Annotated in this window: 50 protein-coding genes, 1 other RNA gene and 1 pseudogene (2 of these 52 only partly in view); 30 read left to right on the top strand and 22 right to left on the bottom strand. The window is 72.5% G+C overall.

What is annotated here, in order from left to right:
- The 3 genes from ACW62_RS21000 to ACW62_RS20990 all read left to right on the top strand — a co-directional run.
- A protein-coding gene (locus ACW62_RS21000; RefSeq protein WP_053206069.1) for a M64 family metallopeptidase crosses the window boundary here: on the top strand, positions 1–1,321 show its 3' portion. Its footprint begins 641 nt before the window's first position; the window shows 1,321 of its 1,962 coding nt (coding positions 642–1,962); its start codon lies off the left edge, out of view; its stop codon occupies positions 1,319–1,321.
- A 117-nt stretch (positions 1,322–1,438) separates the two neighbouring features.
- On the top strand, positions 1,439–2,263 hold the full coding sequence (locus ACW62_RS20995; protein WP_053206068.1) for a class I SAM-dependent methyltransferase: 825 nt from the start codon (positions 1,439–1,441) through the stop codon (positions 2,261–2,263).
- A gap of 18 nt (positions 2,264–2,281) precedes the next feature.
- Positions 2,282–5,284, top strand: coding sequence for a glycine--tRNA ligase (locus ACW62_RS20990; protein ID WP_053206148.1), 3,003 nt, complete (start codon positions 2,282–2,284; stop codon positions 5,282–5,284).
- Positions 5,285–5,372: 88 nt separating this feature from the next.
- Here ACW62_RS20990 and ACW62_RS20985 read toward each other — a convergent pair whose 3' ends face one another.
- Positions 5,373–6,155, bottom strand: a complete 783-nt coding sequence (locus tag ACW62_RS20985; protein WP_053206067.1) for an MBL fold metallo-hydrolase — start codon at positions 6,153–6,155, stop codon at positions 5,373–5,375.
- 63 nt (positions 6,156–6,218) lie between these two features.
- Between ACW62_RS20985 and ACW62_RS20980 the strand changes: the two genes are divergently transcribed.
- Positions 6,219–7,268 carry an iron-siderophore ABC transporter substrate-binding protein gene (locus ACW62_RS20980; RefSeq protein ID WP_053206066.1) on the top strand — a complete coding sequence of 350 codons (1,050 nt, stop codon included), beginning with the start codon at positions 6,219–6,221 and terminating at the stop codon, positions 7,266–7,268.
- Positions 7,269–8,226: 958 nt separating this feature from the next.
- Positions 8,227–8,934 (top strand): LPXTG cell wall anchor domain-containing protein, encoded by a 708-nt coding sequence (locus tag ACW62_RS20975; protein WP_169792103.1) that lies wholly within the window; start codon positions 8,227–8,229, stop codon positions 8,932–8,934.
- Positions 8,935–9,012: 78 nt separating this feature from the next.
- Here the strand turns inward: ACW62_RS20975 and ACW62_RS20970 are convergent, their stop codons facing one another.
- The 3 genes from ACW62_RS20970 to ppgK all read right to left on the bottom strand — a co-directional run bounded on the left by ACW62_RS20970 (position 9,013) and on the right by ppgK (position 10,509).
- On the bottom strand, positions 9,013–9,294 hold the full coding sequence (locus ACW62_RS20970; RefSeq protein WP_053206064.1) for a hypothetical protein: 282 nt from the start codon (positions 9,292–9,294) through the stop codon (positions 9,013–9,015).
- 67 nt (positions 9,295–9,361) lie between these two features.
- Positions 9,362–9,735, bottom strand: an RNA gene (gene rnpB / locus ACW62_RS21360) — RNase P RNA component class A.
- A gap of 21 nt (positions 9,736–9,756) precedes the next feature.
- The gene (gene ppgK, locus ACW62_RS20965) at positions 9,757–10,509 is read right to left on the bottom strand and encodes a polyphosphate--glucose phosphotransferase (RefSeq protein ID WP_053206063.1); all 753 of its coding nucleotides are present in this window, start codon (positions 10,507–10,509) and stop codon (positions 9,757–9,759) included.
- A gap of 93 nt (positions 10,510–10,602) precedes the next feature.
- On the opposite strand from ppgK, the gene ACW62_RS20960 reads away from it, so the two are divergent.
- Positions 10,603–14,349, top strand: coding sequence for a S8 family serine peptidase (locus ACW62_RS20960; protein ID WP_157574884.1), 3,747 nt, complete (start codon positions 10,603–10,605; stop codon positions 14,347–14,349).
- A 24-nt stretch (positions 14,350–14,373) separates the two neighbouring features.
- Here the strand turns inward: ACW62_RS20960 and map are convergent, their stop codons facing one another.
- Positions 14,374–15,222 (bottom strand): type I methionyl aminopeptidase, encoded by an 849-nt coding sequence (gene map / locus ACW62_RS20955; protein WP_053206061.1) that lies wholly within the window; start codon positions 15,220–15,222, stop codon positions 14,374–14,376.
- 49 nt (positions 15,223–15,271) lie between these two features.
- On the opposite strand from map, the gene ACW62_RS20950 reads away from it, so the two are divergent.
- The gene (locus ACW62_RS20950; protein ID WP_053206060.1) at positions 15,272–15,457 is read left to right on the top strand and encodes a hypothetical protein; all 186 of its coding nucleotides are present in this window, start codon (positions 15,272–15,274) and stop codon (positions 15,455–15,457) included.
- 15 nt (positions 15,458–15,472) lie between these two features.
- Here ACW62_RS20950 and panB read toward each other — a convergent pair whose 3' ends face one another.
- Complete coding sequence (panB, locus tag ACW62_RS20945; RefSeq protein ID WP_053206059.1) at positions 15,473–16,309, bottom strand: 3-methyl-2-oxobutanoate hydroxymethyltransferase; 837 nt, start codon at positions 16,307–16,309, stop codon at positions 15,473–15,475.
- Positions 16,310–16,385: 76 nt separating this feature from the next.
- A complete protein-coding gene (locus ACW62_RS20940) occupies positions 16,386–18,353 on the bottom strand; it encodes an NAD+ synthase (RefSeq protein ID WP_083459993.1) in 1,968 nt (655 codons plus the stop codon).
- Between the two features lie 72 nt (positions 18,354–18,425).
- Between ACW62_RS20940 and glnA (ACW62_RS20935) the strand changes: the two genes are divergently transcribed.
- The 12 genes and pseudogenes from glnA (ACW62_RS20935) (at position 18,426) to ACW62_RS20880 (ending at position 29,412) form a co-directional block, all read left to right on the top strand.
- Entirely contained in the window at positions 18,426–19,763 is a 1,338-nt protein-coding gene (gene glnA, locus ACW62_RS20935) for a type I glutamate--ammonia ligase (protein WP_053206058.1), read from the top strand.
- Positions 19,764–19,767: 4 nt separating this feature from the next.
- Positions 19,768–20,469: a type 1 glutamine amidotransferase gene (locus tag ACW62_RS20930; protein ID WP_053206057.1), complete on the top strand. Its 702-nt coding sequence runs from the start codon at positions 19,768–19,770 to the stop codon at positions 20,467–20,469.
- Between the two features lie 3 nt (positions 20,470–20,472).
- Positions 20,473–20,880, top strand: coding sequence for a fluoride efflux transporter CrcB (crcB, locus tag ACW62_RS20925; RefSeq protein WP_205629502.1), 408 nt, complete (start codon positions 20,473–20,475; stop codon positions 20,878–20,880).
- Positions 20,877–21,215, top strand: coding sequence for a DUF190 domain-containing protein (locus ACW62_RS20920; RefSeq protein ID WP_053206056.1), 339 nt, complete (start codon positions 20,877–20,879; stop codon positions 21,213–21,215). Before crcB (ACW62_RS20925) ends, ACW62_RS20920 begins: the two co-directional genes overlap by 4 nt.
- Positions 21,212–21,565 carry a fluoride efflux transporter CrcB gene (crcB, locus tag ACW62_RS20915; protein WP_053206055.1) on the top strand — a complete coding sequence of 118 codons (354 nt, stop codon included), beginning with the start codon at positions 21,212–21,214 and terminating at the stop codon, positions 21,563–21,565. Before ACW62_RS20920 ends, crcB (ACW62_RS20915) begins: the two co-directional genes overlap by 4 nt.
- A gap of 50 nt (positions 21,566–21,615) precedes the next feature.
- Entirely contained in the window at positions 21,616–22,203 is a 588-nt protein-coding gene (locus ACW62_RS20910) for a TetR/AcrR family transcriptional regulator (protein WP_053206054.1), read from the top strand.
- Positions 22,200–23,150 (top strand): threonine ammonia-lyase, encoded by a 951-nt coding sequence (locus ACW62_RS20905; protein WP_053206053.1) that lies wholly within the window; start codon positions 22,200–22,202, stop codon positions 23,148–23,150. Before ACW62_RS20910 ends, ACW62_RS20905 begins: the two co-directional genes overlap by 4 nt.
- Entirely contained in the window at positions 23,147–24,085 is a 939-nt protein-coding gene (locus ACW62_RS20900) for a hypothetical protein (RefSeq protein WP_053206052.1), read from the top strand. Before ACW62_RS20905 ends, ACW62_RS20900 begins: the two co-directional genes overlap by 4 nt.
- 67 nt (positions 24,086–24,152) lie before the next feature.
- The gene (locus tag ACW62_RS20895) at positions 24,153–27,161 is read left to right on the top strand and encodes a bifunctional [glutamine synthetase] adenylyltransferase/[glutamine synthetase]-adenylyl-L-tyrosine phosphorylase (protein ID WP_053206051.1); all 3,009 of its coding nucleotides are present in this window, start codon (positions 24,153–24,155) and stop codon (positions 27,159–27,161) included.
- 89 nt (positions 27,162–27,250) lie between these two features.
- Positions 27,251–27,631 carry a YciI family protein gene (locus ACW62_RS20890; protein WP_053206050.1) on the top strand — a complete coding sequence of 127 codons (381 nt, stop codon included), beginning with the start codon at positions 27,251–27,253 and terminating at the stop codon, positions 27,629–27,631.
- A 12-nt stretch (positions 27,632–27,643) separates the two neighbouring features.
- Positions 27,644–28,859: pseudogene (locus tag ACW62_RS20885) on the top strand (RNA polymerase sigma factor).
- 70 nt (positions 28,860–28,929) lie between these two features.
- Positions 28,930–29,412 carry a nucleoside deaminase gene (locus ACW62_RS20880; protein ID WP_053206049.1) on the top strand — a complete coding sequence of 161 codons (483 nt, stop codon included), beginning with the start codon at positions 28,930–28,932 and terminating at the stop codon, positions 29,410–29,412.
- 208 nt (positions 29,413–29,620) lie between these two features.
- Here the strand turns inward: ACW62_RS20880 and glnA (ACW62_RS20875) are convergent, their stop codons facing one another.
- On the bottom strand, positions 29,621–31,045 hold the full coding sequence (glnA, locus tag ACW62_RS20875; protein ID WP_053206048.1) for a type I glutamate--ammonia ligase: 1,425 nt from the start codon (positions 31,043–31,045) through the stop codon (positions 29,621–29,623).
- 189 nt (positions 31,046–31,234) lie between these two features.
- Here glnA (ACW62_RS20875) and ACW62_RS20870 point away from each other — a divergent pair, with 189 nt between their 5' ends.
- The gene (locus ACW62_RS20870) at positions 31,235–31,648 is read left to right on the top strand and encodes an RDD family protein (protein WP_053206047.1); all 414 of its coding nucleotides are present in this window, start codon (positions 31,235–31,237) and stop codon (positions 31,646–31,648) included.
- A 43-nt stretch (positions 31,649–31,691) separates the two neighbouring features.
- Here the strand turns inward: ACW62_RS20870 and ACW62_RS20865 are convergent, their stop codons facing one another.
- The 3 genes from ACW62_RS20865 to lipB all read right to left on the bottom strand — a co-directional run bounded on the left by ACW62_RS20865 (position 31,692) and on the right by lipB (position 34,188).
- Positions 31,692–32,393, bottom strand: coding sequence for a DUF4191 domain-containing protein (locus ACW62_RS20865; RefSeq protein ID WP_053206046.1), 702 nt, complete (start codon positions 32,391–32,393; stop codon positions 31,692–31,694).
- Between the two features lie 136 nt (positions 32,394–32,529).
- Positions 32,530–33,459, bottom strand: a complete 930-nt coding sequence (lipA, locus tag ACW62_RS20860; protein WP_053206146.1) for a lipoyl synthase — start codon at positions 33,457–33,459, stop codon at positions 32,530–32,532.
- Between the two features lie 9 nt (positions 33,460–33,468).
- Positions 33,469–34,188 (bottom strand): lipoyl(octanoyl) transferase LipB, encoded by a 720-nt coding sequence (gene lipB / locus ACW62_RS20855; protein WP_053206045.1) that lies wholly within the window; start codon positions 34,186–34,188, stop codon positions 33,469–33,471.
- A gap of 8 nt (positions 34,189–34,196) precedes the next feature.
- Between lipB and ACW62_RS20850 the strand changes: the two genes are divergently transcribed.
- Both ACW62_RS20850 and ACW62_RS20845 read left to right on the top strand, forming a co-directional pair.
- Entirely contained in the window at positions 34,197–35,192 is a 996-nt protein-coding gene (locus ACW62_RS20850; protein ID WP_420843608.1) for an LLM class flavin-dependent oxidoreductase, read from the top strand.
- A 131-nt stretch (positions 35,193–35,323) separates the two neighbouring features.
- Entirely contained in the window at positions 35,324–37,045 is a 1,722-nt protein-coding gene (locus tag ACW62_RS20845; protein ID WP_083459991.1) for a BCCT family transporter, read from the top strand.
- A gap of 7 nt (positions 37,046–37,052) precedes the next feature.
- On the opposite strand, the gene ACW62_RS20840 is transcribed toward ACW62_RS20845, so the two are convergent.
- Both ACW62_RS20840 and ACW62_RS20835 read right to left on the bottom strand, forming a co-directional pair.
- The gene (locus ACW62_RS20840) at positions 37,053–37,769 is read right to left on the bottom strand and encodes a Type 1 glutamine amidotransferase-like domain-containing protein (RefSeq protein WP_053206043.1); all 717 of its coding nucleotides are present in this window, start codon (positions 37,767–37,769) and stop codon (positions 37,053–37,055) included.
- Positions 37,766–38,287, bottom strand: coding sequence for a DedA family protein (locus tag ACW62_RS20835; protein ID WP_053206042.1), 522 nt, complete (start codon positions 38,285–38,287; stop codon positions 37,766–37,768). The genes ACW62_RS20840 and ACW62_RS20835 overlap by 4 nt, the downstream gene beginning before the upstream one ends.
- Positions 38,288–38,359: 72 nt before the next feature.
- Between ACW62_RS20835 and ACW62_RS20830 the strand changes: the two genes are divergently transcribed.
- A complete protein-coding gene (locus tag ACW62_RS20830; protein WP_053206041.1) occupies positions 38,360–40,174 on the top strand; it encodes a serine/threonine protein kinase in 1,815 nt (604 codons plus the stop codon).
- 276 nt (positions 40,175–40,450) lie between these two features.
- On the opposite strand, the gene ACW62_RS20825 is transcribed toward ACW62_RS20830, so the two are convergent.
- The 3 genes from ACW62_RS20825 to lpdA all read right to left on the bottom strand — a co-directional run bounded on the left by ACW62_RS20825 (position 40,451) and on the right by lpdA (position 44,606).
- Positions 40,451–41,341 carry a TIGR01777 family oxidoreductase gene (locus tag ACW62_RS20825; RefSeq protein WP_053206040.1) on the bottom strand — a complete coding sequence of 297 codons (891 nt, stop codon included), beginning with the start codon at positions 41,339–41,341 and terminating at the stop codon, positions 40,451–40,453.
- Positions 41,342–41,345: 4 nt separating this feature from the next.
- Entirely contained in the window at positions 41,346–43,154 is a 1,809-nt protein-coding gene (gene sucB / locus ACW62_RS20820) for a 2-oxoglutarate dehydrogenase, E2 component, dihydrolipoamide succinyltransferase (protein WP_053206039.1), read from the bottom strand.
- Positions 43,155–43,223: 69 nt separating this feature from the next.
- Complete coding sequence (gene lpdA / locus ACW62_RS20815; RefSeq protein WP_053206038.1) at positions 43,224–44,606, bottom strand: dihydrolipoyl dehydrogenase; 1,383 nt, start codon at positions 44,604–44,606, stop codon at positions 43,224–43,226.
- Between the two features lie 152 nt (positions 44,607–44,758).
- Here lpdA and ACW62_RS20810 point away from each other — a divergent pair, with 152 nt between their 5' ends.
- Positions 44,759–45,082, top strand: coding sequence for a hypothetical protein (locus tag ACW62_RS20810; protein ID WP_053206037.1), 324 nt, complete (start codon positions 44,759–44,761; stop codon positions 45,080–45,082).
- An 853-nt stretch (positions 45,083–45,935) separates the two neighbouring features.
- On the opposite strand, the gene ACW62_RS20805 is transcribed toward ACW62_RS20810, so the two are convergent.
- Together ACW62_RS20805 and ACW62_RS20800 are read right to left on the bottom strand one after the other, a co-directional pair.
- Entirely contained in the window at positions 45,936–47,432 is a 1,497-nt protein-coding gene (locus ACW62_RS20805; RefSeq protein ID WP_053206036.1) for a leucyl aminopeptidase, read from the bottom strand.
- Positions 47,433–47,475: 43 nt separating this feature from the next.
- Entirely contained in the window at positions 47,476–48,237 is a 762-nt protein-coding gene (locus tag ACW62_RS20800; protein WP_053206035.1) for a metallophosphoesterase family protein, read from the bottom strand.
- Between the two features lie 26 nt (positions 48,238–48,263).
- Between ACW62_RS20800 and gcvT the strand changes: the two genes are divergently transcribed.
- Entirely contained in the window at positions 48,264–49,370 is a 1,107-nt protein-coding gene (gene gcvT, locus ACW62_RS20795) for a glycine cleavage system aminomethyltransferase GcvT (RefSeq protein WP_053206034.1), read from the top strand.
- Positions 49,371–49,413: 43 nt separating this feature from the next.
- Positions 49,414–50,550, top strand: a complete 1,137-nt coding sequence (locus ACW62_RS20790; RefSeq protein WP_053206033.1) for a PQQ-binding-like beta-propeller repeat protein — start codon at positions 49,414–49,416, stop codon at positions 50,548–50,550.
- Positions 50,551–50,561: 11 nt separating this feature from the next.
- On the opposite strand, the gene ACW62_RS20785 is transcribed toward ACW62_RS20790, so the two are convergent.
- The gene (locus ACW62_RS20785) at positions 50,562–51,815 is read right to left on the bottom strand and encodes an MFS transporter (RefSeq protein WP_276202961.1); all 1,254 of its coding nucleotides are present in this window, start codon (positions 51,813–51,815) and stop codon (positions 50,562–50,564) included.
- 272 nt (positions 51,816–52,087) lie between these two features.
- Here ACW62_RS20785 and ACW62_RS20780 point away from each other — a divergent pair, with 272 nt between their 5' ends.
- Entirely contained in the window at positions 52,088–52,309 is a 222-nt protein-coding gene (locus ACW62_RS20780) for a hypothetical protein (protein ID WP_053206144.1), read from the top strand.
- 644 nt (positions 52,310–52,953) lie between these two features.
- On the opposite strand, the gene ACW62_RS20775 is transcribed toward ACW62_RS20780, so the two are convergent.
- From ACW62_RS20775 to ACW62_RS20765, 3 genes are read right to left on the bottom strand one after another with little or no spacing between them, the layout of a single operon-like run.
- Positions 52,954–53,955, bottom strand: a complete 1,002-nt coding sequence (locus ACW62_RS20775) for an aldo/keto reductase family protein (protein ID WP_053206031.1) — start codon at positions 53,953–53,955, stop codon at positions 52,954–52,956.
- A gap of 18 nt (positions 53,956–53,973) precedes the next feature.
- The gene (locus ACW62_RS20770) at positions 53,974–54,480 is read right to left on the bottom strand and encodes a GNAT family N-acetyltransferase (protein ID WP_240477360.1); all 507 of its coding nucleotides are present in this window, start codon (positions 54,478–54,480) and stop codon (positions 53,974–53,976) included.
- On the bottom strand, positions 54,477–55,064 hold the full coding sequence (locus ACW62_RS20765; RefSeq protein ID WP_053206030.1) for a DUF3043 domain-containing protein: 588 nt from the start codon (positions 55,062–55,064) through the stop codon (positions 54,477–54,479). The genes ACW62_RS20770 and ACW62_RS20765 overlap by 4 nt, the downstream gene beginning before the upstream one ends.
- 123 nt (positions 55,065–55,187) lie before the next feature.
- Between ACW62_RS20765 and ACW62_RS20760 the strand changes: the two genes are divergently transcribed.
- From ACW62_RS20760 to htpX, 3 genes are all read left to right on the top strand, one after another.
- A complete protein-coding gene (locus ACW62_RS20760; RefSeq protein WP_053206029.1) occupies positions 55,188–55,982 on the top strand; it encodes a PspA/IM30 family protein in 795 nt (264 codons plus the stop codon).
- Entirely contained in the window at positions 55,979–56,272 is a 294-nt protein-coding gene (pspAA, locus tag ACW62_RS20755) for a PspA-associated protein PspAA (RefSeq protein WP_053206028.1), read from the top strand. Before ACW62_RS20760 ends, pspAA begins: the two co-directional genes overlap by 4 nt.
- Before the next feature lie 126 nt (positions 56,273–56,398).
- On the top strand, positions 56,399–56,807 hold the 5' portion of the coding sequence (htpX, locus tag ACW62_RS20750) for a zinc metalloprotease HtpX (protein ID WP_053206027.1). Its footprint extends 491 nt past the window's final position; 409 of the gene's 900 nt are visible here — the first part of the coding sequence; its start codon is at positions 56,399–56,401; its stop codon lies off the right edge, out of view.

The raw sequence follows: 56,807 nt of genomic DNA, 5'->3' as shown, positions 1-56,807 counted from the left end.
CCGCAACGTGCCCGGCGCCCCGTACACCGGCGGCGAGCCGTCGTCGATCCACCACACGATCCTCACCGAGCAGCAGCTGCTGGACCAGCAGGTCAAGTGGTACCGCTGGCTGGGCGAGGAGTCCCTGTCCGGCGGCGTCATCGGCCGGTACGAGAGCGGCCAGACGCGCGCCTCGGGCATCTGGCGGCCCAGCGAGCACTCGATCATGCGCTGGATCGGCTACCACTTCGACCAGATCGGCCGCGAGCGGATGATCGAGAAGATCTCCGGCCGCCGCGACGACGTCGAGATGACCGTCGAGTCGACCCCGACCGACCAGCCCGTGTCGCCGGGTGACGTGCTCTGGGTCGAGACGATGCACCCGCTGTACCACGAGCTCACCGTCAGCTGGGCGGTGAACGGCCAGGTCGTCGCGGGGACGAACAACAGCCGCAACTTCGATCTCGACGCCCACGGCGTGCGGATCGGCGACACCGTGAAGGTCACCGTCTCCGACGACACCGCGGACGTCCGGGATCCGGCCGTCGCCGACGGCGGCGCGCTCACCCAGACCCGCGAGTGGACCATCGTCGAGGAGCCGCCCGCCCCGGCCGACGTCGAGTTCACCTCCTCGACCGCCACCACCCACCCCGTCGGCGGCCAGGACGTCGTCTACGTCGAGACCACCCACCCGGCCGACCGCATCCTCGACGTCACCTGGCGCCTGAACGGCAGCGTGCTGCCGAACCCGGACAACGCGCGCAACCTGGACCTCGGCGCGCTGAACCTGCCGGCCCGGTCGCACCAGCTGACCGCGACGGTGTCCGACCCCGAGGTGCCCCCGGCCCCGACCCAGACGTTGACCTGGACCGTCGACAACGTCGCACCCGAGGTCACCGTCGACCTGTCCGACCCGGTCTCCGTCGTGCCCGGCACCCGGGTCCGCCCGCCGCATTACGTGTTCCGCGAGTGGTTCGAGATGGGCCTCGCCGCCACCGACGACCAGGACGGCTACGTCGTCATCGAGTTCCAGCTCGACGGCGACGGCTGGTTCAACTACCACGGCTGGCCGGACGCGCCCGAGGGCACGCCGTACCGGTTCACCCCGGCCGGCACCGTGATCAAGGAGATCGCGTACGGCAACCTCGGCAGCGGCGGCGTGACCAAAGCGCCGTTCGAGCAGTCCTACCCGGACTTCGAGCCCGGGTACGGCCGCCACGAGATCCAGTACCGGGCCATCGACTCGGCCGGCAACATCAGCGCGCCGAAGACCTTCACCGTGACGGTCACCGACACGAACGGCGCGGTGGCGCTGCCGCCGGGCGCGATCGTGCCGGACTGAGGTCCGGCCGGGACGGACCCGGGCGGGCGCCCCTGACGTGCGGGGCGCCCGCCCGTTTCACCGTCCATCGTGCGAACCGGGCTGACAGCGACGGCCGGAGGTTCTTACGGTGGCGGCATGGCGACGTACACGCACGGCCACCACAAGAGCGTCCTGCGCTCGCACACCTGGCGCACGGTCGCGAACTCCGCGGCGTACCTCCGCGACCACCTGCGGCCCGGGCTGGACGTGCTGGACGTGGGCTGCGGGCCGGGGACGATCACGGTGGAGCTGGCTGGGCTGGTGGCGCCCGGCCGGGTGGTCGGGGTGGACGCGTCGGACGAGGTCATCGCGCGGGCGGCGGCCCAGGACGGCGCCGCCGCGGTCGAGTTCCGCACCGCCGACGCCGCCGCGCTGCCGTTCGGCGACGCGAGCTTCGACGTCGTCCACGCGCACCAGCTGCTGCAGCACGTGGCCGACCCGGTCGCCGTCCTGCGCCAGCTGGCCCGCACGGCGCGGCCCGGCGGCGTCGTGGCGGCGCGCGACTCCGACTACGCCGGCATGTTCTGGTACCCGCGGCTGCCCGGGCTGTCCGAGTGGCTGGAGCTGTACCGCACGCTGGCGCTCGGCAACGGCGGCGAGCCGGACGCGGGACGGCGGCTGCTCGCGTGGGCGCACGGGGCCGGGCTGCGCGACGTCACGGCGACGGCGAGCGTCTGGTGCTTCAGCACGCCGGAGGATCGCGCGTGGTGGGGCGGCCTGTGGGCGGACCGCGTCACGTCGTCGGCGTTCGCGGACCAGGCCGTCGGCCGCGGCCTGGCGACCACGTCCGACCTGGAGCGGCTGGCGGCCGCGTGGCGGGAGTGGGCCGGTCACGACGACGGCTGGTTCGTCGTTCCGCACGGTGAAATCCTGGCCCGGGTCACCGGGTTCGAGTTCGTGCCATCGGCCTCACACCACTAGGCTTTCCCGGTGCTCACGATGCAGGACGCGCTGCTGGCGCTGACGAAGTACTGGACCGACCGGGGCTGCCTCACGGTGCAGCCGTTCAACACCGAGGTCGGCGCCGGAACCATGAACCCGGCCACCATCCTCCGGGTGCTGGGTCCGGAGCCCTGGCACGTCGCCTACGTCGAGCCCAGTGTCCGGCCCGACGACGCCCGGTACGGCGAGAACCCGAACCGCCTGCAGACGCACACCCAGTTCCAGGTCATCCTCAAGCCCGACCCGGGCGACCCGCAGGAGATCTACCTCGCCAGCCTCGAGGCGCTGGGCATCGACATCCACGCCCACGACATCCGCTTCGTCGAGGACAACTGGGCCTCGCCCGCCCTCGGCGCGTGGGGGCTGGGCTGGGAGGTCTGGCTCGACGGCCTCGAGATCACCCAGTTCACCTACTTCCAGCAGGCCGGCGGCCAGACCCTCGACCCCGTGTCGGTCGAGATCACCTACGGCATCGAGCGCATCATCATGGCGCTGCAGGGCGTCAGCCACTTCAAGGACATCGAGTACGCGCCCGGCATCTCCTATGGCGAGGCGTTCGGCCAGGCCGAGTACGAGATGTCGCGCTACTACCTCGACGACGCGGACATCGAGGCCAACCGCGCGCTGTTCGACACCTACGCGGCCGAGGCCGAGCGGATGATCGCCGAGCGGCTGCCGGTGCCGGCGCACGTCTACGTGCTCAAGTGCTCGCACACGTTCAACGTGCTCGACGCGCGCGGCGCCATCAGCACGACGGAGCGGGCGAAGGCGTTCGCGCGCATGCGCGGCCTGGCCCGCGAGGTGTCGTCGCTGTGGACGGCGCGCCGCGAGGAGCTCGGTCACCCGCTGGGCCTGGTGTCCCGGCCGGGTCGCGACGACGACGACGCCGAGCCGCTGCTGCCCGACCTCCCGCAGGCCGACCTCGCCGGCCCGGCGCCGCTGCTGTTCGAGATCGGCACCGAGGAGATGCCGCCGCACGAGGTCACGAACACCGTCGACGCCGTGCGTTCGGCCGTCGCCGCCAAGCTGGCCGCCACCCGGCTCGGGCACGGTGACATCGACGTGGTCGGCACGCCGCGGCGCATCGTCGTCCAGGTCGCCGCCGTCGAGCCGCGCGAGCCCGACGCCGACCGCACCGTCCGCGGCCCCCGGGTCGAGGCCGCCTACGACGCCGACGGCAACCCGACGAAGGCGCTGCTCGGGTTCGCCCGCGGCCAGAACGTCGACGTCGAGGACCTCGTCACCGCCGACTTCGGCGGCAACCAGCACGTCGCCGTCCGCGTCGTCGACACCGGCCGCGGCGCGGTCGAGGTGCTGTCGTCGCTGCTCGCCGACGTCGTGTCGGAGCTGCGCTCGGAGAAGAACATGCGGTGGAGCGACCCCGCACTGTCCTTCACCCGGCCGATCCGCTGGCTCACCGCGCTGCTCGGCGACACCGTCGTCCCGGTGCGGGTGTCCGCGCTGGTCAGCGGCCGCTCCACTCGCGTGCACCGCACCGCGGCCGAGCCCGTCGTCGCGGTGCCGTCGGCCGCCGGGTACCTCGAGTTCCTGGCCGGCCACGGGATCGTCGCCGACCCCGCGGTCCGCCGCGCCGCCGTCGTCTCCGCGGCGTCCGCGCTCGCGGCCGAAGCGGGCGGCGTCGTCGACACCGAGGCCGAGGCCGGGCTGATCGACGAGATCACCAACCTGGTCGAAGAGCCCAACGCGCTGCTCGGCGGGTTCGACACCCGCTACCTGGAGCTGCCCGAGCAGATCCTCACCACCGTCATGCGCAAGCACCAGCGCTACCTCCCGGTCCGGGCCGGCGACGGTGCGCTGCTGCCGCACTTCGTCGCGGTCGCCAACGGCGCGTGCGACGCCGACGCGGTGCGGGCGGGCAACGAGGCGGTGCTGCGGGCCCGGTACGAGGACGCCGCGTTCTTCTGGCGGGCCGACCTCGAGGTGCCGCTCGACCAGTTCAAGGCCGGTCTGGCCAAGCTGACGTTCGAGGAGAAGCTGGGCTCGATGGCCGAGCGGGCCGCCCGCATCGAGACCATCGCCGCCGACCTCGCCAAGGGCGTCGAACTGTCCGCCGGCGACGCCGAGGCGCTGGAGCGGGCCGCCGCGCTGGCCAAGTTCGACCTGTCGTCGCAGATGGTGGTCGAACTGTCCAGCCTGGCCGGCGTCATGGCCCGCGAGTACGCGGTCCGGGCGGGGGAGACCCCGGCCGTCGGGCAGGCGCTGTTCGAGATGGAGCTGCCCCGGTCGACGGCCGACGCGCTGCCGTCGTCGACGCCGGGCGCCGTCCTCGCGCTGGCCGACCGGTTCGACCTGCTCATGGCGATGTTCGCGCTCGGCGCCAAGCCGACCGGCAGCTCCGACCCGTTCGGGCTGCGGCGCGCCGCGCTCGGCGTCGTGCGGATCCTGCGCGAGACGCCGGCACTGTCGGGCGTGACGGTCGACGGCGGCCTGGCGGTCGCGGCCGACCGGCTGCGCACCCAGGGCATCGAGGTGTCCGATTCCGCGGTGGCGGCGGCGCGCGAGTTCGTCGTCGCCCGGTTCGCGCAGCAACTGCGCGACGAGGAGGTCCCGGCCGACTTCGTCACCGCCGTCCTGCCGGGCGCCGATGCCCCCGGCCAGGCGGTCTCGACGCTGGCGGCGCTGCGCTCGCGGGCCGGCGACGACTCGTTCCGGTCGCTGGTGGCGGCGTTGCAGCGGATCAACCGCATCGTCCCGGCCGGCACGCCCGCCGCCTACGACGGCGCCGTGCTGACCGAGCCGGCCGAGCAGCGCCTGGTCGAAGCCGTCGCCGCGCTGGGCGACTGGTCCGGCCGCCCGGTCGGCGACTACGCCGGCGCCGCGGCCGCGCTGGTCGACCCCGTCAACGCGTTCTTCGACGACATCCTCGTCATGGCGGAAGACCCTGCGGTCCGCTCGTCCCGGCTGGGCCTGCTGGCGACCGTCAGCGCGCACAGCCCCCGCAGCGTCGACTGGGCCGCGCTCGACACCGCCCTCGACTGACGTCCGCCGCCGCGCACCGAAGTTGATCTTGGAGTAGCCGCGGAATCAATCGGACGAATCGCCCGGTAACTCCGCGATTACTCCAAGATCAACGTGGGGCGGCGGCGATCCGAGCGCGCTGGGCGTGGTGGTCGCGGACCAGCCAGTCGGTGGTGAGCCGCGGGTCGTCGTCGCCACGGCCGGCGGCCAGTTCGTCCAGGTAGCGGCGGTCGGCGGACAGCCGGCGGCGCAGTTCCCCACGATCGCCGACGTGGCCGTGACCGGGCACGACCTGCCGCACGTCGGTGGCCAGCGACTCGAGCAGATCGAGTGCGTGGTGGTAGTCGCCGAGCGGGTCGGCGGCGTCGAGGTCCAGCAGCGGCACCTCCAGGTCCGAGCACAGGTCGCCGGCCACCAGCACGCCGTCGGCAACCAGCGCGGCGTGTCCCGGCGCGTGCGCCCGGTGCGCGACGACGCCGACCCGCGGGCCCTGCCATGGGACGAAGCCCGGGCCGCCGGACGGGATCGGCGTGAGCTGGGCGAACAGCTCGCCGTCCGTCCCGGGAGCGTCGGCCCCCGCCTCGGCAAGGCCGCGGTCCCGCCCGGCCGTCGCGGCGGCGACGCAGGCCGCCGTCGCGAAGCGGGGCACGCCGGCGCCGAGCGACCGGCTCCACAGCACGTGGTCCCAGTGCGGGTGCGTCGCGAACCCGGCGGCGACGTGCAGCCGGCGGGCGGCCAGCTCGGCGGCGAGGTCGTCCAACTCGGCCGGCGTGACCCCCGGGTCGACGACGAGGCAGCTCCCGTCGGCGCCGGTGACCACCGTGGTGGTGCTGGTGCAGAAGTCGTGGGTGGCGACGAGGACGTTCCGGGTCACCGCGACGAGGCCGGCCATGCGCCGACGGTATCGGCCGGGGCCGCCCGCGACGCCAGAATAAGGGCAGCCTATCCTTTCCTCATGTCGCTTCGTGTCGCGGGCCGCCGGCTCGCCGTCGTCCTCACCGTTCCGCTCCTGCTCCTCGCCGCCTGCGGTGGTGACGACGGCGGCGACGGCGCCGACGACGGCGCCACCGTGACGGGCGAGCCCGGCACCGGAGCCGGGGAGTTCCCCGCCTCCGTCGAGCACCGCTACGGCAGCACCGAGCTGGCCGAGGCGCCGGAGCGCGTCGTCACGCTCGGCTTCAGCGACCAGGACGCGGTGCTGGCCTTCGGCGTCGCGCCGATCGCCGTCACCGACTGGTACGGCGACCACCCGGGCGCGACCTGGCCGTGGGCGCAGGACGAGCTGGGCGACGCCGAGCCGGTCGTGCTCAACGAGGGCGCCTTCACCGGCATGCAGGACTTCGACTACGAGACCCTCGCCGAGCTGGAGCCGGATCTCATCATCGGCCTCTACACCGGCATGACGCAGGAGGAGTACGACACGCTGTCGGTCATCGCGCCGACCGTCGCGTCGTCGCCGGACTACCCCGAGTACGGCATGCCGTGGCAGGAGACGACCCGCATGGTGGGCCAGATCCTCGGCCAGGGCGACCGCGCGGAGGAGCTGATCGCCGAGGTCGACCGGCAGTTCGCCGAGGCCGCCGCGGCCAACCCCGCCTTCGAGGGCGTCGAGATGGCCGTCACCGAGCTGTTCGAGCCCGGCTCGTCGTTCGTCCGCAGCGCCACCGACCCGCGCACCGTCTTCATGACGCAGCTCGGCTTCGTGCTGCCGGACGACCTCGCCGCGCTGGCCGGCGACCTCGACGGCGCGCCCGTCAGCGACGAACTGATGACCCAGCTCGACCGCGACCTGCTGGTCTGGAACATCGGCCACGAGCCCGACCTCCGCGAGCAGGTCGAGGCCAAGCCGCTCTACGACCAGCTGGAGGTCGTCCGGGACGGCCGGGTGCTGTTCATCGAGGACCCGTTGGTGTCCGGTGCCCTGACGTGGTCGACGGTGCTCAGCCTGCCTTACGCGCTGGAGCAGCTGGTGCCGCAGCTGGCGTCCGTCGTCGGCGGCGCCTAGATGCACGGATCCTCGTGATCTACGCAGCTTGGGTGGGCTGATCGCCACGGGTGCCTTGGCACTGCTGACCGTGCTGGATATCGGGATGAACCGGACGTGCGGGCGGCGGTCAGCCTAGCCAAGGCGATGGCCGGTGCTGCCGACCGGCCCGGGCGACTCGGTCGGGCGGGCTTCGCGTTGGCTGGCCGACCGTGCGCCCGGGTCTGCCACGTTCGCCGCTTTGCGGCCGCGTTCGCCGTGGTCCGCAGGTTGGCCGTCCCCCTGGCGCCCATTTTCTCAGCCGCGTGACCGCGCCTCAAGCGGACCCATGGGCGCTTCGCGCGTTGGGTGTCCGCTTGACCCGCGGTCCCGCGGCCAAGAACGGGCACCTATCAGGGGGACGGGGAAAGACTGGGCACACCTCGCCGCCACCTCGATGGCCGCCGCCGTCTTCGATAGCGAGAAACGTCCGAACGGCCCCTCGAACACGACTCCCGCCATCGAAGACGGCTCCGGGAGTCGAGGACAACCGGTGCGCCGGCACGAACGACGAACGCCAGCCAGGCGAACGGCGAACGGCGCACCGGGCGGGCTGTGCCCGCACTTCCCCGTCCCCCCTGATAGCGGCCAAGAGAATGGGCAGCAGGGGGACGGCCCACTACCGCAAAACGGCCATCTGCGGGACAACGGCGAACCGTTACGCGATCAACGCCACTGTGTGAGATCGCTGCGCCGGGTGGGGTGCATCACTGTTCCCCTGGCAACAGCGACGCCACCCGGCAAGCACAGCTATCTCACCCGGTGATCTCACCCAGTGGCCGTCATCGATCTTCATGAGAATCGCGGCGATTCGGGCGAAAGTCCTTCCAGTGTGACGAAGATCGCGCTACCGTCCGGGGCTTTGGATAGGCCGTACCTACGGCCTATGTATCCGAAGTATCGAAGGGGGGCGACCTTGCGAAAGGTCACCATAGCGATCATGGCCGGACTGGCCTTACTCATGGGTGCCACGGCACCCGCCTGGGCCGAGGACGGCGCGACCGTCGAAGCGACGCTCGAGGCCAAGGACGCGGCCGACTGCGCCGCCTACGTCGACTCGGGCAACTGGTGTGACCCGGCGTCGGACGAGAACTACAGCTGCGGAGATGTTCCGGAGGCCGACATACCGGTGCAACTGGTGGACGTCGGTGTCGATCCGTTCGGGCTGGACGGCGATGAGAACGGGTGGGGCTGCGGCGACGCACCGACCGAGGAACCGCCCGTCGAAGAACCACCGGCCGAGGAACCGGTCGACGAGGCGCCGGCCGACGAGCCGGGTGCGTGCGCTCACTATGCCGATTCCGCGGCGTGGTGCAGCGACGCTCACGGCGACTACAACTGCCCGGACATCGACGACGCCTACAAGCCGGTCGAGCTGTTCGACGCCGAGCTGGACCCGTTCCACCTGGACCGGGACTCCGACGCGCTCGGCTGCGAGGTCGGTGAGGACGACTCCGGCAGCGGCGCACCCGGCAACGGTGGAGCGGCCGGGGCCGGCAGCGACGCCGGCACGGGCGACGGCGGCAGCGTCGGCGAGGCGCTGCCGAACACCGGCTCCGGCGACCTGGGGCCGTTCTGGCTCGCGGCGCTCGCCTTCCTGGCCGCCGGCGCACTGCTGGTGATCCGCCGGACGGCGGCCCAGCGGTAGTCACGACAGGGGGTGGTCCGGCGCAGCCACGGCGGCGCCGGATCACCCGCCGTCACGGCGGCACCGGACCACCCGTCGTCACGGCCGGTGGAGGTTGTCGCGCAGCCAGTCGCCGCACTCGCGGGTGAACCCGACCCACGACGCGGGCGCCCCCGTGACGTCGACGACCAGCAACTCGTCGGCGGGGTTCATGTGCAGCCACAGCGAGTCGCGAACCTGGCTGATGCTCATCCTGGTCTCGACCAGCCACGTCGAGTCGAGACAGTGCCAGTAGGCCCCGAACCCTTCGAGCGCGTCGATCAGGCGGTCGTAGCTGTGTCCCTGCGTGTTCGCGTCGAAGCTGACCAGCATCATCGCCATGTCCAGCGGTCCTCCACAACGATCGGCGGCGAAGCGGCGCACGCTACCGGGAGGGCCGGACAGAACGGGGACGAGCCGGCCTGTAAGCCGGATTCTGTGGTTCCCGGCGGACCGGGACCGGCGACCATCCATCTACGGCCACCGTTGCCGATGGCCTCCAGCGATCTACCCGGGAGCTCGGGCGGGCCGCCCTCGAACGCTCCCTGTCTGACCTTGCTCCGGGTGGGGTTTACCGAGCCGCCCCAGTCACCTGGGGCGCTGGTGGTCTCTTACACCACCGTTTCACCCTTACCGCCCGCGCGAACGCGGGAGGCGGTCTGCTTTCTGTGGCACTGTCCCGCGGGTCACCCCGGGTGGGTGTTACCCACCACCCTGCCCTGTGGAGTCCGGACTTTCCTCGGCGGGACCTGACGGCCCCGACGCGGCCGCCCGGCCGGCTCGTCCTCCGCGGACAGGATACGCCTACGCTGCGCGTTCGGCGGCCAGGAACGCCGCGCCGATGATGCCGCCGTCGTTGCGCAGCCCGGCGGGGACGATCGGGGTGGCGAGGTCGAGCAGGGGCAGGAACTTGTCGGCCTTCTTGCTGACGCCGCCGCCGACGACGAAGAGGTCGGGGGAGAAGATGAACTCGAGGTGGGCGTAGAACTCCTGGAGCCGCTCGGCCCAGTGCTCCCACGACAGGTCCTTCTCCTCGCGCACCGACGCGGCGGCGTACTTCTCCGCCTCGTGATGGTGCAGGTAGAGGTGGCCGAACTCGGTGTTCGGCAACAGCCTGCCGTCGTGCAGGACGGCGCTGCCGATGCCGGTGCCCAGCGTGGTGACGATGACGACGCCGTCGACGTCGGCGGCGGCGCCGAAGCGGTCCTCGGCCAGCCCGGCGGAGTCGGCGTCGTTGACGACGGTGACGGACTGCCCGGTGCGCTGGGACAGTTCCTTCTCGAGGTCGACCCCGACCCACGACTTGTCGACGTTGGCGGCCGAGCTGATGACGCCGCGCTTCACGATGCCGGGGAACGTGCAGCCGAACGGGCCGTCCCACTCGAACCGCCGGAGCACCTCGAGCACCACCGCGATGACGTTGTCGGGGGTGGACTGCTCGGGGGTGTCGATGCGGACGCGCTCGGCGGCGAACTCGCCCCGGCCGAGGTCGACCGGTGCGCCCTTGATGCCGCTGCCGCCGATGTCGATGCCGAAGCCCTGCGTCGTCGAGGTCACGTCATCAAGCTTCGCCGATGAACGCGTTCGGGGCCAGCGGACCGTTCGCGCCCGGCCGTACAACCTCCCGTTCGTCCGTTCCGTGTCTTAGGTGTGACGACAGGACGAGAACGGCCGGCGAACGGACGACGATCGGCGCGGGCGGCACTCGGCGCGGCGCTGGCGATGGTGCTGACGGCGGGCGCGAGCATCGGCGCGCCACCACCGCCCACCCCATCCGGACCAGGCGACGCGGGCAGCGGCGGCGGTGGCCGGCTGATCACCCTCGTGACCGGCGACCGCGTGCTGGTCGGCGCCGGCGAGCCGGGACGCGAGAACGTGACCATGGTCCCCGGGCCGGACAGCCCCTCCGATGCGGTGCAGGTCCGCCGCACCGCCGACCGCACGTACGTCCTGCCGGGCGCGGCGCAGCCGTTCCTCGCGGCGGGCACGCTCGACCCCGGCCTGTTCGACGTCACCGGGCTGGTCGCCCAGGGCTACGGCGACGAGAACCGGTCGACGCTGCCGCTGATCGTGCAGTACTCCGGCGCGAGGGAGGCCGCGCGCGAGCTGCCCGGCGCGACCGTCACCGCCGCGCTGGACAGCATCGACGCCGTCGCCGTCGAGCAGGACAAGGATGCCGCGGGGCAGTTCTGGTCGACCTTCGCGCAGGGGGCCGGCGCCCGCGGGGCCGGGGGCGCGATCTCGCACGTCTGGCTCGACGGCACGGTCCGGGCGAGCCTCGACGAGAGCGTCCCCCAGATCGGCGCCCCGCAGGCGTGGGAGGACGGGTACGCCGGTGCCGGAGCCGTCATCGCGGTCCTCGACACCGGCATCGACGCCACCCATCCGGACCTGGCCGGACAGGTCGTCGCGGAACGGAACTTCTCGTCGTCCGACGACACGCTGGACCGGTTCGGGCACGGGACGCACGTCGCCTCGATCGCCGCGGGCACCGGCGCGGCGTCGGACGGGCGCTTCCGCGGCGTCGCGTCCGAGGCGAAGCTCATCTCGGGCAAGGTCCTCGGCGACTACGGCTCCGGCCAGCTGTCCGACGTCATCGCCGGCATGGAGTGGGCCGTCGAGCAGGGTGCGGACGTCGTCAACCTCAGCCTCTCGGCGGGGCCGACCGACGGCCGGGATCCCGCGGCGCTCGCCGTCGACCGGCTGACGGATGAGTCGGGGGTGCTGTTCGTGGCCGCGGCGGGCAACGACGGGCCCGGTCCCGAGACGGTCGGGAGCCCCGCGTCCGCCGACGCCGCGCTCGCGGTCGGCGCGGTGGACGGCGACGACGTGCTCGCGCCGTTCTCCAGCCGGGGACCGCGGCTCACCGACGGCGCCATCAAGCCCGAGATCAGTGCCCCCGGCGTCGAGATCACGGCGGTGCGGTCGACCACCATCGACGACGGCGGCGGCGGCGACGAGGCGTACATGCCGTTGAGCGGGACGTCCATGGCGGCGCCGCACGTCGCCGGCGCGGCCGCGATCCTCGCGGGGCAGCACCCGGACTGGTCGGCGGCGCAGCTGCGCGCGGTCCTGATGTCGACCGCCGCCCCCACCCCGGACGTCAGCATCTACGAGCAGGGTGCCGGCCGGGTCGACGTCGCGGATGCCGCGATCGTGGGCGTCGTGCCGTCGGAGGGCGAGCTGGAGTTCGGCTACCACCCCTGGCCGCACGATGACCTCGAGCCGGTCACCCGCGAGCTCACCTACACGAACGTCTCCGACGCGCCCGTGACGCTGGACGTCGCCGTCACCGCGACCGGGGCCGGGCCGCCGCTCGCGGACTCGATCACCGTGACGCCGTCCGAGCTGACGATCCCCGCCGGCGGCGCCGCGACGGCCACCGTCACCGCCGACGCCACCGGCCTCGACCCCGGCACCTACGAGGCCGCGGTCGTCGCCACCGACCCGGAGACGCGGCGCTCCGTCCGCGTCCCCGCCGGTTGGTACCTCGAGCCGGCGATGTACGACGTCACGGTGCGGCTGGTGGACCGGGCCGGCGCGCCGGCCTCCGGCGAGGTGGAGGTCGTGGACGTCGACGAGGGCACCTCGACGGTCGAGCCGGTCCAGGACGGGACGGCGACGCTGCGGCTGCTCCCGGGCACCTACTCGTTCGGATCCTTCCTCCACCGCGAGGCCGAGGACGACCGACCGGCGGAATACACGCTGGTCACCGAGCCGGAGGTCGAGGTGGCCGGTCCGATGGACGTCACCCTCGACGCCCAGGGCGCCGAATCGGTCCGCACGACGGTCCGCGGCGCCGAGGAGGCGACGGCACGGTGGAGCTCGGTCGGGTACGCCCGTGGCCGCGGCGCGGACGACCTCGCGTTGTCGTCATCCATCGAGGCCCTCGGCGCCGACTACGCGCTGTTCGCCACGCCCACCGAGCCCGTGACGTCCGGCGCGTTCTTCTTCGACGCGGGCGCGAGGCTGGAGGAGCCGCCGGTCCGGGCCGAGGTGCCGGGCGCGTCGGCCGAGATCGACACGGCGTACTACCTCCAGTCCCCGCGCATCGACGGGACGCTCCGGCTGCCCGTCGTCGACGTGGGCTCGGCCACCGCCGGCGAGCTGCGCGAGACGTCCGTCGACGGCGCGATCGCCCTGGCCGTCCAGGATCCCGAGCGGGACACCGGCGAGCAGGCGGCCGAGCTGGAGCGGGCCGGCGCGCGGGCGGTGCTGTTCTATGACCCGCAGCGCGCGGGCATGCGGACCGAGTGGCTGTACCCGCCGGTCGAGGTCCCGGTCATCGGCACCAGCCGGACAGCGGCCGCGCGGCTGCGCGAGCTGCTGGCGGCGGGCCCGGTGGAGCTGGAGCTGACCGGCTCAGCCGTCACGCCGTACGTCTACGACGTGCTCGTCCCGGTCCGTGACCAGATCCCCGAGCGGCCGCGGTGGCAGTTCCGCCGGTCCGACTTCGCGACGATCGACGTCCGCTTCGGCGCGCACGCGCCGACGGACGTGATGTCGGAGACGCGGGTTGGCCAGTCGCCGTCCGGCAACTCTCACGGTGGCTGGCCGCTGCCCTTGCTGTCCGCGCCGTCGGAGCGCACCGATCACGTGCTGGCGAACGACGTGGCGTGGGCGCAGAGGGTCGAGCCGCACGTCGCCGATGACGGCGCGCCGTCCTGGAGCGAGCTCCCGCGGACGTACCGGCCTCGGCAGCGCGACGACGTCCGGTGGATGCGCCCGGTGGCCACCCACTCGGTGCCCGAGGGGGAGGTGTTCGAGATCGGCGTCAATCGGTACGGCGACACCATCGGCGCCGCAATCGACGGGTTCGTCGCAGACCCCGGCCACGTGCAGGTCCGCGGCGGCCGCTCGGAGGAGTACGCGATGCGGCTGTACCGCGGCGACGAGCTGCTGGGGGAGTCGCCCGAGCGGTTCGGCTGGATCGACGTCCCCGCCGGGCCCGGCACGTTCCGGCTGGAGCTGGACAGCCGGTTCGAGCAGCCCTGGTGGCGCTACTCCACCCAGGTGAGTTCGGCGTGGACGTTCCACTCGGCCGGCGACGACGGCGACGGCGAGCGGTTGCCGCTGCTGCTCGCCGACTACGACGTACCCGCCGCCGACGCACTGAGCACGGTGCCGGCGAATGAGCCGATCCGGATCGACATCGGCCTGCGGCACCAGTTCGGCACGCCCGACGTGGAGATCGACGAGGTCGGGCTGGACGTCTCGTTCGACGACGGCGCCACGTGGACGCCGGCGCGGCTGCGCGACACGGACGGCCAGTACCGGGCGACCATCCCGGCCGCCGCGGGACAGGCCGGTGGCGCGGTGACCCTGCGGCTCACCGCGTCCGACGTGGACGGCAACCGGCTGGAGCAGACCGTCGTACGGGCGTTCGGGCTGCGCTGACGGCGCCGGGGCGGCGCCGGGACCTCACGGGAGCGTGAGGATCTCGGCGCCGGTCTCGGTGACCAGCAGCGTGTGCTCGAACTGCGCCGACCGGCGCCCGTCGGCGGTGACGACCGTCCAGCCGTCGTCCCACATCGTCCACTCGTGGGTGCCGAGGTTCAGCATCGGCTCGATGGTGAACACCATGCCCGGCTCGATGATCGTCGTCGATCCGGGGTCGTCGTAGTGCGGCACCACCAGCCCGGAGTGGAACGCCTCGCCGACGCCGTGTCCGGTGAACTCGCGGACGACGCCGTAGCCGAACCGCTTCGCGTACGACTCGATGACCCGCCCGATGACGTTGATGGCGCGCCCCGGCCTCACCGCCTTGATGGCCCGGTTGAGCGACTCCTGCGTGCGCTCGACCAGCAGCCGGGTCTCCTCGTCGACGTCACCGGCCAGGAAGGTCGCGTTGTTGTCGCCGTGCACGCCGTCGAGGTAGGCGGTGATGTCGATGTTCACGATGTCGCCGTCGCGGACGACTGTGGAGTCGGGGATGCCGTGGCAGATGACCTCGTTGACGCTCGTGCACAGCGACTTCGGGAAGCCGCGGTAGCCGAGCGTCGACGGGTACGCGCCCCGCTCGACCAGGAACTCGTGCCCGACGGCGTCCAGTTCGTCGGTGGTGATGCCCGGCGCGACGTGTTTGCCGACCTCGGCCAGCGCCTGCGCGGCCAACTGGGCGGCGACGCGGATGCGCTCGACGGTGCCGGCGTCCTTCACCTCGGAGCCCTCGAACGGCGCGGGCCGGGCCTTGCCGACGTACTCAGGGCGGGCGATGGACGGCGGGACGGGGCGCTCTGGCGACACGATGCCTGGTACGACGGGCGACATGGTGTGAAAGTCTAGGTGGAGGTGCGCTTCTGCGGCGAAGGGAGTCATCGTGGCCGACGGACCCTGGTACTGGTGTCTCGACCATTCGCGGGTCGAACCGGTGGACGGCTGCCCCAACGACCGGCGCCTCGGACCGTACGAGACGCGCGCGGAAGCCGAGGACGCGCTGGCGCGGGCGCACGAGCGCACCGCCCAGCAGGACGCCCTCGACCGCGACTGGGACGACGAGACCTGACGCGAGCCCGGAGGCTCAGTGGTAGGTGTGCTCCTCGGCCGGGAAGGCGCCGCTGACGACGTCGTCGGCGAAGGCCTTGGTGGCGTCGGCGAGGGCGCCGCGGAGGTCGCCGTACTGCTTGACGAACCGGGGCAGGCGGCCCTCGCGCAGCCCGGCCATGTCCTGCCACACCAGCACCTGGGCGTCGACGTCGGGACCGGCGCCGATGCCGATGGTCGGGATGGTCAGCCGCTTCGTCACCTCGGCCGCCACCTGCGCCGTCACCATCTCGAGCACGACGGAGAACGCGCCGGCCTCCTCGAGCGCGAGCGCCGCCTCGATCAGCTTGTCGGCCTCGGGCCCGCGACCCTGCACCCGGTAGCCGCCCAGCGCGTTGACGCTCTGCGGGGTGAACCCGATGTGTGCCATGACCGGCACGCCGGCCTCGACGATGCGGCGCACCGACGCGACGACCGGGAGGCCGCCCTCGAGCTTCACCGCCTGGACGCCGGTCTCCTTCATGATGCGGATCGACGTGGCCAGCGCCTGCTCCGGGCCCAGCTGGTACGAGCCGAACGGGAGGTCGCCGACGACGAGCGCCCGGCTGGTGGACCGGACGACGGCGCGGGCCAGCGGGATCAGCTCGTCGACGGTGACCGGGACGGTGTCGGCGTGGGCGAACACGTTGTTGCCGGCGGAGTCGCCGACCAGCAGCACCGGGATGCCGGCGGCGTCGAAGATCTCGGCGGTGTACATGTCGTACGAGGTGAGCATGGGCCAGCGTTCGCCGCGCTCCTTGGCGGTGCGGAGGTCACGGATGGTGACCCGGCGGGAGAGCTGGCCGCCGTACAACGGGACGGTCTCGTGCGTCATCGCAGGACTCCTTGGGTGCGTCTCGAGGCCCGTGTCCGGGTCCCCTAACACCTCTGATTGTCCCACGAACGGGCGGTCAGTGTGGGGGAGGCGGCGGTGGCAGCTCACGGGCGGGCTGCACCGGCTCCTCGGCCTCGGGCTGGACGGCATCCGGCTGCGGCTGGACGGCGTCCGCTTCCGGCTGGACGGTGTCCGGCTGCGGCTCGGCGGGCGTCGCAGCGGGTTCAGCCGACTCGGCAGCGGGTTCAGCCGGCTCGGCCGCGGGCTCGGCCGGCGGCGTCTCGCGCCAGGCGCTGGTGATGGGCACCCGGCGGTCGCGGCCGAAGTTGCGCATCGTGATCTTCGGGCCGGGCGGGTACTGGCGCCGCTTGTACTCGGCGGTGTCGACCATGCGCAGTACCTTGGCGACGAGGTCGGCGTCGAACCCGGCGGCCCGCAGGTCCGTGGCGTCGAGGTCATGCTCGAGGTGCCGGTACAGGAGGTCGTCGAGCAGCGGGTAGTCGGGCAGCGAGTCGGAGTCGAGCTGGCCGGGGCGCAGCTCGGCGCTCGGCGGCTTGTCGATGGAGCCCTGCGGGATGGGCGGCGTCTCACCGCGCTCGGCCGCCGTGGCGTTGCGCCAGCGGGCCAGCTCCCAGGTCAGCGTCTTCGGGACGTCCTTGATCGGCGCGTAGCCGCCGACCGCGTCGCCGTAGATGGTGGAGTAGCCGACCGCCAGCTCGGTCTTGTTGCCGGTCGCGAGGACGAGGTGGCCCTCCTGGTTGGACAGCCCCATCAGCGTCATGCCGCGCACGCGGGCCTGCAGGTTCTCCTCGGCCAGCCCGGTCAGCTCGACGTTGTCGAGGAACGCGCGGACCATCGGCGCGATCGGGATGGTCCGGAACGTCAGCCCGGTGCGGGTCGCGAGGTCCTGCGCGTCGGACATGGAGTGCTCGGACGAGTACGCGCTGGGCATCGAGACCCCGTGCACGTTCTCGGCCCCCAGGGCGTCGACGGCGACGGCGGCGACCAGCGCGGAGTCGATGCCGCCGGACAACCCCAGCACCACCGAGGAGAACCCGTTCTTGCGCACGTAGTCGCGCAGCCCGGTGACGAGGGCCGCGTACACCTCGGCGGCGTCGGACAGCCGCGGCGCCAGCGCGCCGGGGTCGGGCGTGTACGCGGGCAGCGGCGCGGTGGTCAGCGTGCTGCGGTGGACGGCGAACCCGGCGACGCGCTCCTGCGTCATGCCCCACGGGCCGGGCGCCGGCGCGACCGCCTCGGGCAGCTGCAGGTCGACGACCAGGCAGCCCTCCTCGAACTGCGGCGCCCGGGCGAGCAGCTCGCCGTCGGGGCGGACGACGAGGGAGTCGCCGTCGAAGACCAGTTCGTCCTGGCCGCCGACCATGTTCACGTACGCCAGCGTCGCCTGCGCGGCCGCGGCCCGGCGGCGGGCGAGGTCGAGGCGGGTGTCGTCCTTGTTGCGCTCGTACGGCGACCCGTTGACGACGAGCAGCAGCCCGGCCCGCGCCTCGCGCGCGACGGAGACCGGACCGCCGTCCTGCCAGATGTCCTCGCAGACGGCCAGCGCGACGTCGATGCCGTGCAGCCGGAACACGCCGAGGTGGTCGCCGGGGACGAAGTAGCGGGCCTCGTCGAACACGCCGTAGTTGGGCAGGTGGTACTTCGCCTGCCGGGCCACTACGCGCCCGCCGTACAGGACGGCGACGGCGTTCTGCGGCGAGCCCTTGGGCCGGCCCAGCTGGAACTGGCCGGCCGTCGCGTCGTCGCGGCCCAGGTAGCCGACGACGACCGCGGTGGCGCCGAGCCCTTCGGCGTCGAGGCGGACCGCCAGCTTCTCCAGCGCGGCGCGCGACTCGTCGACGAACGACGCCCGCAGCGCGAGGTCCTCGACCGGATAGCCGGTGAGCATCATCTCCGGGAACGCGACGAGGTGGGCGTGCTGGGCGGCGGCGTGCTTGGCCATGCGGACGACGAGGTCCGCGTTGGCGTCCAGCGCACCGACGGTCGGGTTCACCTGAGCGAGCGCGATTCTGATCTGCGGCACGGTCCGAGCCTAATGCCACGGCCGTCACCGTCCCGCTATCCGGCGGACACACCCGTGGGGCACACTGGCGACGTGGAGAAGCAGCAGCAGTTCGTCCTCCGGTCGCTGGAAGAGCGCGACATCCGGTTCGTCCGGCTGTGGTTCACCGACGTGCTCGGGTTCCTGAAGTCGGTCGCGGTCGCGCCGGCCGAGCTGGAGAACGCGTTCTCCGAGGGCATCGGCTTCGACGGCTCGGCCATCGAGGGGTTCGCCCGCGTCTACGAGGCCGACATGCTGGCCAAGCCCGATCCGTCGACGTTCCAGGTGCTGCCGTGGCGGGGCGGGTCCAACGGGACGGCGCGCATGTTCTGCGACATCCTCATGCCCGACGGCTCGCCGTCGTACGCCGACCCGCGGCACGTGCTCAAGCGCGCGCTCAGCCGGGCCGCGGAGCAGGGGTTCACCTTCTACACGCACCCCGAGGTCGAGTTCTTCGTCTTCAAGCACCAGCCGACCGGCGGCGAGGAGCCGACCCCCGTCGACGCCAGCGGCTTCTTCGACCACACCGCGCACGGCATCGCGCAGGACTTCCGCCGCGACACCATCACGATGCTCGAGGACATGGGCATCTCGGTCGAGTTCAGCCACCACGAGGGCGCGCCCGGCCAGCAGGAGATCGACCTGCGCTACGCCGACGCGCTGGCCACGGCCGACAACCTCATGACGTTCCGCGCCGTCGTCCGCGAGGTCGCGCTGTCGCAGGACCTCTACGCGTCGTTCATGCCCAAGCCGTTCACCGCCTGGCCCGGTTCGGGCATGCACACCCATGTGTCGCTGTTCGAGGGCGACCGCAACGTCTTCCACGAGCCGGGCGCCGAGTACCAGCTGTCGAAGACGGCGCGGTCGTTCATCGCCGGGCTGCTGCGGCACGCGCCCGAGATCACCGCCGTCACCAACCAGTGGGTCAACTCCTACAAGCGGCTGCGCGGCGGCGGCGAGGCGCCGGCCTACGTCTGCTGGGGCCACAACAACCGGTCGGCGCTGGTCCGCGTCCCGATGTACAAGCCCGACAAGGGGCAGTCGGCGCGGGTCGAGTTCCGCTCGCTCGACTCCGCCTGCAACCCGTACCTCGCGTACGCCGTCATCCTCGCGGCCGGGCTGAAGGGCATCGAGGAGGGCTACGAGCTGCCGCCGGGCGCCGAGGACGACGTGTGGGCGCTGACCGACCGCGAGCGCCGGGCCATGGGCATCGATCCGCTGCCGGCGTCGCTGGACGAGGCGATCCAGGCCATGGAGAACTCCGAGCTGGTCGCCGAGACGCTGGGCGAGCACGTCTTCGAGTTCTTCCTGCGCAACAAGCGGGCCGAGTGGAACGAGTACAGCCTGCAGGTCACCGCGTTCGAGCGGGCCAAGATGCTGCCGGTGATGTGACCCGTTGATCGACGTCGTCGAGCACGAGCCGGGCTGCCCCCTGGACCGCTTCGGCGGCTGGCTGGCGGCCGCGGGCGCGGACGTGCGGGTGCTGCGGCCCTACGCCGGCGATCCCGTGCCGGCGACGCCGGGTGACGGCCTGATCGTGCTGGGCGGGCAGGTGAACGCCTACGACGACGGCGTCGCGCCGTGGCTGCCGGCGGTGCGGTCGCTGCTGCGTTCCGTTGTGGCGGATGGGACGCCGACGCTCGGGATCTGCCTGGGCGCGCAGCTGCTGGCGGTCGCGTGCGGCGGGAAGGTCGACGTCGGCGCGGCGCCGGGCCGCGAGTCGGGTGTCGCCGACGTCCGCTGGCGTCCCGAGGCGGCCGGCGACCCGCTGGTGGGCGGGCTGCCCGACCCGTTCCCCGGGCCGAGCATGCACGCCGACGCCGTCGCGGAGCTGCCGCCGGGCGCCGTCTGGCTCGGGTCGTCGGCGATGTACCCGCACCAGGCGTTCCGGGTCGGCGCGGCGGCGTGGGGCGTGCAGTTCCACCCGGAGGTGTCCGAGCCGACGTTCGCCGGCTGGGCGGCCGAGCTGCCCGACGTCGACGCGGCGCCGGTGGTGCGTGAGCTAGTGCATCGCGATGCCGAGGTCGTCGCCGCCGGGATGGCGCTGGCCAGCCGGTTCGCCCGCATCGTCGCGACGTCGGCGGCGGTGCGCCGCTAGGCCATGTCCAGGCTGCGTCGCCAGGCGCCGGTGCTCGCGGTCATCGCCGCGGGCGGCGTGCTGGGCTCGCTGGCCCGCCACGGCGCGGCGTCGCTGCAGGACGCCGGCACCGGCTGGCCGTGGGCGATCCTCGTCGTCAACGTGTCCGGCTGCCTGCTGATCGGCGTCCTCATGGCGGTGCTGCTCGACCTCACCGCGCCGCACCGGCTGCTGCGGCCGTTCCTCGGCATCGGCGTGCTGGGCGGGTACACGACGTTCTCCACCTACGCGGTGGACACCCAGCGGCTGCTGGCCGACGGCCGGGCCGTCGCCGCGCTGACGTACTACCTGGTGACGCCGGTGCTGGCGCTGCTGGCGGTCTGGATCGGGACCGCGGCCACGCGGGCCCTGCGAGGAAGGAGACGCGCATGACGCTGGAGGGACCGGCCCGGCGGCTGACCATCGTCGTCGGCGAGAACGACACCTGGCACGGCCGGCCGTTGTACACCGAGATCGTGCACCGGGCGCACGCCGCCGGGCTGGCCGGCGCCAGCGTGTTCCGCGGCATCGAGGGGTTCGGCGCGTCCCACCACATCCACACCACGCGCATCCTCAGCCTGTCCGAGGACCTGCCGGTCGCCATCGTGATCGTCGACCGCGCCGAGCCCGTGCACCGGTTCGTCGACGAGGTCGCGCCGCTGGTCGAGGAGGGCCTCATCACGCTGGCCGACGTCGAGGTGGTCCGCTACGTGGGCCGCGGCTCGTGACGGTGCTGCTGGTGGCCGCCGGCGCGGCGGTCGGGGCGCCGCTGCGCTACGTCGTGGACCGCTGGGTGCAGCGCCGGCTGGACGGCGCGTTTCCATGGGGCACGCTGGTGGTCAACGTCGTGGGGTCGTTCGTCCTCGGGCTGGTGCTGGGGTCGCCGTCGCTGAGTTCCGATCTCGTCGTGCTGATCGGCACCGGTTTCTGTGGCGCGCTGACCACGTACAGCACGTTCAGCTACGAGACGCTGCGGCTGCTGGAGGACGGCGCATGGTCCCGCGGGGTGGCCAACGTCCTGGTCAGCATGGGTGCTGGGCTGGGCGCCGCGGCGCTCGGGTGGATCCTCGCTCCCTGATCCGTCGACGAGGGCTGCTAGCCTCTCCGTAACGATCGTTACGGAGGTGCGTGGTGGAGACGGAGCGGCGGTTGTCCCAGGCGGTGTGGGATGTCGTGGCGACTCAGGGCATCGAGGGCACGTCCGTGCGAGCGGTGGCCGAACGAGCCGGGTGTACGACCGGTCTCATCATGCACAGATTCGGCTCGCGAGCCGCGTTGCTGGTGCATGCGCGGCGGCTGATGCTCGAGCGCACGACGGCGCGGGCCGACGCGATCGAGGCCGAGCCGGCCAGTCCCGCGGAGCGGCTGAGGAGGGTGCTCGCCTCGGCCCTGCCCCTGGACACTGAGCGCGTCGACGAGGCACGCGTCTGGCTGGGGTTCGCGGCTGCCGCGGTCGCGGATCCAGCGTTGCGGGAGATTCAGCAGGACGGGAACCGGACGTGGTTGAGGCGTCTGACCCGGCTGATTCTCGCTACTGGGGAGGCAGTGGACGAAGCGCCGGCCGAGGAGGCCGCCGTGGGTCTGGCCGCGCTCGTGGAAGGGCTGGGTTCCCTGGCCGTGCTCGACCCGCACACCTACACCGGTGAGCGGCTGGAGCGGGCACTGGATGACGCCGTGCAGGCCGCGACGTGGCGAGTGAACGGAGGCAAGGCATGACCGGCATCGACGACCACGACTGGGCAAGGCGTCTGGATGACGCGGCCGCTGTCGTGCGGTCGCACCTGGACCCGACTCCCTTGGTGCGGGTCGACCTGTCCGGGTTCGACGCTCCGGCGTATCTGAAGCTGGAGTCGCTGCAGCCGACCGGTGCCTTCAAGGTGCGAGGGGCGCTGGCTGCGGTGGCGGCGGTGGCGCGTGACGGCCGGCGGGTCGTCACGGCCTCCGCGGGCAACCACGGACTGGGGGTCGCCTTCGCCGCCACGCGGCTGGGTGCGCGTGCCACGGTCGTGGTGCCGGAGACCGCTTCGCCCGCGAAGGTGGAGGCGTTGCGTGGATTCGACCTCGACCTTCGGCTGATCGGCGACGGCTACGACGCGGCCGAAGGGGCGGCGCTGCGGATCGCGGAGGAGGACGGTGGCCGGTTCGTGTCGGCTTACACCGATCCGGACGTGATCGCCGGACAGGCGACCATGGTCGGTGAGGTCGTCCGCCAGCTTCCCGGAGGGTTCCGGATCGTGGTGCCCGTTGGTGGTGGTGGACTCGCGTCCGGCACCGCGCTCGGTGCCCCGCCCGATGCGACGGTCGTCGGTGTGGAGGCGAGTGCCTCCCGTGCCGTGTCCGCGTCGATGAGCGCCGGGCGGATCGTCGATGTCGAGATCGGCGCCACCATCGCGGACGGACTTGCCGGCGGCATCGCCCGCGAGGCGCTCACCCCGGCCATCCTGCGCGAGCACGGGGTCCAGGTGATCGCTGCCGAGGAGCCGGGGATCCGCGCGGCGGTCCGCGAGCTGGCGTTGCGGCACGGCATCGTGGCCGAGGGCTCCGCCGCCGTCGGCATCGCCGCCGCCCGTGCCGGTGACATCCCCGGCGACCAGCCGACCGTGTTCGTCATCACCGGACGGAACATCGCCGCCGACCGGCTTGCCGACCTGGTGACCGCATGACGCCGTCGATCTTCACGGCGGCGGACATCCGCGCCGCCGTATCCCTCGACGACGCCCTCGCCTCGGCCGGTGCTGCGTTCCGTGCCCTTCACCTGCGCACCGCGGACTCCCCGGCGCCGTGGCATCTTGGTGTTCCCGAGCACCGCGGTGAAGTGCATGTCAAAGGCGCGCACCTGGCCGGCGCGCCGTACTCGGCCGTGAAACTCTCGACCGGGTTTCCCGGCAACCCCGCTCTCGGCCTGCCGGCCTCGGACGGGTTCAGCGCGGTGATCGAGGCTCGCACCGGCCGCGTCGCGGCGATGTTCCTCGACGGCGGATACCTCACCGAACTGCGCACCGGCGCGGCGGGTGCGCTGGCCCTCGACCTGCTGGCCGCACCGGTGATCGACGAGTTCGCCGTCATCGGCACCGGCGGGCAGGCCCGGTTCCAGATCGAGGCCGCTCTACGGGTACGGACCCCGAGCAGGATCACCATCTACGGGCGCAACCGCTCCCGCGCCGAAGACCTCGCGGCGTGGACGCGTGCACGCACAGACGCGGACACCCGAGCCGAGCAGCTCGGTACTCAGCCGATCCGGGCTCAGGCGATCGTGACCGTCACCGCCGCGACGTCACCGGTATTGCAGGCCGGCCAGGTCGCGCCCGGCACGCACATCACCGCCGTCGGGGCGGACAGTCCCGGAAAACGCGAACTCGCTCCGGCGCTCCTGCATCGTGCCTCTCTCGTCGCTGTGGACAGCGTCGACCAGTCCCGCGCTCTGGGTGAGTTGCAGGGCATCGGCGACGAGGTTCAGCCCGTCACGCTCGGGGCACTGCTGACCGAAGGGGTGCCTCCTCGCGCCGCTGCCACCGTCACCATCGCCGATCTGTCCGGAACCGGCGCCCAGGACACCGCGATCGCAGCTCTCGCCGCATCCCGCCTGCTCCAGGACTGACGTCACGCCAAGATCAACGGTGGCGGTCGGTGGGCGGGGCCCCGGACGACGGCGGTAGGTTTGTCGCATGTCGGTGAACCGGACGGAGGGCCGCGTCGCGTCGCTGGCCAAGGCCGGGTTCGCCGACACCGCCGCGGCGCAACGCGAGCTCGACGACCCGCTGCTCGCCGGCCTCGCCGGCACCGACCTGGTGGCCGCGCTGGCCGCCGTCGCCGACCCGGACCTCGGGCTGCGCGGCGTGGGCCGGCTGCTGGAGGCGCTGGAGACCGAGCCGCGACGGGCCGAGCTGCGCGCGCTGCTGACCGACGATTCCGCGCACCGGCGCCGGCTACTGGCCGTCCTCGGGTTCAGCTCGGCGCTGGCCGACCACCTGTGCCGGCATCCGGACCACTGGCGCGACCTCGGCGCGCTGGACGCCGACGAGCGGCCCGGCGCCGATGCCGTCCGGGCCGCGCTGCTGACCGCCGTCGGGGCCGACCCGGCCGCCGCCGTACCCGTCGCCGCGGGGGAGCAGCCGGAGCTGCTCGACGCGCTGCGGGTGGCGTACCGGCGGCACGTCACGGCGCTGGCGGCGCTCGACCTCGCCGACCGGCTCGACGTCGCCGACGTCGCCGCCGAGCTGGCCGACCTCGCCGGCGCCACCCTGGAGGCCGCGCTCGCCGTCGCCCGGGCCGGGCTTCCCGATGACGCGCCCGGCTGCCGGCTCGCCGTCATCGCCATGGGCAAGGCCGGCGGCCGCGAGCTGAACTACGCCTCCGACGTCGACGTCGTGTTCGTCGCCGAGCCGCCCGCCGACGCGCCCGACGACGCCACCGGCTGGCTGACCACCGCGACGACGCTGGCCACGGCGCTGATGCGGGCCTGCTCCGTCTACACCGGCGAGGGCACCATCTGGCCGGTCGACGCGGCGCTGCGGCCCGAGGGCAAGCAGGGGCCACTGGTGCGCACCGTCGCCAGCCACGCCGCCTACTACCGCGACTGGGCCAAGACGTGGGAGTTCCAGGCGCTGCTCAAGGCCCGTCCGGTCGCCGGCGACCGCGAGGTCGGCCAGCAGTACGTCGACGCCGTCATGCCGATGGTGTGGACCGCGGCCGGCCGCGACCACTTCGTCGACGACGTGCACGCCATGCGGCGACGGGTCGAGGACCACCTCCGCCCGGCCGAGGCGGACCGTCAGCTCAAGCTCGGCCCCGGCGGGCTGCGCGACGTCGAGTTCGCCGTGCAGCTGCTGCAGCTGGTGCACGGACGGGCCGACATCAGCCTGCACGACGGCAACACGCTGGGCGCGCTCGCGGCGCTGACCGCCGGCGGGTACGTCGGGCGCGACGACGGCGCGGTGCTCGACGCCGCCTACCGGTTCCTGCGCACGTTCGAGCACCGCATCCAGCTGCGCGGGCTGCGCCGCACGCACGTCGTCCCCGACTCCGACGACCTGCTGCGGGTCCTCGCGCGGTCGCTGGCGCTGCGGCAGCCTTCGGAGCTGGACGACGTCTGGCACCAGCAGGCGCGCGAGGTGCGGCGGCTGCACGAGAAGCTGTTCTACCGGCCGCTGCTGTCCGCCGTCGCGCGGCTGCCCGGCGACGGCGTCCGGCTCAGCCCCGAGGCGGCGCTGGCCCGGCTGCGGGCGCTCGGGTACGCCGATCCTGCGGGCGCGCTGCGGCACCTCGAGGCGCTGACGACGGGGGTGTCGCGGCGGGCGGCGATCCAGCGGACGCTGCTGCCGGTGCTGCTCGGCTGGTTCGCCGACGCACCCGAGCCCGACACCGGGCTGGCCGGGTTCCGCAAGGTCAGCGAGGCGCTGGGCACGACGCCCTGGTACCTGCGGCTGCTGCGCGACGACGGCGCGGCGGCCGAGCGCATGGCGCGCGTGCTGGCGTCCGGCCGGTACGCGACCGAGCTGCTGCTGCGTGCGCCCGAGTCGGTCGCCATGCTCGGCGACGACGACGCCCTGCGGCTGCGCGAGCGCGGGCCGTTGGAGAAGGAGGTGCTGGCCGGCGTCCAGCGCCACGACGACCCCGTCGCCGCGATCGGGGTCGTGCGGGCCATGCGGCGGCGCGAGCTGTTCCGCGTCACCGTCGCCGATCTCGCCACCGCTGCGCCCATCGAGGCCGTCGGGGAGGCGTTGACGGCCATCGCGGAGGCCACGTTGTCCGGCGCGCTGGCCGCCGCCACCCGTGCCGTCGAGGCGTCGCGCGGCGGGCCGCTGCCGACCCGGCTGGCCGTCGTCGCGATGGGCCGGCTCGGCGGCCGCGAGATGGGGTACGCGTCCGACGCCGACGTGCTGTTCGTCCACACGCCGTACCCCGACGAGGACGAGACCCAGGCGGCGACGGCGGCGCTCGCCGTCGCGAACGAGATGACGCGGCTGTTGTCGCTGCCCTCGCCCGAGCCGTCGCTCACCGTCGACGCCGCGCTGCGGCCCGAGGGCAAGCAGGGGCCGCTGGTGCGGACGCTCGCGTCGTACGCCGCGTACTACGACCGGTGGGGTGAGGTGTGGGAGCGGCAGGCGCTGCTGCGGGCGGCGCCGTGCTGCGGCGACCCCGAGTTGCTGCGCCGGTTCTCGGCCCTGATCGATCCCTTGCGCTGGCCGACGGCAGGGCTCACCGATCGGCAGATTCGCGACGTGCGGCGCATCAAGGCGCGCGTCGAGTCCGAGCGGCTGCCGCGCGGCGCCGACCCGTCCATGCACCTGAAGCTGGGGCCCGGCGGTCTCGCGGACGTCGAGTGGACGGCGCAGCTGCTGCAGCTCCGGCACGCCTCGTCGGTGCCCGCCCTGCGCACCACGTCGACGCCGGGTGCTCTTGCCGCCGCCGTCGCGGCCGGCCTGCTGGCGGCCGACGACCGCTCGGTGCTGGAGGACTCCTGGCGGCTGGCGGCCCGCATCCGCAACGCGACGGTGCTCGTGACCGGCCGCCCGTCGGACATGCTGCCCAAGGACCCCAAGACGCTGGCCGCGGTGTCCCAGGTCCTCGGCTACGGCGCCGGCGAGTCCACCCTCTTCGTCGACGACTACCACCGCTGCGCCCGCAAGGCCCGCTCCGTCGTCGAACGCCTCTTCTACGACGACGCCCGCTAGACGCGGGCGGTGAGATCCTGTCCTGATCGTGGGGCTGCCGTTCGTCATCTGATCGGAGCGGGACCGTCCCGCGGACTCGAGGAGTTCAGATGAGCCAGTACCTGCTGTCGGTGTACGAGACCGAAGGATCCGTCGAGGGCGCGCCGTCCACGCCCGAGGAGATGCGGGAGTTTATGGGCCGGGTGATCGCGCTGGAGGAGGAGCTGGACCGGGCCGGTGCGTTCGTGTTCGGTGGTGCGCTGCACGGGCCCGACGCGACCACCGTCGTGCGCGGCGGGACCGGTCTGGACAAGGTGACCACCGACGGACCCTTCGTCGAGGCGAAGGAGCACGTCGGCGGCTTCTACATCCTCGACGCCGACGATCTCGATGCGGCGCTGGCCTGGGCCGAGAAGGTCGTCGAGGCCACCAACCACGCCATCGAGGTGCGGCCGTTCCGGGCGACCGGACGCGTGCGGGCCGGCCACTGACGGAGCCGGTGGATGGACGACGTCGAGCGGGCGTTCCGCGAGGCGCACGGGCCGGCCGTGGCCACGCTGACACGGCTCTTCGGCGACATCACGCTGGCCGAGGACGCGGTCCAGGATGCCTTCGTGACCGCGCTGGACCGGTGGCCGCGCGACGGTGTCCCGGCGAACCCGGCCGGCTGGATCGTCACGACCGCGCGGCACCGGGCCGTCGACGTCGTCCGCAGGAACCGGCGCGGACGCGAGCTGACCGAGGAACTCGCGTCCGACCCGGCTCCGAGCCGGGCCCGCCGCCGTCGAGGGGACGTCAGAGCCCATGCGCGACGACCAGTTGCGGCTGATCTTCACCTGCTGTCACCCCGCCATCCGGGTCGAGCATCGGGTGGCGCTCACCCTGCGCCTCGTCGCGGGACTCACCCCGGCGGAGGTGGCAGCGGCGTTCCTGGTGAGCGAAGAGGCCATGGCGAAACGCCTGGTGCGGGCCAAGTACAAGATCAAGGCGGCGAGCATCCCCTACCGGGTGCCCCCGGCCGACGAGCTGCCGGGCCGGCTGCGTGCCGTGCTCGCGGTGCTGTACCTGGTCTACAACGCGGGCGCGGACGACGACAGGCGCCGCGGCCTGCGGGCCGAGGCGGTCCGGCTCACCCGGCTCATGGCCGCGCTGATGCCGGGCGAGCCGGAGCCCGCGGGTCTGCTGGCGCTGATGCTGCTGAACGACGCGCGCATGCCGGCCCGCGGTGGTGGCGGGGACGTGGTGCTGCTGAAGGACCAGGACCGGTCGCTGTGGGACAACGCCCTGATCGTCGAGGGGCAGGCCCTCGTGCTGGACTGCCTGCGGCGACGCCGGCTCGGACCCTTCCAGCTGCAGGCCGCGATCCAGGCCCTGCACTGCGCCGCACGCCGCTACGAGGACACCGACTGGCCGGCGATCGTCCGGTTCTACGACCGGCTGATCGCGGTGCTGCCGACCCCGGTCGTCGCGCTGAACCGCGCCGTCGCCGTCGCGGAGGTCCACGGGCCGGGCGACGGCCTGCTCCTGCTCGACGAGCTCGCCGGCGACCTGGCCGGCTACCACCTGTGGCACGCCGCGCGCGGCGCCATGCTGCGGCGGCTCGACCGGCGGGCCGAGGCCGCGGACGCCTACGCCCGCGCCGCGGAGCTGGCCAGGACCGAGCCCACGATGCGGTTCCTGCGTGGACAGGGCGACCTCATCGCGCGGGGCGGAACCTGAGCGGCCGTCGTCGCGCGGCGGCTACTATCGCTGCGCCACGCAAGGCCTGCTCCATCGAAAGGTTGCTGCGATGACGCTCGCTGACGAGCACTCCGCGTTCCTGGAACGGTGCGTCGAACTGGCCGAGGAGGCTCTCGCCGCCGGTGACGGGCCGTTCGGGTCGGTACTGGTGAGCGCCGACGGCGCCGTGCTGGCCGAGGACCACAATCACGAGACCTCCGCGGACGACGCGACCGCGCATCCGGAGCTGGCGCTGGCGCAGTGGGCGGCGAGGCACCTGCCGCCGGTGGAGCGGGCCGGCGCCACCGTCTACACCTCCGGCGAGCACTGCCCGATGTGCGCCGCGGCGCACGGATGGGTCGGGCTCGGCCGCATCGTCTACGCCGCATCGAGCGCCCAGCTGTCCACCTGGCGGGCTGGCTGGGGGCTGCCGCCCGGCCCCGTCAGGGCCCTCCCCATCACCGACGTCGTGCCGGGACTCGACGTCGTGGGGCCGGTGCCGCCGTTCGACGAGCGGATGCGGGCCATCCACGAGCGCGCCGCGCAGGGGTAGCTGGCCGGCGCGCCGGCGCCAACGGTGTGAGATCGCTGCACCTGATGGGTGGCATCACTGTCGTCCTGACCACAGTGATGCCACCCGCCTCCGGCAGTGATCCCACACCGTCGACCCCACGGAAGCAGCGAGAGCCCAGAAAAAGAGAACCGCCGACCGCGCCTCGAGGCAGGCGGCCGGCGGCTCCCGTCAGGGGAGTGCCCTGCGATCAGATGTCGAAGTACAGCTCGAACTCGTGCGGGTGCGGACGCAGCCGGATCGGGTCGATCTCGTTGGTGCGCTTCCAGTCGATCCAGGTCTCCACCAGGTCGTCGGTGAAGACGCCGCCCTCGAGGAGGTAGTCGTGGTCGGACTCGAGCGCGTTGAGCGCCGCGTCGAGCGATGCCGGGACGGTGGCGATGCTGGCGTGCTCCTCGGGCGGCAGCTCGTACAGGTCCTTGTCGACCGGCTCGGGCGGCTCGATCTTGTTGCGGATGCCGTCGACGCCGGCCATGAGCATGGCGGAGAAGGCGAGGTACGGGTTGCTGGACGGGTCCGGGACGCGGAACTCGATGCGCTTGGCCTTCGGCGACGTGCCGGTGACGGGGATGCGGACGGCCGCCGACCGGTTGCGCTGCGAGTAGACCAGGTTGACCGGCGCCTCGAAGCCGGGCACCAGGCGGTGGTACGAGTTCACCGTCGGGTTGGTCCAGGCCAGCAGGGAGTCGGCGTGCTTGATCAGGCCGCCGATGTACCAGCGCGCCATGTCGGACAGGCCGCCGTAGCCGAGCTCGTCGTAGAACAGCGGGTCGCCGTTCTTCCACAGCGACTGGTGGCAGTGCATGCCCGAGCCGTTGTCGCCGAACAGCGGCTTCGGCATGAAGGTGGCGGTCTTGCCGGCGTCCCAGGCGACGTTCTTGACGATGTACTTGAACAGCATCAGGCGGTCGCCGGCGTGCTTGAGGGTGTCGAACTTGTAGTTGATCTCGGCCTGGCCGGCGGTGCCGACCTCGTGGTGGGCCCGCTCGATCTCGAAGCCGACGCCGGTCATCGCCTTGACCATGTCGTCGCGCAGGTCGGCGTAGTGGTCGACCGGCGGGACGGGGAAGTAGCCGCCCTTGTACCGCGTCTTGTAGCCGCGGTTGCCGCCCTCTTCGACGCGGCCGGTGTTCCAGGCGCCCTCGATGGAGTCGATGTGGTAGTAGCCGGCGTTCGCCTTGGTTTCGAAGCGGACGTCGTCGAAGACGTAGAACTCCGCCTCGGGCCCGAAGTAGACGGTGTCGGCGATGCCGGAGCTGGCGAGGTACGCCTCGGCCTTGGCCGCGATGTTGCGCGGGTCGCGGCTGTACGGCTCGTTGGTGAAGGGGTCGACGATGGAGAAGTTCAGCGCGAGGGTCTTGGCCTTGCGGAACGGGTCGACGAACGCCGTGGCCGGGTCTGCCATCAGCTTCATGTCGGACTCGTGGATGGCCTGGAAGCCGCGGATCGAGGAGCCGTCGAACATCAGGCCCTCGGCGATGGCGTCGGCGTCGAAGGCCGTGGCCGGCACGTTGAAGTGCTGCATGACGCCTGGCAGGTCGCAGAAGCGGACATCGATGAATTCGACGCCCTCGTCCTTGACGAACTTCAGCAGCTCGTCCGGGTTGGTGAACATCCGCATCTCCTTCGCGCCTCGGCGGCGCAGTCTCCGCATCCGTCGACGGTCGGCGTTGACCGTATTACCCTCGTGGTCCGGACGCTAGATTCCTGGGATTTCCCGGCGGTGTCCCGAGTGTTTCGCCAGTGTTACGTGCGATATGGAGGCGGTCCGCACGCCCCGGCGCCGACCGCCTAGGCTCACAGGGTGAGCTCCCCGTCCTCCGATCTGCAGCTGCCCGACCACGGCCCCGGCTCGGCGGCCGGCTGGGGACGGCGGTTCGCCGCGCTGCTGCTCGACTGGCTGGCCGGCAACCTGGTCGCGTTCATCGTCACCGGCGGGAACTCCGGCGTGTGGGACGCGCAGAGCGACGTGTTCTGGTTGCCGCTGATCTGCTGGTACCTGCTGGTGGTCGCGTCGACGACGCTGGCGGGCGGCAGCCTCGGGCAGCTGATGCTCGGGCTGCGGGTGGCCCACCTGGGCGGACAGCGCATCGGCCCGGTGGTCGCCGCGGTGCGGACGCTGATGATCGCGCTGATCATCCCGCCGCTCGTGTTCACCAGCGACGGCCGCGGCCTGCACGACCTCGCGTCGAACACGGTGGTCGTGAACGCCCGCTAGTCACTTTCCCTGGTGGGACTCGCCTCGACACTGCCGACCGGGCTCAGCGTCCGGGCAGCTGGGTGCCGCGCGGGATGCGGGCGCCCTTGGGCAGCGGGCCCTTCGGGATGCCGATGGGCGTGCTGCCGAGCGCGCGCAGCCGCGCCCGCAGTTCCGTGACCTCGGCCGGGCGGATGTTCTTCGGCAGCTTGTTGAGGTGCCGGGTGAGCCGGGGGAGCGGCACCTGGCCCTCCTCGCGCCCGACGATGACCTCGACGACGGGCATCTCCGGCGCGACCCGGCTGTGCCGCTTCTTCTCCTGCGCGAGCAGGTTGGCGACCCGGCCGGGGACGGCGCCCTCGCCGATCAGCACGATGCCGGGCCGGCCGACGGCGCGGTGGACGACGTCCTGGTGGCGGTTGGCGCCCACCATGGGGGTGGTCTCCCAGCCGCGGCGCAGGGTGCCGAGCGCGGCCGCGGCGGCGCCTGGCTGCCCCTCGATCTGGGAGTACGCGGCCCGCTCGGCCCGCCGCCCGAACACGATGGCGGCACCCAGCAGCGCGATGGGCAGGCCGACGACGATCCACAGCCACAGCGGGCCGACGAAGATGCCGACGGCGACCGCGAGCGCGAGGACACCGAGCACGATGCCCAAGGTGATCCAGCCGACCCAGCGATCGGACCGCCGGGCCATCGAGTAGGTCTGGCGGATCTGCGCGATGCGCCCGGTCTTCTCGGGCGTCCCCTGGTCGTCGTTTCGTGCCATGGGGAGAAGAGTACTTCCTGGCGGACCGCGCTTCGGACCGGGTGAACGCCGAGGTGCGCCCACCATGATCATCAACGTTTTGGGCTGTTATGACGACCAAGAAGGTGGATGACTCCGGCCGGGGGAGAACACCGGGTCAGCGCGCGGCCCGGGCCTCCATGGCCTGCCGGTAGAGCCGCCCGGCGCGGTACGACGAGCGCACCAGCGGCCCGGACATGACGCCGGCGAAGCCGAGCTCCTCGGCCTCGGCCTGCAGGTCGACGAACTCCTCGGGCTTCACCCACCGCTCGATCGGGTGGTGGCGCACCGACGGACGCAGGTACTGCGTGATGGTGATGAGGTCGCAGCCGGCGCCGTGGAGGTCGGCCAGCGCCTGGGAGATCTCCTCGCGCGTCTCGCCCATGCCGAGGATGAGATTGGACTTGGTGATCATGCCGGCGGCGCGGGCGATCGAGATGACGTCGAGCGAGCGCTCGTACCGGAACGCCGGCCGGATGCGCTTGAAGATGCGCGGCACGGTCTCGACGTTGTGCGCGAACACCTGCGGCTCGGCGTCGAAGACCTGCTGCAGGAGGTCGGCCTTGCCGGAGAAGTCGGGGGTGAGGATCTCGACCCCGGTGTTCGGGTTGAACTTGCGGATCTCCCGGATGGTCTCGGCGTACAGCCAGGCGCCTTCGTCGGGGAGGTCGTCGCGGGTGACGCCGGTGACGGTGGCGTAGCGCAGCCCCATGGCCTGAACCGACTCGGCGACGCGGCGCGGCTCGTCGCGATCGAGGTCGTCGGGCTTGCCGGTGTCGATGAGGCAGAAGTCGCAGCGGCGGGTGCAGTGGTCGCCGCCGATGAGGAACGTGGCCTCGCGATCTTCCCAGCACTCGAAGATGTTGGGACAGCCGGCCTCCTGGCAGACCGTGTGCAGGCCCTCGCGTTTCACCAGCGACTGCAGCTCGCGGTACTCCGGGCCCATGGTCGCCTTCGTCTTGATCCAGGAAGGCTTCTTCTCGATCGGCGTCTCGGCATTGCGCACTTCGAGGCGCAGCAGCCGACGTCCCTCCGGCGCGACAGTCACCACTCCACCCTACGTCTGCGGCTGCAGCGCGAGCAGCTCGTCGAGGTGACCTTCGACATACGGCAGCGCGTCGGCGACGGAGACCCGGCGGCCCAGCTCGCGCGACAGCGTCGTGGTGCCGGCGTCGCTGATGCCGCAGGCGACGATGCGGTCGTACCAGCCGAGGTCGTTGTCGCAGTTCAGGGCGAAGCCGTGCATGGTGACGCCGCGGGCGACGCGCAGCCCGACGGCGCCCAGCTTGCGGTCGGGGGAGCCGTCGCCGGGCTGGATCCAGACGCCGCTGCGGCCGTCGACCCGGACCGCGTCGACGCCGAGGTCGTGGCAGACGTCGAGCATGAGCTGCTCGACCCGGCGGACGTAGCCGATGACGTCGTACGGCTCGGGCAGCTGCAGGATCGGGTAGCCGGTGAGCTGCCCGGGGCCGTGCCAGGTGATCTTGCCGCCGCGGTCGACGTCGATGACCGGCGCGCCGGCATCCAGCAGCGGCCGTTCCTCGGGCGTGGTGCGCTTGCCCGCGGTGTAGACCGCCTCGTGTTCCAGCAGGACGACGGTGTCGCCGATCTCGCCGGCCACCCGCGCGGCGTGCAGGCGCCGCTGCTCGTCCCACGCCTCCTGATACGGCACGAACCCGTCATGCCGGATGATCCGTAGCTCGCCCACGGATGTCGAGCCTACGCCCGCCGGGAAGTCCTGCGGCAACCGCGCGGTTGGCACCTGTCGTGGCGACATTCCGTGGCATCCCCTTGTCCGTACTCGATCTCGCGCCGGTGGTGACGGGATCGACCCCGTCGGCGGCCCTGGCCAACACCCTGCAGCTGGCCCGGCACGCCGACGACCTGGGCTTCCGCCGTTACTGGCTGGCCGAGCACCACAACATGCCGGGCATCGCCAGCTCGTCGCCGCCGGTCCTCATCGCGGCGGTGGCCGCGGCGACGACGTCCATCCGGGTCGGGTCGGGCGGGGTGATGCTGCCGAACCACATGCCGCTGGTCGTCGCCGAGCAGTTCGGCACGCTGGCGGCGCTGCACCCGGGCCGCATCGACCTCGGCATCGGCCGCGCGCCCGGCACCGACGGGCTGACGGCGCACGCGCTGCGCGGCAGCAGCGACCCGCGGCTGGTCGAGGAGTTCCCGCAGCACCTGGCCCAGGTCCGGGCGTTCCTCTCGGGGGAGTGGCCGGACGATCACCCGTACGCCGCGATCACCGCCACGCCGGGCCGCGGCGAGGACGTCCCGGTCTGGCTGCTCGGATCCAGCGACTACAGCGCGCGGGCCGCGGCGGCGCTCGGGCTGCCGTTCTCCTTCGCCCACCACTTCAGCGCCGCGAACACCGTCCCGGCGCTGACGCTGTACCGCGACGCTTTCCAGCCGTCGGCCGAGCTGGCGGCGCCGTACGCGATGGTCGCGGTCAGCGTCGTCCTCGCCGACGACGACGAGCGCGCGCAGTGGCTGGCCGGGCCGATGAAGCTGTCGATGCTGCGGCTCCGGACGGGCGCGCCCGGCCCGCTGCCCACGCCGGAGCAGGCCGCGGCGCACGAGTTCGCCCCGGCCGAGCTGGAGCTGCTGGCGCCGTTCCTCGGCGGCCAGATCGCCGGCGGCCCGGACACCGTCCGGCGTGAGCTGTCCGCCCTGGTGGAGCGCACGGGCGCGGACGAGTTGATGGTCGTCACGACGGTGACGCCGCACGCCGACCGGCTGCGCTCGTACGAACTGCTGGCCGCCCTGCGGCCTTGACCCTCTCCTCCACGCGACTCGCCCGCTCTGACGTTTCGGCATGCCCCGGAAGGGCGCGGCCGTTACGTTGAAGCGCGACATTGCTGTGGGTGAAGAGAGGAGAAGTGCCCCTACGGGGTACGCCATCCGACGTGACTGCTGAACGAGGAACGACCACCACCACCCGCTCCGGCGCCTCCGCCGCCGCGGAGAGACGCCCGACCGACAAGATCGTCTTCGGCATCGCCGGCGGCATCGTGTTCGCGTTCGTGATCTGGGGATTCGTCGACACCGACTCGCTGGCCAGCGCCTCGTCCAAGGCGTTGTCGTGGATCACGCACAACGCCGGCTGGGCGTTCGCGCTGACCGCGACCGGGTTCGTCGTCTTCATCCTCTGGGTGGCGTTCAGCCGGTACGGACGCATCCCGCTCGGCGCCGACGGCGAGCGGCCCGAGTTCCGCACGTCCTCCTGGGTCGCGATGATGTTCAGCGCCGGCATGGGCATCGGCCTGATGTTCTTCGGCGTCAACGAGCCGCTGACGTTCTTCACCACCGACCCCGTCCCGGGGACCGGCGAGCCGGAGAGCATCGAGGCGATGAACACCGCCATGGCCACGACGCTGTTCCACTGGACGCTGCACCCGTGGGCCATCTACGCCGTCGTCGGCCTGGCCATCGCCTACGGCACGTTCCGCCGCGGCCGCAGCCAGCTGATCAGCTCGGTGTTCACGCCGCTGCTGGGACGGCGCCGCATCGAGGGCGGCTTCGGCCGGGCGATCAACGTGTTCGCGATCTTCGCGACGGTGTTCGGCACGGCCGCGTCGCTGGGCCTGGGCGCGTTGCAGATCGGCAGCGGCCTGCAGGAGGTCGGCTGGCTCGACGACGTGAGCACCGGGCTGCTGGTGGCGATCATCGCCGTGCTGACGTTCGCGTTCGTCGCGTCCGCGGTGTCGGGCATCGAGCGCGGCATCCAGTGGCTGTCCAACACGAACATGGTGCTGGCCGCGGTGCTGGCGTTCTTCGTGTTCGTCGCCGGCCCGACGATCTTCATCCTCAATCTGCTCCCGACCGCCATCGGCGACTACTTCGCCGACCTCGCCGAGATGGCCGCCCGCACCGAGGCCAGCGGCGGCGACGCCATGCAGGAGTGGGTGTCCGGCTGGACGATCTTCTACTGGGCCTGGTGGATGTCCTGGACCCCGTTCGTCGGCATGTTCATCGCCCGCATCAGCCGCGGCCGCACCATCCGGCAGTTCGTCGTGGGCGTCCTGCTGGTGCCCAGCGTCGTCAGCGTGGTCTGGTTCTGCATCTTCGGCGGCACCGCCATCGACCTGCAACGCGGCGGCGAGGACATCGCCGGCACCGCGGAGAATCCGACCGGGCAGGAGGAACAGCTGTTCTCCGTGCTGCAGCACCTGCCGCTCACGACGATCGCCAGCGTGCTGGTGATGCTGCTGGTGGCGATCTTCTTCGTGTCGGGCGCCGACGCCGCGTCCATCGTCACCGGCACGCTCTCGCAACGCGGGTCGATCGAGCCGTCGAAGGGCGTGGTCGTCTTCTGGGGGCTGCTGATGGGCGCCGTGGCGGCGATCATGCTGATGATCGGCGAGGGCGGCGGGACGGCCCTGGAGGGTCTGCAGAACATCACCATCCTGGCGGGGGCGCCGTTCATGCTGGTGATGGTCGGCGTCTGCGTGGCGCTGGCGAAGGACCTGCGCACCGATCCGATGATGCTGCGCGAGGACCGCGGCGTCGAGGCCGTCGAGCAGGCCGTCGACTACGGGCTGGAACGCTACGACGGTGAGTTCCACCTGCAGGTGAAGAGCGGCGTCGACGGCGTGCCGCCGGAGAACGATCCGAACCCGCGGCGCTGAGTCCGGCTCAGAGGCGTTCGGTGGGGAGCGCGGTCTCCTTGGCCTCCCCGCCGGACGCCTCGACCAGGTAACCGCCGGCGCCGTCACGCTCGATGAACACGCCGGCCGGCTCGGTGCCGCGGTAGAGCACACCGGCGCCGTCGTCGGTGGCGAACGACGTGGGCAGTTCGCCGCTGGCGACCATGCGGTGCAGCAGCGGGCGGCGCTGCTCCTCGGAGTCGTAGTGGACGCCGTTGCCGTACGGCAGCAGTGCGAGGCCGTCGGTGACGACGCGCAACTGCGGGCCGAACGAGTCGGTGGGACCGCCGACGTGCCAGCAGATCGACCCGGCCGACACCCCGGCCAGCACGACGCCGGCCTCCCATGCCTCGCGCATGACGTCGTCGAGGCCGTGCAGCCGCCACATCGCCAGCAGCCCGGCGACGGAGCCGCCACCGACCCACAGCACGTCCTGCGCCAGCACGTGCGCCCGGACGTCCTCGACGTTGGGCATCGGGAACAGGCTCAGGTGTGACACGTCGACCGACCAGCCGGCGAACGCCGCGTACGTCCGCTGCACGTAGATCGTGCTGTCGCCGGAAGCCGTCGGGACGAAGCACAGCTTCGGCCGCTCGGCCTCGGTGAGCCGCAGTGCGAGCCGCGTCAGCCCGCCCGGGCGGAGGTTCTCGCGCGCGTCGTACGAGAACCCGCCGCTGGTGGCGAGGATGGTCGGCGGGCGGGTCATCGGGCCTCCTGGTCGGGGACGAGCCGGCGGCGGGTGCGCCGACGACGGTAGCCGATGACCACCGCCACGACGGCGACGGCCGCGACCAGCGTCGCCATGGCCGCCAGCGGCGCCGCCGAGGCCACCGTCACCGCGCCCCAGACCACGCCCAGGCCGCCGACCGTCCAGATGATCGCCCACAGCGCCGACCCGACCAGCATGGCGGCCAGGTAGCGGCCGAACGGCATGCGGGTGGCGCCGGCGATCGCGTTGACGGCCGTCTGCACGCCGATGGTCAGGAACGACAGTGTGACGGCGACCGGTCCGTAGCGCCCGACGACCCGCTCGGCGCGGTCCAGCCGGTCGCGGCCGAGGCGGTCGCCCCAGCGGGACCGCGCGATGCCCGTCCCCGCTGCCCGGCCCAGCCAATACGTGGCCTGAGCTCGGGCGACGACGATGCCGAACATGACGGCGATGCCCAGCCAGAGCGGCAGGCCGAACGGGCTCTCGGGCGCGGCGAGCGGCGTGACCCCGTCCATGTCTCCGATCGTAATCAGCTTTGTGACACGGCCGATGCGGCATCTGGGCGTGAGGTTTGCAACGATAAGCGGATGCAGGGTCTCGAGACTCCCGCGGGCTACACGATCACTCGGCGGCTCGGCTCCGACGCGTCGGCCATGTACCTCGCGAAAGAGGACGCCACGGGTGCGTCCGTCACCCTGCGCTTCGTCGGCCAGGCCGGCCCGCAGGTGCGCGACCGGCTGCGGCAGGCCGCCCAGGCCCTGCGCGCGGTCGACCACCCGCACGTCATCCCGTTCCTCGACGTCGTCGACGGTCCCGGCGGCATCGTCGTCGTGCTGGGCGCGGCCGAGGGCGGCAGCCTGGCCGGCATCATCGGCGCCCGCGGCGTGCTGCCGGCCGGCGAGGTCGTCACGGCGTGCGCACCGGTCGCCGAGGGGCTGGCCGAGGTCCACCGCCGCGGCATCGTCCACGGCGACCTCACCCTCGACGACCTCGTCTTCAGCCTCGACGGCCGGCCCATGGTCGCCGGCGTCGGGCTGGTGCAGGCCGGCGTGCCGCTGCGGGTCGGCCAGCGAGCCCGTCCGGTGCCGCCGGAGGTCCAGGCCGGTTCGCCGCCCGGGCCGCCGGCCGACGTGTACGGACTGGTCACGGCCGCCGTGGTCGCGCTGACGGGGTACCTGCCGTCCATGCGGCTGGCGCTGCCCGCCGTCCCGCCGGCCACGCAGGCGCTGCTGGCCAGCGCGCTCGACCCGGCGCCGAACCGGCGTCCGCCGGTCAGCAGCATCGGCAACGTCTTCTTCGCGGTGGCCGACCCCGCGCCCGTCGAACTGGTCCTCGAGGAGAACCACGCGACCACGGGCACCATGCGGCCCGTCGTCGACGCCCCCGTCATGGGCGCCGACGACGACGTCGCCGCGTTCATGCGCCGCTCGACCTCGACCGGCCGCCGCGCCCGCCGTCGCGCGGAGGCGCCGGAGACGCCTGCGCCGCTCCCGTCCGGCGCCGTGGGCGGGCTGACGGCGCCGGCCGGGCCCGGCCCCGCCACGGTGCCAGGAGGGGCCGGAGCGAGCCCCACAGCGCCGACCGGCCCGATCCGCACCTCGCGGCGTGGACGTCGCGGCCGGAGCGAGGAGCCGCCGCCGTCGGGCCCACCTTCGGGCCCTCCGACGACCCCGGCTTCGGCTCCGCCGTCTGGCCCGCCGTCCGGCCCGCCCGGCGGCGCCGACGACCGTCCGCCCGCTCGCCGCCCGGCGGCCGCGGCTCCGGCGGTGAAGGAGTCCCGGCGCGGGGCTCCGCCGCCCCCGGACGACGACACCGCCGCCCCGAAGCGCAAGGACCGCCTCTGGATCGTCAGCACCCTGGTGGCGCTGCTGCTGGTCGCCGGCGTGGCGATCGTCGGCTGGCGCATCTTCGGCGACGACACCCCCACCGACGGCCCGGCCAGCGGCTCCAGCCCCGACTCCGAGGCGTCGACCGACCTCTGCGGCGGTCCGCAGCCCGCGCCCACCGTCCCGCCGCCCACCGTCACCGACTGGACCCAGGAGGTGCAGCGGCTGTACACGCTGCGGGCGCAGGCGTTCGAGGACGGCGACCCTGAGCTGCTCTGCCAGGTGCACGCTCCCACCAACCCGACCCTCACCGACGACGCCGAGCTGCTCCAGGAGTACGACGACGCCGGAGTCCATACCGAAGGCCTCACCTTCGAGGTCGTCAACGCCGAGGTGGTGTCCCAGGAGGGCGGCCGGGCAACGGTCACCATCACCCAGCGCACACCCCCCTACACCCTCGTCGACGACAACGGCGGGGTCGAGCAGGAGATGGAAGGCTTCGAGGAGCAGACCTGGGAGGCCGACCTCGTCGCGGTCGCCAACCCCGACGGCACCAGCTCCTGGCGCTTCGGCTAGACCGCTGACCCGCGCGTCGCCACACCGCGGCATCGGAGCGCAGCGGCGCCGGAGCCTGTCGGTGCCCGCCCGTAGGGTGGGCACCCTCCCTAGAGGGGCGGGTCATACCTACGGCGAGCCGCGACTACGGGCCGGGCAGCGGTGGCCGTGCGTCGCGGCGGGCTCCGGCAGCAGACGCCCAACGGCCGGCCATGATCATCCAACTTTTGGGGTGTCAGAGCAGCCCAAAAGTTGGATGATCATGGCGGACACGGCCGGTCGCGGCCAACGAGAAACTCAGAGAGCGGAGCGAATGATCGCCCGCACCTCCGGGTGCTCGAACTCGAACCCGGCCTCGCTGAGCCGCGTCGGCACGATGCGCAGGCTGCCGAGCAGTTCCGACGACGCCTGGCCGATGGCGATCTGCAGGCCGACCCCGGGCACCGGCAGCAGCCTCGGCCGATGCAGTTCGGCCGCCAGCACCCGGCTGAACTCACCGTTGGACACCGGCGACGGACAGCACACGTTGTAGGGCCCGACGCAGCCGTGCTGCTCGACGAGGAAGCGGAGGGCCCGCACGGTGTCGTGCAAGGAGACGGGGCTCCAGAACTGCTCGCCGCCGCCGAAGTGGCCGCCCAGCCCGAGCCGGAACAGCGGCAGCAGCGGCTTCAGCGCCCCGCCGCCGGGCCCGACCACGAGGCCGAACCGCGGATGGCAGACGGCGATGTCGGCGGCCCGGGCGGGCTGGGCGGCGTGCTCCCAGTCCTGGCACAGGCCGGCGAGGAAGCCGTCGCCGGGGCCGGACTCCTCGTCCAGCAGCTCGCGGCCGCGGTCGGGGCCGTAGTAGCCCATCGCCGACGCGCAGACGAACACCCGCGGCCGCGTGGACAGCCCGGTCAGCGCGGACGCGAGCACCGTCGTCGAGCGGATGCGGCTGTGGTGCAACTCCTTCTTGAACCGGCGGGTCCAGCGGTGCGAGCCGACGTTGACGCCGCCGAGGTGCACGACGGCCTCGACATCGGTGAGGCGGGCGAGTGGGACCACACCCTGTTCGGGGTCCCACTGCGCCTCGTTCGCGGCCGCCGGCGCGTGCCGCACCAGCCGCACGACCTCGTGACCGGCGGACTCCAGCCCGGCGACGAGCGCCGACCCGATGAAGCCGCTGGAGCCCGCGACAGCGACCCGCATGGGGTCAGAGGCCCAGGTCGGCCTCGAACCGCCCGCCCTCGAGCCGCTTCTTCACCGTCGTCAGGAACCGGGCGGCGTCGGCGCCGTCGACCAGCCGGTGGTCGTAGCTGAGCGCGAAGTACACCATGTGCCGGACGGCGATGGTCTCGCCCAGGTTGGGGTCGTCGATGACCATCGGACGCTTGACGACGGCGCCGGTGCCGAGGATCGCGACCTGCGGCTGGAAGAAGATCGGCGTGTCGAACAGCGCGCCGCGGCTGCCGGTGTTGGTCAGCGTGAACGTGCCGCCGGTGATCTCGTCGGGCGTCAGCTTGCCGGTGCGCGCCTTCTCGGCGACCTCGGCGATCTTGCGCGCCAGCCCGGCGATGTTGAGGTCGCCGGCGTCCTTGACGACCGGCACCAGCAGCCCGGCCTCGGTGTCGACGGCGATGACGAGGTTCTCGCGGTCGTGGTAGGTGACCTCGCCCTTCTCGACGTCGATCGAGGCGTTGATCTTCGGGTGCTGCTTGAGCGCCTCGACCGCGGCCTTCGCGAAGAACGGCAGGAACGACAGCTTGACGCCCTCGCGCTGGGCGAAGTCGGCCTTCAAGCGGTCGCGCAGCCGGGCCAGCGTGGTGATGTCGATCTCGACGACGCTGGTGAGCTGCGCGGTCTCCTGCAGCGACTCGTGCACGCGCTTGGCGATGACCTTGCGCATGCGGGTCAGCTTCTCGGTGGTGCCCCGCAGCGGCGACGGCTCGACCGTCTCGGGCGCGCCGGCCGGCTGGGCCGCCGGAGCCGCGGCGGACGGGGCCGGCTGAGCGGCGGCGGCCTTCGCGGCCTCGGCCGCGGCCAGCACGTCCTGCTTGCGGACCCGGCCGCCGATGCCGGTGCCCTGGACGGTGCCGAGGTCGACGCCGTGCTGGCCGGCCAGCTTGCGCACCAGCGGCGTCACGTACGGAGTGCCGTTGCCGGACGGCGCCGCGGCGGGCGCCGCCGCCGGGGCGGAAGCGGGCGGAGCCTGCGTGGCGGTTGCCTGCGGGCCCGGGGTCTGCGGCGCCTGCGGGACCGGAGCCGGCGCGGGGGCCGACGGGGCCGGCTGCGGCTCCGGTGCGGGCGCGGCCTCCTGGGCCGGTGCCGGGGCGGCGGGCGCGGGCGTGGGTGCCGGGGCGGCCGCACCGCCAGCCGTTCCGACCAGCGCGAGTACCGCGCCGACCTCGACGGTCTCGTCCTCGGCGACCTTGATCTCCAGCAGCGTGCCGCCGACCGGCGACGGGATCTCGGTGTCGACCTTGTCGGTGGAGATCTCGAGCAGGGGCTCGTCGACGGCGACCGTGTCGCCCGGCTGCTTGAGCCAGCGGGTGACCGTGCCCTCGGTGACGCTCTCGCCCAGCGCCGGCAGTGTGACCTCGGTGCTCTCGCCGCCCGCGCCGTTGCTCGACGCGGCCGCCGGAGCGGGCTCGGGCTCGGCGGCGGGCGTCGGCGCGGCCTCCTCAGCCGGAGCGGCCTCCTCAGCCGGAGCAGCCTCCTCGGCCGGAGCAGCCTCCTCGGCCGGCGCCGCCTGGCCGCCGCTGCCGCCGTCGCCCGCGGACTCGCCCGCCTCGCCGATGACCGCCAGTTCGGCGCCGACCTCGACGGTCTCGTCCTCGGCGACCTTGATCTCCAGCAGCGTGCCGCCGACCGGCGACGGGATCTCGGTGTCGACCTTGTCGGTGGAGATCTCGAGCAACGGCTCGTCGACGGCGACCGTGTCACCCGGCTGCTTGAGCCAGCGGGTCACTGTGCCCTCGGTGACGCTCTCGCCGAGTGCGGGCAAGGTGACGGAGGTTGCCATCGTCTGTCCTCTCGAGTCCTACGTATGTTCCGTCGCTGCAAGGCAGAGGCAAGCTTATGCCCCGGCAGGTCAGCCGTGGACGTGCAACGGCTTGCCGGCCAGCGCGAGGTGCGCCTCGCCCAACGCCTCGCTCTGGGTGGGGTGCGGGTGGATCAGCTGGGCCACCTCGTGCGGCATGGCCTCCCAGTTGTAGATGAGCTGCGCCTCGGCGATGAGCTCGCCGACCCGGGCGCCCACCAGGTGCAGGCCGATGACCGGGCCGTCCTTCTCGCGGACGAGCTTGGCGAAGCCCTGCGTCTTCAGGATCTGGCTCTTGCCGTTGCCGCCGAGACCGTACTCGAGCGTCTCGACCTTGTCGTCGCCCAGCCGCTCCTTGGCCTGCTCCTCGGTGAGGCCGACGGAGGCGACCTCGGGGTCGCAGTAGGTGACCTTGGGGATGCCGAGTTCGTCGACGGGCACCGGGTTGAGCCCGGCGATCTCCTCGGCGACGAAGATGCCGTGCGCGAAGCCGCGGTGCGCCAGCTGCAGGCCGGGGACGATGTCGCCGACGGCGTAGACGTTCGGCACCCCGGTGCGCAGCCGCTCGTCGGTGACGACGAAGCCGCGGTCCAGCGTGACGCCGTTCTCCTCGAAGCCGAGGTTCTCGGTCACCGGGCCGCGTCCGACGGCGACCAGCAGCAGCTCGGCGTCGATGGTCTCGCCGTTCTCCAGCGAGACGGTGACGCCGCCGTCGCGCTTCTCGACGCCGGCGAACCGCACGCCGGTCTTGAAGCCGATGCCGCGCTTGCGGAACGCCCGCTCGACCACCTTCGACGCGGCCGCGTCCTCGGCCGGTACCAGCCGGGGCAGCGCCTCGACGATGGTGACGTCGGCGCCGAAGGACCGCCACACGCTGGCAAACTCGACGCCGATGACGCCGCCGCCCAGCACGACCGCCGACGCCGGGACGCGGTCGAGCGTCAGCGCCTCGTAGCTGCTGATGACCTGGGCGCCGTCGATGTCCAGCCCGGGCAGCGACCGGGACCGCGAGCCCGTCGCCAGGATGACGTTGCGGGCCTCGTAGCGGGTGCCGCCGACCTCGACGGCGTTGGGCGCGACCAGCCGGCCCTCGCCCTCGATGACCGTGACCTTGTTGGCCTTGAACAGGCCCTGCAGCCCCTTGTACATGCGGCCGACGACGCCGTCCTTGTAGCTGTTGACCCCCGGCATGTCGATGCCCTCGAACGAGGTCTTGACGCCGAACTGCGCGCTGTCGCGGGAGTTGTCGGCGATCTCGGCGGCGTGCAACAGCGCCTTGGTGGGGATGCAGCCGTAGTGCAGGCAGGTGCCGCCGAGCTTGTCCTTCTCGACCAACGCGACGTTCATGCCCAGCTCGCTGGCGCGGAACGCCGCGGCATAGCCGCCGCTCCCGCCGCCCAGGATGATGACGTCGAAACCGGCAGTGTCGGCCACGGTGGTGCTCCTCGATGTCGTCGTTGTGCTCTCTACCGCGTCAACAGCATCCTTCCATTCGCTGTTCCGACACCATTCACCGGACCGGGACGTTGCACTGTCAGCAGGTAGTGTCTGGTTCCCACCAGCGAACGCACTCGGAGGTCGAGACGATGGGGTTGTTCCGGCGACGGCGGAAGAGCGCCGAAGGCAGCTTGGATCGTGCTGCCGACTCCGCCGACGTCAAGCACCTCGAGGAGTTCGCCCGCACCCGCCGGGGCGTCGAGGCGTTCGTCGAGCCGCCGACCACCATGACCGCCACCACCGTCGTCTTCGTCGCCCACGACGGCGAGTGGACGCGGCGCCGGGTCCGCGACGCCGCCGCGGCGCACGGGCTGGCCCGCAAGCTGGGCATCCCGGCCTACGACGCGCAGGTCGTCGGCTACCCGCAGCGCATGCGCGAGTGGAATCGCAAGAACGGTGGCCGCAGCGCCTAGATGAGTGCGTCCGTGTGATCGTGGACGTTTCGTCGGCGATGCCGGCTGGCGCGGGTGCGGCGGGCGCGTCGGTGGGGTAGTGCTCGCTTCGTGGTGCGGCAGTGGGCGGGGGTCTGCTGCGTTAGCGGGGGTCTGCCGCGTTGGCCGTTTTGTGGCAGTGGGCCGTCCCCCTGCTGCCCATTTTCTTAGCCGCGGCACCGCGCCTCAAGCGGAGCCAGAGGGCGCTTCGCGCGTGCGAAGCACCGCTTGACCCGCGGCACCGCGGCCAAGTACGGGCAGCTATCAGGGGGACGGGGGAAGTGCGGGCACAGCCCGCCCGGGTGCGCCGCTCGCCGTTTGCCTGGCTGGCTGGCGTTCGTCGTTCGTGCCGGTGCGCCGTTGGTCGTCCTCGACTCCTGGCGCCGTCTTCGATGGCGGGAGTCGTGTTCGAGGGGCCTTTCGGACGGTTCTGGCTATCGAAGACGGCTCAGGGCGTCGACGTCACTCGCGTGGTGAGGTGCCCCCGGCCCGGGTGAAGTGAGGTGTGCCCAGACGGTCCCCGTACCGCGCGGAACCCGGCGCACGGTCGGCGAGCCAACGCGAAGCCCGGCCCGACCGAATCGACCGGGCCGACCGGCCTGATGGGCCGGTCACCGGCCATCACCTTGGCTAGGCCGATCGCCGCCCGGACGTCCGGTTCGTCCCGAGTTCAGCGCGGTCAGCAGTGCCAAGACACCCGCGGCGATCAGTCCACCCAAGCTGCGTAGATCAAGAGGACTCGTTCATCTAGGGTGCGTCTCCCGGGTTCATGGCCTACTGCGCGACGGCCGAGACCTGGGAGACACACCCTGCTTGCGACCGCCGTCCTGAGCCGTCAGATGTCGGCGGCGACGTCCTCCACCAGCTGCACCAGCGTGCGGACGGCGGCGCCGGTGCCGCCCTTCGGGGTGTAGCCGAACGGCTTGTCGCTGAACGCGGGCCCGGCGATGTCGAGGTGCGCCCAGCCGATGCCGTCGGCGACGAACTCCTGAAGGAACAGCCCGGCCTGCAGCGCGCCGCCCCAGCGGTCGCCGATGTTGGCGATGTCGGCGATGGGGGAGTCGAGCTTCTCGCGCAGCTCGACCGGCAGCGGCAGCGGCCACATGGCCTCGCCGGCGCGGCCGGCGACGTCGTGGATGCGGGCGCTCAGGTCGTCGTCGTTGGCCATGATGCCGGAGACCCGCTTGCCCAGCGCGACGACGGCGGCGCCGGTCAGCGTGGCGACGTCGACGATGAGGTCGGGCTCGTCCTCGGCAGCCCGCACGATGCCGTCGGCCAGCACCAGGCGGCCCTCTGCGTCGGTGTTGAGCACCTCGACGGTCTTGCCGCCGTAGATGGTGATGACGTCGGAGGGACGCTGCGCGCTGCCCGACGGCATGTTCTCGGCCATGGCGGCGTACGCGGTGACGGCGACCTTGGTGCCGAGCTGGGCGATGGCATGCACGGCGGCGATGACGGCCGCGGCGCCGCTCATGTCGCTCTTCATCTCGACCATGCTGTCGGCCGGCTTGAGCGACAGGCCGCCGGAGTCGAACGTGATGCCCTTGCCGACGAACGCGACGTGCTTCTTCGCCCGCGACGGCCGGTAGGCGACGCGGACCAGCCGCGGTGGGTTGGCCGAGCCCTGACCGACCCCGATGAGGCCGCCGTAGCCGCCCTTGGCCAGCGCCTTCTCGTCGAGCACCTCGACGTCGAGCTTGGCGCTCTTGGCCAGCTTGGTGGCGGCGTCGGCGAACGTGACCGGGGTGAGGTCGCGCGGCGGGAGATTGACCCAGTCGCGGGCGCGGTTGACGGCGGCGGCGACGGTCTCGGCCCGGGTGACGGCGTCCTTGACGCCCTTGGCCTTGACGCCGGGGCCGATCAGCGTGATCGACCCGACCGGCGCCGTCGGGTCGCCGCTCTTGTACTGGTCGAAGGTGTAGGCGCCGAGCGTGAGGCCCTCGGCGACGGCGGCGGCGTCGCCCTCGTCGAGCACCGGCAGCGCGATGGCGGCGGACTGCTGGCCGGCCAGCGCGCGGGCGGCGGCGCCGGCGGCCCGGCGCAGCGACTCGTGCCGGGCGGGCGTGCCGGCCTCGGCCAGCGGACCGGTCCCGACGGCGACCAGCAGGCCGGCCTTCGCGGCGCCCATCGCCGGCAGCTTCGTGACCTCGTCGGCCTTCCCGGTGGCGCCGAGCTGACTCAGCAGCTTCGCCAGCGAGCCCTTCAGGGCCTTGTCGAGGGATTCGCTGCCCGGCAGCAGGACGACGTCGTCGTCGCCCGGGGCCACACCCACGACGACGGCGTCGACCTTGAGGCCCGTCGGGGCGGCGGAGGACAGGGCAATGCTGGTCACGGTTCTCCTGACGTCGCACGTGTTTCAGTCGATTCGCCCGATGCTACCGCCGGGTCACCTCGTGTCCGGCCCGCGGTGCGAACACCGTCAGCGCCTCGGCGTCGGAGTGGACGGCGCGCGCGTACTCGTCCGCCCACGCGGCCCGGCCCGGGTACCCGCTCGCCGCCACGACCGCGTCGCCCAGCGCGTCCGGCTCGATCGCCGTGCGCCGCAACGACACGACGCCGTCGCGCAGCAGCGCCCAGTGCGGCCCGGGCCGGCCGTACGGCATGCCGACGCTGCCCGGGTTGACTACCAGGCGGCGGTCGACGAGGCGCTGGAACGGCATGTGGGTGTGGCCGCAGACGACGGTGCGCACGTCGTCCGGCACGGCCGACAGCACCTTGGCCCAGCGGGCGAGCGAGCTGTCGACCAGGACGACCTCGTCGTCGTCGCGGGGCGTGCCGTGGCAGAACAGCACCGGCCCGAAGCCGCCGACGTCCAGCGTGACCGGGTGTGGCAGGTTCGCCAGCAGGTCGATCTGATCTGCTCGGAGCTGCTTCCCGGCCCAGTCCGAGACGTCGATGCCGGACGTCCCGCCGCGCGCGACGGCGACCAGCTCGCGGTCGGCGTTGCCGCGCACCCACACCACCCGCTCGCCCTCGGCGACCAGCCGGTCGAGCGTCTCGACGGGCATGGGCCCGGCCGCGATGTCGCCGGTCAGCACGATGCGCTCGGCCGCCCGCACGTCCGGCTCAGCCAGCACCGCATCGAGCGCGGGCAGCGCCCCGTGGACGTCGGAGAGGACGGCGACCGAGGCGACCATGCGCCCGAGGGTAGACCCCGTAGGGTGTGGCCGTGACGACCGACGACCTCGCCAGAACGTCCCTTTACGACCGCCACGTGGCGCTGGGCGCCAAGTTCGCCGAGTTCGGCGGCTGGTCGATGCCGTTGCAGTACACCGGCATCGTCGACGAGCACACGGCCGTCCGCGAGCGGGCCGGCCTGTTCGACGTCAGCCACCTCGGCAAGGCGTCGGTCACCGGGCCGGGGGCGCGGGCGTTCGTCGACTCGTGCCTGACGAACGCGCTGGAGAAGATCGGGCCGGGGGAGGCGCAGTACACGCTGTGCTGCGACGAGTCCGGCGGCGTGGTCGACGACCTCATCGTGTACCTGCGGGCCGACGACGACCTGCTGCTGGTGCCGAACGCCGCCAACAACGCCGAGGTGGTGCGCCGGCTCGCGGCCGCCGCGCCCGCCGGCGTCGAGGTGCGCGACCGGCACCGCGACTTCGCCGTCCTCGCCGTCCAGGGCCCGAAGAGCGACGAGGTGCTCGACGCGCTCGGGCTGCCGACAGGCCACGCGTACATGTCGTTCGCCGAGGCCACGCTCGACGGCGTCGCGCTGGTCGTCTGCCGCACCGGCTACACCGGCGAGCGCGGGTACGAGCTGCTGGTCCCGTGGGACGACGCCGGGCGGGTGTGGGACGCGCTGCTGGCGGCCGGTTCCGGGTTCGGTATCGCCCCCGCCGGGCTGGGCGCCCGCGACACCCTGCGCACCGAGATGGGCTACCCGCTGCACGGCCAGGACCTCTCGCTGGACATCTCGCCGGTGCAGGCGCGGGCCGGCTGGGCGGTCGGCTGGTCCAAGCCGGCCTTCTGGGGCCGCGACGCGCTGCTGGCGGAGAAGGCGGCCGGGCCGGCCCGGCGCCTGCGGGGCATCAAGGCACGCGGCCGCGGCATCCCGCGTCCGGGCATGGCGGTGTCGATCGACGGCGCGCCGGCCGGCACGGTGACGTCCGGGACGTTCTCGCCGACGCTGAAGCAGGGCATCGGGCTGGCGCTGCTGCCGCCCGGCGTCGCCGACGGCGCCGAGGTCCAGGTCGACGTGCGCGGCCGGGCCGAGGCGTTCGAGGTGGTCAAGCCGCCGTTCGTCCAGCCGTCGACGAAGGAGAGCTGAACCGGACCGGCCGGCCAGGACCGTCATCGACGAGGCGAACACAGTGGGCCAGCCCTGGCAGTCTCCGCTCGGCAGTCCCGCCAACGACCGGACCTCCCGCCTGCCGCTGTCCGCGACAGGACAGGTGCGATGGCGCGTCCCGCTTCCCTACGACCACGTCGCCGGGATCTCGGTCACGGCCGACGGCACCTCCTTCGTCTCCGCGGGCGGCGGGATCACCGCGCTGGACGGGCCGGTCGTGAGCTGGTCGATCGACACCAGCGCAGCCTGGAGCCCCCTTCTGCTCGACGACGGCCTGCTCGTCATCGGTGCGACCGATGGCCTGGCGGTGCGGGAACAGCGAACCGGCCGGCTCGTGAACACGATCCGGGAGCCCCAGCTCCGCTCCGATCCCGCTGTGCTGCCGAACGGGCTCCTCGCGTTCCTGGTGTGGCTGGACGGCAGCACGGTCCTGCGCGCCACCACACCGGACGGTCGTTGGGGATGGCAGCACGAGCTCGCAAGCTGGTCGGTGGGCCGGCCACTCGTCCAGTCGGATCAGGTGATCGTCGCCGACGGGGCGACTCTGCGCGCGTTCGGTGGCGCCGGCGATCCGGTGTGGACGATCGATCTGCGCCAGGTCGCGCCCGAGTCGGGTGAGGTGGAGGTCCAAGGGCCGCTCGTCGGGTTGTCCGGCGGGCGGATCCTCGTGGCGGTCCGGACACCTCACCTGGTGGGCTACGCGCTGGCGGATACGCGGCAGGGCACGGTCCATCCGCTGCCTGCACACCTTCCGCCCAAGCCGCTGGCGGTGCCGCTGACTGACGGGGACCGGGAGCGGCTGTTCGTGCCCGGCTGGCCGGAGAAGGACGACTACGGCCAACTTCTCCCCACGGTGACAGCCGTCGACATCGCCACTGGAGAGAAGTTGTTCCAGCACGTGGTTCCCACGGCCGTACGCAGCATGGTCGGCGGTTCGACAGGCGTCGTGGCGGCAGCGGGCAGCCCAACGCCCGAACGCTGGGCCACGTACCACGCACCGGATTTCGACCTGTCGGACGACTGTTACGTGTTCTTCTTCGACAGCACCGGTGTTCGCGGCGAGTGGCAGCCAGGAAGGCCGGTCACCGGACCGCTCGCCGTCGGCGCCGACGGTGACCTGCTCGTGCCGATCTCGGGTGAGCTTGTCAGCGTCGGTTGACGACCGCGACCTCAGCCCTCGGCGACCTCCAGCCGCCGCGGCGCCGTCCGCAGCGGCGACAGCCAGCCGACGATCGCCGCGACCACCAGCGACAGCTGGCACACCAGCACCGCCTGGTCGGTGTCGACCGCACCGGCCAGCGCACCGGCGGCGACCGCGCCCAGCGGGTAGCCGACGCCGAAGGTGGCCATGCGGCCGGCCGTCATGACGCGGCTCATCAGCCGCTCCGGGGTCACCTGCTGCCGCAGCGTCACCGAGATGGTCGCGATGACGAGGTACATCAGCGACCAGCCGGCGATCGCCAGCGCGCCGGACAGCCAGCTCTGCGCCAGCGCGACGGCGACACCGGCGGCGGCCGCGAACGGCAGCACGAGCAGCGCCGACCGTGCCCCGCCGAAGCGGCGCATCAGCCGGGGCATCAGGATGCTGCCGACGACGGCGCCGATGCCCCACGCGCCGAACAGCATGCCGAGCCGCCAGTCGCCCTCCTGGATGCCGAGGGTGCGGTCGGCCCAGACGACGAGGATGGCCATCAGCGACCCGGCGCTGAACGCCACCAGCACGCCGATGACGATCATCACCCGGATGATCTCGTGCCGCAGGATGAACCGGGTGCCCTCAGCGACGGCCGACAGCCGCAGCGTGCTCTCGGGCGCCCGCGCGCCGGTCAGCGGCCGGACGACGCCGCGGATCAGCAGCGCCGACGCGACGAACGTCAGCACGTCGATGGCGATGATCGACGCGGGGGAGATGACGACGATGAGCGCGCCCGCGAGCATCGGCACCACCGTCTCGGCGACCGTGCTGCCGCCCGCCACCAGCGCGTTCGCCGCCGGCAGCCGTTCGCGGCCGACGAGCGTGGGCAGCGCGCCCTGGTTGGCGGCGTCGAAGAACACGTAGATGGTCCGCACGACGAATGCGGCGACGAGCACATGGGCGGCCGTCAGCGCGTCGAACCAGAACGCGATCGGCACGGTGGCCAGCGCGATGGCCGCCAGCAGGTCGGCGAGGACCATCATCCGGCGGCGGTCGGCCTGGTCGGCGAGCGCACCGGCCCACAGGCCGAAGATCAGGTACGGCATGGCCTCGGCGACGATCACCAGCGACGTCCACGTGGCCGACGCGGTGATGCCGTAGATGAGGACCGGCATGGCGATGAAGGTGACTGCCGAGCCGGTCAACGAAACGATGCGCGCCGCCACGTACCGGAAGACGTCCGGGTCGCTGAGCAGACGCTCGCCCCTTGCGGGCGCTGAACTACCCACGTCGATGAACTCCCGCCCCCCGCGAACTGAACTTTACGCGGAAGGCAACAGCATGACGCGTGTCTTGTCAAGAAGCCTTCGAGGCAGACCGAGGGCGCGTCGTTGCCGTCCCCTGCGCGGCAACGACGCGCCCTTGTACCCGTCAAGACAGAGCGGGCGGCCGGTCATGACGCCGGGATGAATGTGACGTGGCGCACATCGGGCCGGTCGACGGTCCGCGAACGGCGGACCGTACTGTCGGGCGCAGTGACGGCGTCGATCGGGAGGCGAAGATGAGCTGGACGTGGCGGTTCCTGGCACCGGACGGAACGCCCGCGGCGGGCGTCGACGACGGAGCGGGACGCTCGGATGCCGGGTTCCCGACCCAGTCCGACGCCGAGAGCTGGCTCGGCGAGCACTGGCGCGAGCTGGTCGAAGCCGGCGTCGACTCGGTGGTGCTGGTCGAGGAGGGCCGCGACGTCTACGGCCCGATGAGCCTCGCCCCGCCGGACTGACGAACGACCCTGCGGGCGACCAGGCGGCCGGGTGGCGCCGCGGGTGACCAGGCGGCGAGGTGGCGCCGTGTGGCAGGCCCGCGGGCGAACAGGCGGCCGGGTGGCGCCGCGGGCGACCCTGCCGCCGCGGTGTGGCGGGTGGGCGGGCGCGGCCGATCACCGAGCGGACGTTGTCGGTGCCCGCCCGTAGGGTGGGCCACCCACCCGAACGGGGAGGGTCATAACTACCACGCGAGTTGGCCCGCGTTCACCAAGATCCGTCAGACATCCCCAGCTGAGCGACCTCGCCACCCGCGCCGCGCTCGCCACCCGCGCCGTCTGAGTCCGGTTGCGGCAGCCGGTGACCGTGCGAACGATCGCCCCCTCGCACTGGTGAGAACCATGATCATGGCGCGGTTGATGCTGCTCTGGCGACACAAATAGCGCCATGATCATCCTTGCGCACGCGCCGCAGCCGCCCGAGGATCTCGCTCATCCAGCCGCCGCCCGCGTCACACCGGCTCGGCGAGGCGCCGCGTCGCGGCGGGCCGGTCAGCCCAGGCCGGTCAGCCCGGGCCGGTCAGCCCGGGCCGGTCAGCCCGGGCCGGTCAGCCCGGGCCGGTCAGCCCGGTCCGGTGTGGTCCGGTCAGCCGCGCGCGGGTTCGTCAGTACTTCGGCGACCGCTTGGCGGTCTCGGCCGGGTCGGTCACGACGGCGTCGCCGAGGATGTCGTCGATGGCCGTCAGCAGGTCCGGTTCCAGCGTGATGCCGCTGGCCGCGACGTTCTCGGTGACCTGCTCCGGCCGCGACGCGCCGACGATGGCGGCCGCGACGTTCGGGTTCTGCAGCACCCACGCGACCGCCAGCTGGGCCGGTGAGAGCCCGGCCTGCTCGGCCAGCGGCCGCAGGTTCTGCACCCGGGTGAGCACGTCGTCGTTCAGCCAGCGTCGCCCGATGGCGGAGCCGCCGCCGGTCATGGCGCCACGAGAACCCTCGGGCGCGGTCCGGCCCGGCTGGTACTTCCCGGTGAGCACGCCCTCGGCGATGGGGGAGAAGACGATCTGGGAGATGCCGACGTCCTCGGCGGCCGGTACCACCTCGGGCTCGATGACCCGCCACAGCATGGAGTACTCGGGCTGGTTCGAGATGAACGGGATGCGCAGTTCGCGGGCGAGCGCGTGGCCCTGCCGGAGCTGGTCGGCGGTCCACTCCGAGACGCCGATGTAGAGCGCCTTGCCGGACCGGACGACGTCGGCGAAGGCCTCCATCGTCTCCTCCAGCGGCGTGCCGGCGTCCCACCGGTGCGCCTGGTAGAGGTCGACGTAGTCGACGCCGAGGCGGCGCAGCGAGTTGTCGACGGACTCGAGGATGTGCTTGCGCGACAGCCCGCGGTCGTTGGGGCCGTCGTGCCCGGCCGGCCAGAACACCTTGGTGAAGATCTCCAGCGACTCGCGCCGAAGGCCCGCCAGCGCCCGCCCGAGGACCTCCTCGGCGCGGCCGGCCGCGTAGACGTCGGCGGTGTCGAACGTGGTGACGCCGGCGTCGAGGGCCGCACGCACGCAGGCGACGGCGGTGTCGTCCTGCACCTGGGAGCCGTGGGTGATCCAGTTGCCGTACGCGATCTCACTGATCTTGAGGCCGGATCGGCCGAGGGTGCGAAATTCCATGCACGCGAATCTATCGGCTCAGGCGCCGGTGGTGTCGTCCAGGTTCTTGGTGAAGAAGCGGCTGAACTCGGCCTCGCTGTAGTAGCCGTACGGTTCGGTGTCGGCGTACCCGCTGGACTGGTAGAGCGACATCGCCTCGGGCTGCTTGAGGCCGGTCTCGAGGACGACGCGGCGGTAGCCGGCCCGGATGGCCTGCGCCTCCAGCTCGGCCAGCAGCCGGCGGGCGTGGCCGCCGCCGCGGTGCTCGTGCGCCACGTACATGCGCTTGATCTCGGCGACGCCGTCGTCGTGCTTGCGGAAGCCGCCGGTGGCGACCGGCTCGTTCCCGACGAAGCCGACGAGGAACAGGCCCTCGGGCGGCGTGAACTGCTCGGGGAGGATCGGGCCCTCGTCGGGATCGCCGTAGCGCTCGGCGTACTCCACCTGCAGTTCGCTCTCCAACGCCCGCACGACGGGGTCGGAGTAGCGCAGCGCGCGGATGAAGAGGCCGGTGTCGTCGCGGTCGGCCGTGGGCGCCGTGCTCACACGAGCGTCCCGGGCTTGACCTGGGGTTTGGGTAGGCGGAGCCGGCGAAGCTGGGTGGCGCGGGTGATGGCGTACAGCACGTGTCCCTTCCCTGGGTCGTCGGGGAAGCGCTTTCGCACCTCACGCTTCACCCGCATGCCGAGAATCGTCAAGTCGACGATGAGCAGCACCATGACGCCGAGCCAGATGATGGTGGACGCGAACTGGATGGCCGGGACGCCGATGAGGCTGGTCAGCAGGATGACCAGGATGAGCGGCAGGAAGAACTCGGCCACCGTGCGCCGGGAGTCGACGTAGTTGCGGACGAACCGCCGCACCTCGCCCTGGTCGCGGGCCAGGTAGTGCTTCTCGTCGCCGGTGTTCATCGCCTGGCGCGTCTTGGCGCGGTCGGAGCGCATGCGCTCGCGCTCGCGGCGCATGGCCTCGCGCTTGTTCAGCGCCGGCCGGACCCGCTGCTTGCGGGCCTGCTCGGCCTCTGAACGCTTGGGCGTCGGGCGGCCCTTGCCGGACGGACGGGTGGCGTCGTCGGCGTCGGCATCGACGGGGACGTCGGCGGTCTCGGGAGAAGTTCGGCGACGGAACACGTCTACCAGGGTAGGACAGTATTCACACCGGCCCTGCCACGCTGCCGCCATACGCCGTAGGGTTGGGTGGAAACACTGTGTGTCGCAGTGCTCCATCTGCTCGAGAAAGGGATACCTGGCCTCATGGGGATCCTCCAGCGAATGTCCATGATCTTCCGGGCGAAGGCCGAGAAGGCGCTCGACCGCGCCGAGGACCCCCGGGAGACGCTCGATTACTCGTACAAGAAGCAGCTCGAGCTGCTTCAGAAGGTGCGCCGCGGCGTCGCCGACGTCGCCACCAGTCGCAAGCGCATCGAGGTCCAGATGACGCAGCTGCAGGGGCAGTCCAGCAAGCTGCAGGAGCAGGCGCAGAAGGCGCTGTCGCTCGGCCGCGAGGACCTCGCCCGCGAGGCTCTGACCCGCCGGTCGGGTCTGCAGAACCAGATCACCGACCTCGAGACGCAGCACCAGTCGTTGCAGGTCGAGGAAGAGAAGCTCACGCTCGCGGCGCAGCGGCTGCAGGCCAAGGTCGAGTCCTTCCGCACGAAGAAGGAGACCATCAAGGCCAGCTACACCGCGGCCGAGGCGCAGACGCGCATCGGCGAGGCGTTCAGCGGCATCTCCGAAGAGATGAGCGACGTCGGCCTGGCCGTCCAGCGCGCCGAGGACAAGACGGCGAACATGCAGGCGCGAGCCGGCGCCATCGACGAGCTGCTGGCGTCGGGCGCTCTCGACGACCCCACCGGCACGTCGAAGGACGACATCTCGCTCGAGCTGGACCGGCTGGCCTCGACCAGCGACGTCGAGCTCGAACTGTCGCGCATGAAGCAGGAGATCACCGGCGGCGCCGAGCCGCCGAAGCAGCTCGAGGGCAACGGCGCGGCTCCGGCCGCCGACGCGGCCGAGCCGCAGCGGCAGCGTGAGGAGGGCCAGCTGTGATCATCCGCATCATGGGTGAGGGCCAGTTCGAGGTCGACGACACCCACCTCGACGAGCTCAACCGGCTCGACGACGCGCTGGGCGAGTCCATCGACGGCGGCGACGACGACGCGTTCCGCGCGGCGTTGAAGGCGCTGCTCGACGAGGTCCGCCGGGCGGGCACCGCGGTCGCCGACGACGTCCTGGTCGACAGCGACCTCGTGCTCCCGTACGACGAGGCGCACATCGACGAGGTGCGCGAGCTGCTCACCGACGAGGGCCTGGTCCCGTCGGAGCCGCCGGCCAAGTGACCCCGGTGCCGCCGGGTGGGTCCGAGCCGGGCCCGCCCCGGCGGCTACGGGAACGAACGGCCGTCGTTTCGGCGTTGTACTGGATGAATGCGGTATCGCCGCCGCAGGTAGGAAAGGAAGCAAGCGTTGGCCCGCTCGAGGTTCGCCCCGGACCGCGGTCTGTCGGCCCGGATGGGCCTGACGATGGTGGTCCTGGCTCTGCTCTACGTGGTGCTCATCGGCGCCATCTCCTATGGCACGAGCAGCATCTGGCTGGGTGTCATCATCGGCCTGGGTGTGTTCTGGGGCCAGTGGTACTTCTCCGACAAGCTGGCGCTGGCCGGCATGGGCGCGCGTGAGGTCTCGCCGCAGGAGGCGCCCGAGCTGCACGCCATGATCGACCGGCTGTGCGCGCTCGCCGACATGCCGAAGCCGCGCGTGGCCATCGCCGACACCGACATCCCCAACGCGTTCGCCGCCGGCCGCAGCCCCGAGCGTGCCGTCGTCGCCGTCACCACCGGACTGCAGGGCCGGCTCGACGAGCGCGAGCTCGAGG

The sequence above is a fragment of the Jiangella muralis genome, assembly GCF_001270745.1.
GTDB classification, from domain to species: domain Bacteria; phylum Actinomycetota; class Actinomycetes; order Jiangellales; family Jiangellaceae; genus Jiangella; species Jiangella muralis.
The sequence above is the reverse complement of the archived record's forward strand: the minus strand, read 5'-3'. Positions and strand labels throughout refer to the sequence as shown.

Coding starts and splice junctions, on each gene's coding strand:
- ACW62_RS20980 (WP_053206066.1), top strand. CDS start 6,219: ATGTCGCTTCGTGTCGCGGGCCGCCGGCTCGCCGTCGTCCTCACCGTT.
- ACW62_RS20800 (WP_053206035.1), bottom strand. CDS start 48,237: ATGGTCGCCTCGGTCGCCGTCCTCTCCGACGTCCACGGGGCGCTGCCC.
- ACW62_RS20920 (WP_053206056.1), top strand. CDS start 20,877: ATGACGCTGGAGGGACCGGCCCGGCGGCTGACCATCGTCGTCGGCGAG.
- ACW62_RS20840 (WP_053206043.1), bottom strand. CDS start 37,769: ATGACCCGCCCGCCGACCATCCTCGCCACCAGCGGCGGGTTCTCGTAC.
- map (WP_053206061.1), bottom strand. CDS start 15,222: ATGTCGCCCGTCGTACCAGGCATCGTGTCGCCAGAGCGCCCCGTCCCG.
- ACW62_RS20990 (WP_053206148.1), top strand. CDS start 2,282: ATGCAGGACGCGCTGCTGGCGCTGACGAAGTACTGGACCGACCGGGGC.
- ACW62_RS20995 (WP_053206068.1), top strand. CDS start 1,439: ATGGCGACGTACACGCACGGCCACCACAAGAGCGTCCTGCGCTCGCAC.
- ACW62_RS20905 (WP_053206053.1), top strand. CDS start 22,200: ATGACCGGCATCGACGACCACGACTGGGCAAGGCGTCTGGATGACGCG.
- ACW62_RS20825 (WP_053206040.1), bottom strand. CDS start 41,341: ATGCGGGTCGCTGTCGCGGGCTCCAGCGGCTTCATCGGGTCGGCGCTC.
- panB (WP_053206059.1), bottom strand. CDS start 16,309: ATGACGCACGAGACCGTCCCGTTGTACGGCGGCCAGCTCTCCCGCCGG.
- ACW62_RS20830 (WP_053206041.1), top strand. CDS start 38,360: ATGCAGGGTCTCGAGACTCCCGCGGGCTACACGATCACTCGGCGGCTC.
- ACW62_RS20975 (WP_169792103.1), top strand. CDS start 8,227: ATGGCCGGACTGGCCTTACTCATGGGTGCCACGGCACCCGCCTGGGCC.
- ACW62_RS20890 (WP_053206050.1), top strand. CDS start 27,251: ATGAGCCAGTACCTGCTGTCGGTGTACGAGACCGAAGGATCCGTCGAG.
- ACW62_RS20970 (WP_053206064.1), bottom strand. CDS start 9,294: ATGGCGATGATGCTGGTCAGCTTCGACGCGAACACGCAGGGACACAGC.
- ACW62_RS20900 (WP_053206052.1), top strand. CDS start 23,147: ATGACGCCGTCGATCTTCACGGCGGCGGACATCCGCGCCGCCGTATCC.
- ACW62_RS20810 (WP_053206037.1), top strand. CDS start 44,759: ATGGGGTTGTTCCGGCGACGGCGGAAGAGCGCCGAAGGCAGCTTGGAT.
- ACW62_RS20760 (WP_053206029.1), top strand. CDS start 55,188: ATGGGGATCCTCCAGCGAATGTCCATGATCTTCCGGGCGAAGGCCGAG.
- ACW62_RS20895 (WP_053206051.1), top strand. CDS start 24,153: ATGTCGGTGAACCGGACGGAGGGCCGCGTCGCGTCGCTGGCCAAGGCC.
- lipB (WP_053206045.1), bottom strand. CDS start 34,188: ATGTCGCCACGACAGGTGCCAACCGCGCGGTTGCCGCAGGACTTCCCG.
- crcB (WP_205629502.1), top strand. CDS start 20,473: ATGTCCAGGCTGCGTCGCCAGGCGCCGGTGCTCGCGGTCATCGCCGCG.
- ACW62_RS20865 (WP_053206046.1), bottom strand. CDS start 32,393: ATGGCACGAAACGACGACCAGGGGACGCCCGAGAAGACCGGGCGCATC.
- ACW62_RS20985 (WP_053206067.1), bottom strand. CDS start 6,155: ATGGCCGGCCTCGTCGCGGTGACCCGGAACGTCCTCGTCGCCACCCAC.
- ACW62_RS20775 (WP_053206031.1), bottom strand. CDS start 53,955: ATGGAATTTCGCACCCTCGGCCGATCCGGCCTCAAGATCAGTGAGATC.
- glnA (WP_053206048.1), bottom strand. CDS start 31,045: ATGTTCACCAACCCGGACGAGCTGCTGAAGTTCGTCAAGGACGAGGGC.
- ACW62_RS20835 (WP_053206042.1), bottom strand. CDS start 38,287: ATGGACGGGGTCACGCCGCTCGCCGCGCCCGAGAGCCCGTTCGGCCTG.
- ACW62_RS20880 (WP_053206049.1), top strand. CDS start 28,930: ATGACGCTCGCTGACGAGCACTCCGCGTTCCTGGAACGGTGCGTCGAA.
- sucB (WP_053206039.1), bottom strand. CDS start 43,154: ATGGCAACCTCCGTCACCTTGCCCGCACTCGGCGAGAGCGTCACCGAG.
- ACW62_RS20780 (WP_053206144.1), top strand. CDS start 52,088: ATGAGCTGGACGTGGCGGTTCCTGGCACCGGACGGAACGCCCGCGGCG.